General features: G+C 58.3%; 43 protein-coding genes. 16 read left to right on the plus strand and 27 right to left on the minus strand.

Features of this window, described 5'->3' with window-relative positions; genetic code table 11:
* Positions 1-50: 50 nt before the first annotated feature.
* The 8 genes from V3572_RS16160 to V3572_RS16195 all read left to right on the plus strand — a co-directional run bounded on the left by V3572_RS16160 (position 51) and on the right by V3572_RS16195 (position 7,053).
* Entirely contained in the window at positions 51-2,258 is a 2,208-nt protein-coding gene (locus tag V3572_RS16160) for a hypothetical protein (RefSeq protein WP_332112057.1), read from the plus strand.
* Between the two features lie 26 nt (positions 2,259-2,284).
* Positions 2,285-2,569, plus strand: a complete 285-nt coding sequence (gatC, locus tag V3572_RS16165; RefSeq protein WP_332112058.1) for an Asp-tRNA(Asn)/Glu-tRNA(Gln) amidotransferase subunit GatC — start codon at positions 2,285-2,287, stop codon at positions 2,567-2,569.
* A 12-nt stretch (positions 2,570-2,581) separates the two neighbouring features.
* Positions 2,582-4,060 carry an Asp-tRNA(Asn)/Glu-tRNA(Gln) amidotransferase subunit GatA gene (gene gatA / locus V3572_RS16170; protein WP_332112059.1) on the plus strand — a complete coding sequence of 493 codons (1,479 nt, stop codon included), beginning with the start codon at positions 2,582-2,584 and terminating at the stop codon, positions 4,058-4,060.
* 10 nt (positions 4,061-4,070) lie between these two features.
* Complete coding sequence (locus V3572_RS16175; RefSeq protein ID WP_332112060.1) at positions 4,071-5,132, plus strand: tRNA-specific 2-thiouridylase; 1,062 nt, start codon at positions 4,071-4,073, stop codon at positions 5,130-5,132.
* Between the two features lie 158 nt (positions 5,133-5,290).
* Positions 5,291-5,494 carry a hypothetical protein gene (locus tag V3572_RS16180; RefSeq protein ID WP_332112061.1) on the plus strand — a complete coding sequence of 68 codons (204 nt, stop codon included), beginning with the start codon at positions 5,291-5,293 and terminating at the stop codon, positions 5,492-5,494.
* Positions 5,495-5,616: 122 nt separating this feature from the next.
* The gene (locus tag V3572_RS16185; RefSeq protein WP_332112062.1) at positions 5,617-6,054 is read left to right on the plus strand and encodes an RrF2 family transcriptional regulator; all 438 of its coding nucleotides are present in this window, start codon (positions 5,617-5,619) and stop codon (positions 6,052-6,054) included.
* Between the two features lie 167 nt (positions 6,055-6,221).
* The gene (locus tag V3572_RS16190; protein WP_332112063.1) at positions 6,222-6,653 is read left to right on the plus strand and encodes a hypothetical protein; all 432 of its coding nucleotides are present in this window, start codon (positions 6,222-6,224) and stop codon (positions 6,651-6,653) included.
* 226 nt (positions 6,654-6,879) lie between these two features.
* Positions 6,880-7,053 (plus strand): hypothetical protein, encoded by a 174-nt coding sequence (locus tag V3572_RS16195; protein WP_332112064.1) that lies wholly within the window; start codon positions 6,880-6,882, stop codon positions 7,051-7,053.
* Positions 7,054-7,582: 529 nt separating this feature from the next.
* Here the strand turns inward: V3572_RS16195 and V3572_RS16200 are convergent.
* From V3572_RS16200 to V3572_RS16285, 18 genes are all read right to left on the minus strand, one after another.
* A complete protein-coding gene (locus V3572_RS16200; protein WP_332112065.1) occupies positions 7,583-7,948 on the minus strand; it encodes a hypothetical protein in 366 nt (121 codons plus the stop codon).
* 187 nt (positions 7,949-8,135) lie between these two features.
* Entirely contained in the window at positions 8,136-8,936 is an 801-nt protein-coding gene (locus tag V3572_RS16205; RefSeq protein WP_332112066.1) for a sigma-70 region 4 domain-containing protein, read from the minus strand.
* A gap of 5 nt (positions 8,937-8,941) precedes the next feature.
* Positions 8,942-9,331 (minus strand): hypothetical protein, encoded by a 390-nt coding sequence (locus V3572_RS16210; protein ID WP_332112067.1) that lies wholly within the window; start codon positions 9,329-9,331, stop codon positions 8,942-8,944.
* Between the two features lie 18 nt (positions 9,332-9,349).
* Entirely contained in the window at positions 9,350-10,111 is a 762-nt protein-coding gene (locus tag V3572_RS16215) for a minor capsid protein (protein WP_332112068.1), read from the minus strand.
* Complete coding sequence (locus V3572_RS16220) at positions 10,084-10,437, minus strand: hypothetical protein (RefSeq protein WP_332112069.1); 354 nt, start codon at positions 10,435-10,437, stop codon at positions 10,084-10,086. Before V3572_RS16220 ends, V3572_RS16215 begins: the two co-directional genes overlap by 28 nt.
* 6 nt (positions 10,438-10,443) lie before the next feature.
* Positions 10,444-10,848 (minus strand): phage tail terminator-like protein, encoded by a 405-nt coding sequence (locus V3572_RS16225; protein ID WP_332112070.1) that lies wholly within the window; start codon positions 10,846-10,848, stop codon positions 10,444-10,446.
* A 73-nt stretch (positions 10,849-10,921) separates the two neighbouring features.
* Positions 10,922-11,869: a phage tail tube protein gene (locus V3572_RS16230; RefSeq protein ID WP_332112071.1), complete on the minus strand. Its 948-nt coding sequence runs from the start codon at positions 11,867-11,869 to the stop codon at positions 10,922-10,924.
* A gap of 279 nt (positions 11,870-12,148) precedes the next feature.
* Positions 12,149-13,069, minus strand: a complete 921-nt coding sequence (locus V3572_RS16235) for a major capsid protein (RefSeq protein WP_332112072.1) — start codon at positions 13,067-13,069, stop codon at positions 12,149-12,151.
* A 12-nt stretch (positions 13,070-13,081) separates the two neighbouring features.
* Positions 13,082-13,480: a hypothetical protein gene (locus V3572_RS16240; protein WP_332112074.1), complete on the minus strand. Its 399-nt coding sequence runs from the start codon at positions 13,478-13,480 to the stop codon at positions 13,082-13,084.
* Positions 13,481-13,513: 33 nt separating this feature from the next.
* Positions 13,514-13,948, minus strand: coding sequence for a hypothetical protein (locus tag V3572_RS16245; RefSeq protein WP_332112075.1), 435 nt, complete (start codon positions 13,946-13,948; stop codon positions 13,514-13,516).
* On the minus strand, positions 13,948-15,231 hold the full coding sequence (locus V3572_RS16250) for a phage portal protein (protein WP_332112076.1): 1,284 nt from the start codon (positions 15,229-15,231) through the stop codon (positions 13,948-13,950). Before V3572_RS16250 ends, V3572_RS16245 begins: the two co-directional genes overlap by 1 nt.
* A gap of 36 nt (positions 15,232-15,267) precedes the next feature.
* Positions 15,268-16,929, minus strand: a complete 1,662-nt coding sequence (locus tag V3572_RS16255; protein ID WP_332112077.1) for a hypothetical protein — start codon at positions 16,927-16,929, stop codon at positions 15,268-15,270.
* Positions 16,922-17,275 (minus strand): hypothetical protein, encoded by a 354-nt coding sequence (locus V3572_RS16260; RefSeq protein WP_332112078.1) that lies wholly within the window; start codon positions 17,273-17,275, stop codon positions 16,922-16,924. Before V3572_RS16260 ends, V3572_RS16255 begins: the two co-directional genes overlap by 8 nt.
* Before the next feature lie 680 nt (positions 17,276-17,955).
* Positions 17,956-18,195, minus strand: a complete 240-nt coding sequence (locus tag V3572_RS16265) for a hypothetical protein (protein ID WP_332112079.1) — start codon at positions 18,193-18,195, stop codon at positions 17,956-17,958.
* A 138-nt stretch (positions 18,196-18,333) separates the two neighbouring features.
* Positions 18,334-18,720 carry a hypothetical protein gene (locus V3572_RS16270; RefSeq protein WP_332112080.1) on the minus strand — a complete coding sequence of 129 codons (387 nt, stop codon included), beginning with the start codon at positions 18,718-18,720 and terminating at the stop codon, positions 18,334-18,336.
* A gap of 53 nt (positions 18,721-18,773) precedes the next feature.
* Entirely contained in the window at positions 18,774-18,929 is a 156-nt protein-coding gene (locus tag V3572_RS16275; RefSeq protein ID WP_332112081.1) for a hypothetical protein, read from the minus strand.
* Positions 18,926-19,228 carry a hypothetical protein gene (locus tag V3572_RS16280; RefSeq protein WP_332112082.1) on the minus strand — a complete coding sequence of 101 codons (303 nt, stop codon included), beginning with the start codon at positions 19,226-19,228 and terminating at the stop codon, positions 18,926-18,928. Before V3572_RS16280 ends, V3572_RS16275 begins: the two co-directional genes overlap by 4 nt.
* Before the next feature lie 325 nt (positions 19,229-19,553).
* Positions 19,554-21,719, minus strand: coding sequence for an AAA family ATPase (locus tag V3572_RS16285; RefSeq protein ID WP_332112083.1), 2,166 nt, complete (start codon positions 21,717-21,719; stop codon positions 19,554-19,556).
* Between the two features lie 478 nt (positions 21,720-22,197).
* On the opposite strand from V3572_RS16285, the gene V3572_RS16290 reads away from it, so the two are divergent.
* Entirely contained in the window at positions 22,198-23,247 is a 1,050-nt protein-coding gene (locus V3572_RS16290) for a tyrosine-type recombinase/integrase (RefSeq protein ID WP_332112084.1), read from the plus strand.
* A 131-nt stretch (positions 23,248-23,378) separates the two neighbouring features.
* Here V3572_RS16290 and gpmA read toward each other — a convergent pair whose 3' ends face one another.
* Both gpmA and thiC read right to left on the minus strand, forming a co-directional pair.
* Positions 23,379-24,131 (minus strand): 2,3-diphosphoglycerate-dependent phosphoglycerate mutase, encoded by a 753-nt coding sequence (gene gpmA, locus V3572_RS16295; RefSeq protein WP_332112085.1) that lies wholly within the window; start codon positions 24,129-24,131, stop codon positions 23,379-23,381.
* Between the two features lie 57 nt (positions 24,132-24,188).
* Positions 24,189-25,502, minus strand: a complete 1,314-nt coding sequence (thiC, locus tag V3572_RS16300) for a phosphomethylpyrimidine synthase ThiC (protein WP_332112086.1) — start codon at positions 25,500-25,502, stop codon at positions 24,189-24,191.
* A gap of 216 nt (positions 25,503-25,718) precedes the next feature.
* Between thiC and V3572_RS16305 the strand changes: the two genes are divergently transcribed.
* From V3572_RS16305 to V3572_RS16325, 5 genes are all read left to right on the plus strand, one after another.
* Positions 25,719-26,423 (plus strand): CerR family C-terminal domain-containing protein, encoded by a 705-nt coding sequence (locus V3572_RS16305; RefSeq protein WP_332112087.1) that lies wholly within the window; start codon positions 25,719-25,721, stop codon positions 26,421-26,423.
* Between the two features lie 114 nt (positions 26,424-26,537).
* Positions 26,538-27,680 carry an efflux RND transporter periplasmic adaptor subunit gene (locus V3572_RS16310; RefSeq protein ID WP_332112101.1) on the plus strand — a complete coding sequence of 381 codons (1,143 nt, stop codon included), beginning with the start codon at positions 26,538-26,540 and terminating at the stop codon, positions 27,678-27,680.
* Complete coding sequence (locus tag V3572_RS16315; protein ID WP_332112089.1) at positions 27,677-30,799, plus strand: efflux RND transporter permease subunit; 3,123 nt, start codon at positions 27,677-27,679, stop codon at positions 30,797-30,799. The genes V3572_RS16310 and V3572_RS16315 overlap by 4 nt, the downstream gene beginning before the upstream one ends.
* A 152-nt stretch (positions 30,800-30,951) precedes the next feature.
* Positions 30,952-31,470: a helix-turn-helix domain-containing protein gene (locus V3572_RS16320; RefSeq protein ID WP_332112090.1), complete on the plus strand. Its 519-nt coding sequence runs from the start codon at positions 30,952-30,954 to the stop codon at positions 31,468-31,470.
* Positions 31,471-31,516: 46 nt separating this feature from the next.
* Positions 31,517-32,104, plus strand: a complete 588-nt coding sequence (locus V3572_RS16325) for an O-methyltransferase (protein ID WP_332112091.1) — start codon at positions 31,517-31,519, stop codon at positions 32,102-32,104.
* A gap of 196 nt (positions 32,105-32,300) precedes the next feature.
* Here V3572_RS16325 and V3572_RS16330 read toward each other — a convergent pair whose 3' ends face one another.
* The 7 genes from V3572_RS16330 to V3572_RS16360 all read right to left on the minus strand — a co-directional run bounded on the left by V3572_RS16330 (position 32,301) and on the right by V3572_RS16360 (position 39,096).
* Positions 32,301-33,083 carry a bestrophin-like domain gene (locus V3572_RS16330; protein WP_332112092.1) on the minus strand — a complete coding sequence of 261 codons (783 nt, stop codon included), beginning with the start codon at positions 33,081-33,083 and terminating at the stop codon, positions 32,301-32,303.
* A gap of 123 nt (positions 33,084-33,206) precedes the next feature.
* The gene (locus V3572_RS16335) at positions 33,207-34,352 is read right to left on the minus strand and encodes an ABC transporter substrate-binding protein (RefSeq protein WP_332112093.1); all 1,146 of its coding nucleotides are present in this window, start codon (positions 34,350-34,352) and stop codon (positions 33,207-33,209) included.
* Positions 34,353-34,704: 352 nt separating this feature from the next.
* The gene (locus V3572_RS16340) at positions 34,705-35,445 is read right to left on the minus strand and encodes an amino acid ABC transporter ATP-binding protein (protein ID WP_332112094.1); all 741 of its coding nucleotides are present in this window, start codon (positions 35,443-35,445) and stop codon (positions 34,705-34,707) included.
* Positions 35,432-36,241, minus strand: coding sequence for an amino acid ABC transporter permease (locus tag V3572_RS16345; RefSeq protein ID WP_332112095.1), 810 nt, complete (start codon positions 36,239-36,241; stop codon positions 35,432-35,434). The genes V3572_RS16340 and V3572_RS16345 overlap by 14 nt, the downstream gene beginning before the upstream one ends.
* A gap of 112 nt (positions 36,242-36,353) precedes the next feature.
* Positions 36,354-37,088, minus strand: coding sequence for a basic amino acid ABC transporter substrate-binding protein (locus tag V3572_RS16350; protein WP_332112096.1), 735 nt, complete (start codon positions 37,086-37,088; stop codon positions 36,354-36,356).
* Between the two features lie 167 nt (positions 37,089-37,255).
* Positions 37,256-38,383, minus strand: coding sequence for an aminotransferase class I/II-fold pyridoxal phosphate-dependent enzyme (locus V3572_RS16355; protein WP_332112097.1), 1,128 nt, complete (start codon positions 38,381-38,383; stop codon positions 37,256-37,258).
* 89 nt (positions 38,384-38,472) lie between these two features.
* Positions 38,473-39,096, minus strand: coding sequence for a hypothetical protein (locus V3572_RS16360; RefSeq protein WP_332112098.1), 624 nt, complete (start codon positions 39,094-39,096; stop codon positions 38,473-38,475).
* Positions 39,097-39,421: 325 nt separating this feature from the next.
* Here V3572_RS16360 and V3572_RS16365 point away from each other — a divergent pair, with 325 nt between their 5' ends.
* Both V3572_RS16365 and V3572_RS16370 read left to right on the plus strand, forming a co-directional pair.
* Positions 39,422-39,808 (plus strand): flagellar basal body rod C-terminal domain-containing protein, encoded by a 387-nt coding sequence (locus tag V3572_RS16365; RefSeq protein ID WP_332112099.1) that lies wholly within the window; start codon positions 39,422-39,424, stop codon positions 39,806-39,808.
* Between the two features lie 219 nt (positions 39,809-40,027).
* Positions 40,028-41,047, plus strand: coding sequence for a sigma-54 interaction domain-containing protein (locus V3572_RS16370; protein WP_332112100.1), 1,020 nt, complete (start codon positions 40,028-40,030; stop codon positions 41,045-41,047).
* Positions 41,048-41,123: the final 76 nt, after the last annotated feature.

Raw genomic sequence — 41,123 nt, forward strand, 5'->3', positions numbered from 1 at the left:
TTCCGAAAACGGCGGCGCCAGTGCGGCCAGCCGAAACCACCGAAATGGTCATGAAATTTCCCACACATACGTTTTTTCGCGTCATCGCGGTCCTGTCGCTTCTTGTCGCCCTGGCCGGGTGCGCCGGCATGCAGGGTCCGGAAGAACCGGGGAAACCGTCGGCGGCCGCCAGGGATCAGCGCTGGGCCGAGGCTGACGCCGCCTGGCAGGCCGGGCGGCATGAGCAGAGCCGCAATCTCTATTCCCAGCTCATGACCCAGCGGTCCTTGCCCCGGGACTTAAAGCTTCTGGCCATCAAGCGCAGCGCCCTAAGCGCCCTGTTTATGGGCGACAACAAGGCCGCCCTGTCGGGCATCGAGGCCTGGGGCGCGGCCGATCCGGCTGCCGTAAACGGCTGGGAATGGAACTACCGCTACGCCCAGGCGCTCACGGGCCTTGGCCAGGAAGATCGCGCCCGGGAACATCTGTCCCGGCTCATCCAGGAGAACCGGACGCCCTGGCTGGTCCAGGCCGAGGCGGCCATCGACCTGTTTATGCGCTACGCCAAAACCGGCGACGCCGCGCGCGGCGTGCAGGTTTTAAGCGAGGTGCGGCGTCGCGGCACGGACCCCGCCGCCCTGGGCAAGATGGAGGAGTACCTGGCCAAAAACCTGGGCAGCCTCCCCGACCCGGCCCTGAGCAAGTGTGACGCCCTGGTCTCCGAGGCCATCCTCAACACCTTTCCCTACAACCTCATCGCCCTGGAACGCGCCCGGCGCGACGCCCTGACCAAGCCTGACAAGCGGCCCTGGCTGCGGGAACTGGTGGACCGCCTTTCGCGCATGAGCGAACTGGCCGACAAGACCCTGCCCCAGCGGATCATGAACCGGGGGCTGGAGAGCCTGGCTGCCTCGTCCCTGGCCCCGGCCAGCCGGGTCGACGCCCCGGCCCCGACCGGGCAAAGCGTGGCCGTACTTTTGCCGCTTGGCGGGCAGTTCCGGGAATTTGGCGGCAAGGTGGTCAAGGGCATCCACGCCGGGCAGGCGGAACTGACCCAGGCCGGGACGCCCATTGAGGTCACGATCATCGACGTCACCCAGCCCGACTGGCTGACCCGGCTGCAAAACCTGCCGCCGGAGATCACCCTGGTGGGCGGCCCCATGCACCGGATTTCGCTTCAGGAATTGCAGAGCGCCGGCGGCATCCCGGGCGGCCGGATCTTTTTGGTGTTCATGCCCACCCTGGGCGAGAACCTGCACGAGGGGGTGGAGGCCTGGCGCTTTTTCAGCAGCCCAAAAGACGAGATCGACGCCCTGCTCAATCTGTCCCTGGGCTCCTTCGGCATCCGCCATTACGGGCTTCTGCGTCCCGAAGACCGCTACGGCCAGGCCATGGGCGAACTCTTCGCCCTGGAGACGGCCAGGCTTGGCGGACAGGTCACGGCCACGAGCATCTACAATCCCGCCGACGCTACGGGCTGGGACGTGGCCGTGCAGCAGATGTTGCAGCAGGCCGAGGCCGGCGGCGGTTTCGGGGCGGTGTTCATCCCCGACGACTGGAACCGTTCGGACGGCGTCCTGCCGTATTTTTTCCATAACAACGTGCAGGATCTGCTCATCATGGGGCCCCAGTTGTGGACCGAGGCCCTGAGCCGGGCCGCCGCCACCAAAAGCAGCATCAACATTCAAAATTACCGTCTGGCCGTGTGCCCGGGCGCATGGTGGCAGGACAGCGAGGCCCCGGCCACCCGGGAGCTGGTGCGGGTCATGCACGCCGAAGGCCAGCAACCGGCGGATTTCTGGGTGGCCCTGGGCTACGACTTCATCCGCATGGCCGCCCTGGTCGGCCCCTTGTCGCCTGGGACGTCTCCGGGAGACGTGAGCGCCAGATTGGCCCAGTCCGCCGCCTCCATGCAGTGGAGCATGGCCCCCCTAAGCTACGACGCCACCGGGCAGGTGCATCAGTCCATGTTCCTTTTCCGGCCCTCCGTGGCCGGTCCCGTACCCCTGGACCCCGAGGGCTTTCGCGAACGCCTCAACACCATTCGCAGCCGGGGGGCCGCGCCCGGGGCCGCACCCGAATCCGAGAACGCCTATGCCGCGTCCCGCGAGGAACAGATGGGGCTGGCTCCCCTGCCGGACGGCCAGGGTGCGGACGGCGCAGGGGCAGGCGTCCCGGCCCCGGCGACCTCCTCACCCGGCGGCGCGCCGTCTTCCCTCGTCCCCCCGGCCCCGGCCGCTCCCCAGGCGCCCGTCCCGGCCCATCAGCCCGCGATCTAATCAACCGACACGGAGTCACGCCACCCATGGACGTTTCCCCCGAACTTGCGGCGAAAATCGCCACCCTGGCCAGACTGCGCCTGGATGCGGACAAGCTCGAACGCTTTGCCGGACAGATGGGCGACATCCTGAAGTACATGGAGACCCTCGCCGCTGTGGACACCACGGGCGTCGAGCCCCTCTACGGCCCCGTGGCCCACGTCGCGCCCACCCGGCCCGACGAGGCGACGCGCACCTGTTCCCGGGACGAGGTGCTGCACAACGCCCCGGAAACCGACGGCCGTTTTTTCATTGTGCCCAAAATCGTCTAGAGGATGCCGTTCATGAGTCACGATCTGTGTTCCCTGTCTTTGACCGCCGTACGCGACCTGCTGCGCTGCGGCGAGATCACGGCGACGGCGGCCGTCACGGCCTGTCTGGACCGCATCAAGGCCACGGAGCCCACGCTCCATGCCGTGCTGCATCTGGCCGCCGAGGCCGCCCTGGCCGAGGCCGCCTGCCTGGACGCGGCGGGCCCGGACCCGGGCAAGCGTCTGTGGGGCGTTCCGGTTTTGGTCAAGGACGCCATCTGCACCAAGGGCCTGCCCACCACCTGCGGCTCGAAGATCCTGGAAAATTTCGTCCCCTTCTACGACGCCACGGCCGTGACCGGGCTCAAGGCGGCCGGGGCGGTGATCCTTGGCAAGACCAACATGGACGAGTTCGCCATGGGGTCGTCCACGGAGAATTCCGCCTACCAGACCACGGCCAACCCCTGGGACGCCGCCAAGGTTCCCGGCGGCTCCAGCGGCGGCTCGGCCGCCGCCGTCAGTTCCGGCCAGTGTTTCGGGGCGCTGGGCACGGACACGGGCGGCTCCATCCGCCAGCCTGCGTCTTTTTGCGGCATCGTGGGCATAAAGCCCACCTATGGCCGGGTGTCGCGCTACGGGCTGGTGGCCTACGGCTCCAGCCTGGACCAGATCGGCCCCATGACCCGCAGTGTGGAAGACTGCGCGGCCATGCTCACGGCCATCGCCGGGCATGACGCCAAAGACTCCACCAGCGCCCCCCGGTCCGTGCCGGACTATGAGGTGGACCTTGCCGCCTGGGCGGAAAAGGGCGGCCTGGCGGGGGTGCGTCTGGGGCTTCCCGAAGAATATTGGGGGCAGGGCGTGGACGCCGAGGTTCTGGACTGCTGCCGGGCGGCCGTGGATGCGGCCAGGGGGCTTGGGGCCGAGGTGGTGCGGGTGTCGTTGCCGCACACCCCGTACGCCGTGGCCACCTATTATATCGTAGCCATGGCCGAGGCCAGCTCCAACCTGGCCCGGTTCGACGGGGTGCGCTACGGATTGCGCGACGCCACGGCCACGGATCTGGCCGGGCTCTACGAACTGTCCCGGGCCAAGGGGTTTGGGCCCGAGGTGCAGCGGCGCATCGTCATCGGCACGTATGTGCTTTCGGCCGGATATTACGACGCCTATTACCGCAAGGCGGCCCAGGTACGGCGGCTCATCCGTCAGGATTTCCTCGACGCCTTCGCCTCCTGCGACGTGATCGTCGGCCCGACCTCGCCGTTTACGGCCTTTGGTATCGCCGAGAAGACCGAAGACCCCTTGCAGATGTATTTAAGCGACATCTTCACCATCTCGCTCAACCTGGCGGGCCTGCCGGGCATGTCCATCCCTGTGGGGCTTGGGGCCGCAAGCGGGATGCCGGTGGGGCTCCAGTTTTTCGGCCCTGCCTTCGCCGAGACGCGCCTTCTGTGCACGGCCAAGGCCGTGATGGATGCGGTCAGGCCGCCCATGGCCCCGAGGGGGGTGTAAGCAAAGCGCCATGCCCATCGCCGTGGCCGTAAGCGGCGGCACAGACAGCCTCATGGCCCTGGCCCTGCTTCGTGAGGCGGGACATGCGGTCATGGCCGTGCATGCCCGGTTTCTGCCGCGCCGGGACGACGGCCTCCCCGACGATTCGGATCGCGCAGCCCAGGGTCTGGCCGCCCTGTGCGACCGTATGGGCCTGCCCTTTTTCGATCTCGATCTGCGCGCCGCCTTCGAGGCCGCCGTCATCGCCCCCTTTGTGGCGGCGTTCGCCTCGGGCCACACCCCCAATCCGTGCAGCCAGTGCAACCCGCACATGAAATTCGGCGTGTTGGCCGAACATACCCGCAGCCTTGGCGCCACGCGCCTGGCCACGGGCCACTACGCCCGGCTCGAAGTCCTGGCCAAGGGCGGCGTGCAGCTTTTCCCGGCCACGGACCACACCCGCGACCAGAGCTATTTTCTGGCCCTGGTTCCGCCGCATGATCTGGCCCGGACGGTTTTTCCCCTGTCCGGGCGCCTCAAGAGCCACCTGGCCGCCGAACTGGCCGCGCGCGGCCTTGCGCCGCCTCTTCCGCGCGAGAGCCGGGAGGTGTGTTTCATCCCCGGCGATGACTATCGGGCCTTTCTGCTTTCCCGCCAGGTCGCGCTTTCCGGGCCGGGGCCGATCCTTTTGGCCGACGGACGGGAGGTGGGCCGACATGCGGGCCTGTGGCGGCATACCGTGGGGCAGCGGCGGGGGCTTGGCGTGGCCTGGCGGGAACCCCTGTACGTCCTGGCCCGGGATGAGACGAAAAACGCCCTGGTGGTCGGCCCCCGGGGCGAGCTCGACACCACGGGCTGCCAGGCCCGTGGCGTCAATTTTCTGGCTGATCCGGCGGTCTGGCCCGAGCGCCTTTTGGTGCAGACCTGCTACCGGCAGCGGCCTCGCCCGGCCCGGGTCACGGTCACCCAGGGCCCGGACGGGGATGTTTTGGACGTGGCCTTCGCCGCCCCGGTCCCCCGCCCGGCGTCGGGCCAGACCCTGGTGGTGCGCGATTCCTTTGGCATGGTCCTGGCCGGAGCCTCCCTCGCCTGACGCGGCCACGGCCTCTCTCACGGAAGCGGCCACGGCCTTCCTCCTTGATGCGGCCACGGCCGTTTGGCCTCGCGGCGCCACGGCCGCCTGCGTTTCCCGGCACGAATTGTGAAAAGCGCCTGTGCGTTGTGGGGAAGAACAACACAGGGAGGCGTGTCATGAAACGGATGTGCCAGTTGTGCGGGGAAGTCGTTTCGAAGATGGATTTTTATGTCGTGTCGGCCGGAGCGGTGGTGTGCAGCAACTGCATCGTGGTCCGCGGGGTGCAGGTGCGCCGCACCCATCCCGGACAGGAGGCGGCGGAAAATCCGGCCCTGGGGCGGGAAGGATACGGCCGCATGGCGGTGAGTCGGGCGGGCTGACAGACGGGAAGCGCCCGTCTGGGCATTGTTTTTTATTGTGGTCCCTTGCCCTTCGCCGGGATTTTTGGAATTATACTTTTGTCGTCGGAATTGACGACCACCTTTTTCCCGGGGAACCCTCCATGCAACTGACCACACGGAGTCGCTACGGACTGCGCATGCTGCTCGACATTGCCATCAACGGCGGCGGCGGCCCCGTGCGCATCCAGGATATCGCCGAACGACGCAAGATTTCCGTGAAGTATCTGGAACAGCTTATCCGGGAGCTCAAAAAGGGCGGGTTCATCCACAGCAAGCGCGGACCCAAGGGGGGGCATGTCCTGGCGCTGCCGCCCGGAGAGATCAAAATCGGCGATGTGGTGCGCATCCTGGAAGGGCGCCCGGCGCTCACGGAATGCGTCAGCGACGAGACGATCTGTCCCATCTCTTCGGATTGCGTGGCCCGGCGTATCTGGGAGCGGGCCACGCAGTCGGTCTTTCGCGAACTCGACTCCATCACCCTGGCCGACATGCTGGACCTGGCCAGACAGTCAGCGGTGACGGGATTTCCCTGTTGTTGAGACGAAACGTCCGCACGCCCGGCCAGGCTTTCGATCAGCCCGGCCTTCCCCCCGGCCGCCAGCCGGATCTTACCGCACCTCTGTCCCGTCAAAGGGCCTGTGATTGCCCCGTGACCTGCCGCCTTGCAGCCGGATCGGACGGCTTCGCCGCCAGGAAGCCGCGCGCCGTGACCATGCCGCTGTCCCGCCGTTTCCCGCGCCCCCGACGCGCCGTGCATTCCGCCCCCTTCGCGGGGTGTTCGTTTCCGGCGCAATGGCGGCCCATCGTTTTCCTCCTGGTGCTGGCGACCCTCCTTTTGGGGCAGACGCCGCTTTCGGGGCGCACGGATGGCTCCCTGGATTCCCTCCAGGTCGAAGGCGCGGCGGCAACCGGGTTCGCCGTCCATGGGGCCGTTGCAGAGCCCGGCTCGCGACTGCCCCAGGGCGTCCCTGAGACGCCGATTTTTCCTGTCGGCCAGTTGTCCGCTACGCCCCTGCCGACCCCGGTGCTTCCAATCTCGCTCTCCGGGAAGCGCAATCTTCCCACGGATGGCGAATACGCCTTCCTCCGGACGCGTATCCGGACGCTGTCCCCCCTGTGCCGCATCGCCTGCGGATAGTTTCCTTTTTCGCTCCCCCTGTTTTTTGCGACGCGTTGTAAGTGTTTCCCTTCAGGCCTGGGAATTTCCCGGGATGTTCTGAAGGGACGTCGGCGCGAATCCGTGAAACCCGGACCAAACGCTCACGGCCCTTTTGCCGCATATGCGGCGCAGGGTCGCTGGTCTCGTCGGGATTCCAGACTGTACAGCGCAAAACGGTCATGCTGGATGCAAAAGGATAAAGCTCATGAAAACCGTCGTGTTGTCGGCAATAGCCTTTGCCGCCTTTCTCGTCTTGTACGAAAAGGATGTCTTTTCCGCGGCCTATGGCATGTTTGGGGCAAGTCTGCTCCTGGCCGGGTGGGCGGTCTACCGTGGCTACAGAAATGCAGGGTCGCACGATGACCAGAAGAAGGAATAACCAAGCGCATATGGCGCCAGACGCGAGGCATAGCGGGCGCTGGCGTCCGTGGGTCAGGGAATGCGCACGGCGCAATCCCTGACGAGACAGGGCCGGGGCAAGCCCGTTTCGTGCCCCGGACTGCCTCGCGCGCAACGCGCTGGCCGCGTGCCACGCACAGTTCCTGCGGCCGGATCGGGTTGTCTTGCGCCGGAAACAAAGGATGGGGGAGCCATGCTCCCCTGTCCTATTTTTTCGCCTTGGCTTGATCCACTAAAGAGAATAAGCAATTTTACTTTTGATTGGTAGGTGTTTAGCTCGAAGTTATGGGGCTTAAGGGGTGGCCTTGTGGGGTGGTTTTGTTTTCGGTAGCCTTCCCCCGATGCAGGGTCACCCCTTTTTGGTTTCCTTCCCGCCATGACCGCTACAGCCCTCCTGGGTGGGATGGCCTACATTCCAAAACCTTCTGCACACACCCCTGATCTCTGTATCAATCAAAGGCTCTGCCTGCTCCCATGTCTTACGCATCCCACCCACCTCATTTGTTTTTTTAAGGCATGAGTACCGGAGTAACGAGAACCTTCCCACCGTAATCACGAATACGATAGACATGCGCCATGCCATCACACCAAACCTGGAGTCCACCGTTCTGCGGCCTAATCAGGGTGTTGATGGAGTTGCAAGTGAACCCGTAGAAGCGAATAATAGCCCCGGTAGTTACTGCGATCTCTCGCAAGTCTGGTGGCTGGAACTTCGCCCCATCCTCGATCACGGTGGGGTTTGCTTTGATCTTGTCCGCTGCGGACATTTCTTCCGTCGGCTGCGGGGGCTTCTTCCTCCCCGCATAACTGTCCGTCACAGACGCCAACCCCAAAAGACCCACCAGACAACCCAAAATCAACCAATGCTTTCTCATGCCTTCCCTCCAGTATTATCGATAAATTACTACCAAAATGTTAGAAAATTGAGGGCCACTAAAAGAATATTATAAAATATAATAATAAAATATAGTTACTTTGCAGTCAACTGCGAAAAAAAAAGGAAGCCCTCTAAACCGTGGGGAAGGCACAGTGAGGGCTTCAGGGGGAGGGAGGGTTGTTTAGTTAAGCGGCTACGCCTTCCCGCAAGCGGAGACGACAACGCCGCGCTGATTCCGTGTTAAGGTTACGCTCGTTCTCGATCTGTGCGGCTACTTGGTCCCTCTGTTCCTGCGTGATGCCTTCAAAGAGGGTTCCGCCTTGAACGATCTTACGCCGGGCGGCTTGAAGGACGTTCTCTACGCGGGTGGGGGATATGCCTAGAATGTCCGCAACCTCTCTGCTTTTGTATCGGAACATGTCGCTTAGGACGAAGACCTTATCACTCTCGGATGCTAGCTCGTTTTTTAAGACCTTCTCAAGGTGTTCCTGCCTGCAAGCGGTCTGGAAAGCCTTCCGCAACCTTTCTTGCATGTACATGATGTCGGTGGCTATTTCGGTGGCAGTGACCTTCCCGCCTAAAGACGTGGAAACGGCAGAAGTGTCGTAGTCATGACGAACCCATAAGAGGAAGTGTTTCGCCATGCGGGAGATGCCTTCCAGGTCTTCCCTGTCTGCGTCAAAGAGGTCTTTGAAGTAACTTGAAGCGTAACCGCTTTCGTCTGGTTCCTCCCCCGCATTTCCTACAGGGTCGTATCTGTCGCGCTCTGTGTCTCCCACGCCATTAATAAAACACTCGGAAAGGACTTTAGGGTGTGCTGCCCACCTATCGGGTGAAACCTCTTGAAAGTTCACTTGGTCACCATGCGAAACAAAGCATTTCACGGGATAACACATATCAACGCATGTTGATCTTTTAAGGCATTTCTTGCAGACGTTATTCATATCTATTCTAAAGTCAGTATCCTTATCGACCAGCTTTCCCATTGTACTTACCTCCGAACTTCAAGTGTGTTTAACCTCCGATATGGCTTGAGCAGCAACACAGCCTCGGGGGCCAACCGCGCTACTGTGTTCTTCGCAAAGTCTGCCTTGAGTCCATCCACGGTTACGGAGGAAACAGGATCAATGTAAGTGTCGGGGCTAAACCTATACTCATACAAGGCTTGTTCCATCTGTGCAAACTGCAAGTCCACAAGAGCCACGTCGTCCTCGTTGACGTAGCTGGTGATGACCCGGAAGCCCCGGATAAGCAGTTTTTCTTTTCTTGACTCTTCAAAAGCGTCCCACGCTTCCGCGTTCAGTCTGTCCGCAAAGAAATCGTCTGCATCTTCTACGTTAACGAAACTGTTATAGGCTTCAGTCGGATAATTGACTAACATATATAATAACCATTTCCCTTACTTTGTCAAATTGTTGAAAGGCACAAGTCTGCTACGGCATCGTGGGTGAAGGGGTGGTATGGGAATACTTGGGTTGTTGATGTCGTATATCTTCCCGTTTAACCCGCGACATATCTTGCTTGTACGGCCATCCATGATAGCGGAGAATATTACATACTTGAATATGGCTGGGTTGGCATTGTAGAAAAGAACCTCGGCAATCCTCTGGCGGTAAAGAAAGTGTGTGCTGATAAGACGGTGCTGGTAGTCCAACCCAGAATCCCAAGCCTTCATCACGGCATCATAGACGTTCTCACCGTTCTGATAGTGCTTTATGATCCTTTGAGCGAAGCCCTCCCCCGCCTTTGTCAAGCACTCCTTGACGGTCTTGCCGTCCAACAGGAGAAGCGGGAACTTTGGGTCAGTTGGAACCTTGAAGGCCACCCCAGGAAAACGCAGCGCGTAGAACCGTTGAAGTTCTTCCATATGGGGAGTAAGGTTGTTTGCTTCGGTCAGCTTTTCTTCAAGATATGTTGAACCGTGGAGAATCCACTTTTGGAGGTCACCTCGAAGCGTCAAGAGCTTCTTTGTTCTCGCATAAAGCGGGGTGGCTTTGTGATCCACTTCCCACTGGTGAAGCAAAGCCAGCAGCACAGGTAGCAATTCCCCTTCGAAAGTCGATCTGTTCTCATTGTAAGCCTCTTCGATCTCCCTAGTGGGATCATAGTAAATAGGCGCATCCTCTTCGTGCATCAAATCCGAATCTGCAAGCAGTAACATAACCCGGCAACCTCCCGAATGTTTACAATATTATACGTCTTTCCATCAATCGTGATCTTCCCATTCGTCACAATTGCAACTGTACAGTCGTCTTTGTCCATCAAAAGTCTGCGGTCAGTGGTCTTTATAAGAGTGCCGTCAATGTCTTTCTGCTTGTAACCTTGAAGGAAAGCGGGGATGGTTACGGTAGTCGTTGTCCCACCCGTCATTTTACCAGTGGAGGGATTCACCGTCCCACCCGCTTTTGCAGTAATGGTCACCTGCTTTTGTACAGACCCACCCGCTTGAAATAGCCGTTTTACGGCTTGTTTGAGTTGTGTTTGCATTTTAGTCTATCTGTAAGTGTAAAATTGTACTTGAATCTGAGTGAAGAGGCACGTTTCCTCTTCACGCTGAATCGCCATATGGCTTTGAACTACTCTTAGAGGAAGCAAGCCATCCCCGAGAGACAATTCAAGGCCTCGTGGAAAGTGTTGACAAATCGCGTCAGCAAGTTCTTGAGCATCCCCAACCCCCATATTCAATGGTGAAATGATGTTTACATAGTAGATTCCCCGCTGTTCCGACAACCCACCCGCTCCTAGATGCTTTGCAAATAGACTTCCAGGGATCATGTACGGCTTAAGGTAGGTTCCTTCGGGGGGTGTAAAGTCTGCATTTTGCCAAGCAACAAGCAGACCTTGTGCTGTAGCAAACGTGTTAAGTCTTGTATTGAGGGCATCCGATACTTGTTTCATAGTAATTTTGCAGTCGATTGCGAAATGTTGTGGGGGTGGCCCATCCCACCCCCATTTAGATGTAGCGTTGGATTTACGTATTCGTCCTACTGATTTTGAGGTTGGTCTGTTCGGTGGGGTCCAAAAGGGCCTGAAAGGGCATCGCCAAAGTGATAGGGCCTTCACCAGAAACGGCAGTGTCAGAACCAGAATACACCAAACGGGGAATCAGAATGGTGTAAGACTTGGTGGTTCCATTGCCCAACACGATTTCAACGCTGGAAACAGTTTCGTTCACGAACTTGTTGAACATGGTGGTGTCCTGAAAGAAGGCGGACACAGTACCCGTCAAGTTGGAACGGCCAGCCGTAATACCAGCAGCGTTGCGGTTGCCTAGAACGAACAGAGGCTCAAGGGCGTTCTGCAACTGAATGTCAAGACCCGTCACCAGACCGATGGTAGTACCACCTTCCTTGATGGTTCCAGAGAAACCGTCATAGGGAAGTTCGGCCTGCGAAGCGGTAGGCTCGGAGTCAAGGGGAGTACCAGACATAGCCATAACGTCTTTGGCAAGCATGTTGAAAGAGCCAGTGACCATAGCGTTGGGCTTGATGGACAGCGAAAAGCTGTTGACCATAACGCCCTTATAGACCTGATACTGCCCAATATCCGAGAACGAACGCTCAATGGAGAACGAAGAAACCGGGTTGGACTTGGCGGGGGTGGTTTCAGCATCCCAAGAAGCCTTGAGGACGTTGCTATTCCACTTACCAAAGCAAGCAGCTTCGAGGAAAGGATCAAACTCTTTCCACGAGAACTCAAAAGCCACGTCACCACCGCCACGCTGGTTGCCCTGTTTGAACCCGTAAATCTGACGGTCAGAACGCAGTTCAGCGGACTGGAAAGCGTCTTTGGTCAACTGCATGGAACAACTGGTGTAACGCAGTTCAACCATGCTCGGGGTTGCGGGGGTGGTCCCGTAAGTCACCTCTGGAACGTATCGAAAGCCAGCCGAACTACCGGCGGCAAACTGTCCTGCCATTATGTATTACTCCTTTCAATGTTTTTTTGAAATAAAAAAAGGCCAGAGTCGGGATGTTCCGACTTCTGGCCCACATGGGACACTCTAAATAGACGACTTATGCCATCTTGTTATTTCTGCTTTAGATAATCCTCTTCAAGCATAGATTTTGTTGATGTTACCACAAGCCAGTTTTTACAGTCACGGCAACGGGTCTTAACCAACACCACATACCCGTTGAAAGGCAAACGCTTGCCGCAATGTGGGCAGTGGTGGGCAACATCAAAAGCACCCATTCGGTTAGGCGTTCTTAATCGCCTTCAGGCGGGCAACAGCGCGAGGGTGGGCAATCTTGAGGCCCATGTCCCAGTCCACAACGATGTGGCGGAAGGTAGACCGGCGTCCCTGGTCATCAACGTCCATAGGACCGGACTGCAAGCCAGTGATACCTTCCCCGCCAAATGACACGGCGTAAACGGAAGTACAGGAAGCAGCGGCGGGGGTGGACTGTCCGTCAGCTTCGGTGAAGCCCAGGATTTCCGCGCCCGTGTTGTTCTTGCCCACTACGACAATCGGCACACCAGCATACGCGGGAATCTGTTGCCCGAAGACGCCGGTCACGGTTTCCGCGGCCTGTCCAGCCGCACGCATGAGGGCGTTCACCTTGCGGCGGAGCGTCTTGTTCATAAACAGGACGGAGGGGGGGAGGTCGCAAGCGTCGATCAATTCATCGAGCATTGCCAGGGTCAGGGCAGCACCACCCGCAGTGGTCCCGGTCTTCAAAAGCTGGTCGCCAGTCACGCGGACTTCGAGACCGTCAAACTTCTCGGGATCGGCGGTAGTGTCACCGTGAAAAAAAGCATCTTCAATCGCCAGGGCGAGGGCCTTGGTCTTCATGCTGATCTGTTCGGCGAGGATGTCCGCGCCTTCCCCCTGTTGTCGGATAAGCGCGTTATCGATCTTGATTTCACCACCAGCAATGAACAGGGACTCTACAACAGGGTTGATAACGCCGATGTCGGGGGTGTATTCCTCGTTAATCGAACGGAAACCAACACCGGGAAGGGTTTCTTCAACGTTGTACTTAAAAGCGTTGCCTTTGATACTCATGAAAGGAAGATACTGCAACACGCCACTAGAACGGACAAAGGTTTCCACGATGCCACGCTGCAAGGGGTTGTTGTAGTATTTGGCGGATTCCGCCAGTGTCAGAAGTGCCATGTTTCGTTTCTCCTATCGCTGTTGCAGACCCATAGAGATAAGTTCTCCGGGGGTCATGGTGTCGAAATCGGGGGTGGACTTTCCACCCGGCCTTTTTGCATCGGGACCGCTTTGAGGTGTTTCCTTCCCGCCAAAGACTCCCTTTTTTTGGGCGAGTCTGAGCCACTTGATGGTTTCGGCGGGGGGGAGGTCGGGAACCAGGTCTTGCATTTCTTCGGGAAGGTCGGCCTTCAACTCGTCCACGACAGCTTGAAGGGTTTCCTTCGCTTCCTTGAACTTCTGGTTCACTTCGTCAAAACGGCTCTTCGGGATGAACTTCCCCCCACTATCGCCGGGGTTGGCGTGTTCGTTCGATCCCTGGTTCTGTCCTTCCCCTGTGTCGTCAGAGGTCACGTTCTGTTCATCTGCCATGTTGTTGCTCCTTTTAACGCCTGGGTGGGCGAGTTATGCCTTATGTTTTGCGACGATTGCATCGAGGATGGATTCAGCATCCCCAATGTTCACGCCGTAAAAACCATTTGGTGCCTGTTTCGATGTGCCGTGTTCAAGGCCATCAACGTAGGTTACTTGGTTGTAAAGATGCACAGTGTCTTCCATCCCCGATTTTTCGATTTCTGCCTTGTTCCTCTGCTTGGTTTCTGTGCCGTCTTTGTCAGTTCCAAACAGTGCCGACTGTGGGATGGTGTTCACGGCAATCTGATTGTTGAACTTGGCACGGCCTGTATCAACAGGTGTGGAGTCCACGATACGGTCTGACATTTCCGTGATGAACTCTTTTCGAACGGTGTTCATCTTGCCTAAAGCCTCATTCGTGGCCTTCGCAAAAGCAGCAGCGAATGGCCCAAGGCCAGCAATATCAACTTTGTATTCAATGCCCACTACAGAACCCCATCCACTAGTTTGTCGTTTTCTATTTTCACTTGCATGAGGTACTCAAGGGCTTCCTCCCGCGTCGTGATGTCGGGATTTCTCTCCATTACAATATCAACGGGGCCGATTACGCCTAGTTCCATCAAAGATTTCCAGGCGTTGGCCTTGTCGGTATCGCTTGTGTCTGGCTTGGGATCAGCAAAATCAACGGAGATGGTAGCAGAGTCGGACAGCCTCTTAGAGTTGTGAGCATTCCAAACAATGCGGATAAGGTGGAAAAGCTGTTTTTCGTACTGCCTGAAAAGGGCGATATCATCCCGCCGCATTTCTGATAGCTCGGAATTAGAGACTAGTTTCGAAATACCAGATTCGTCAGTCGGTTCCGTAGAGAGACTAGAGGCGGGAAGGCCGTTTGACACTGCGGCCCACTTGAGAAGCATGTCGATGGCTTCAATGGCCTCTGAAATCGCAGCTTGGGGGTGGGCGAAGCCAAGTTCTCCGCCTTCCGGCAGTTCAACAAAACTACCCGGATCGGCTTGAATGGACCCGCCGCCTTCCCCGCCCTTGATCCACCCCACGGCAAACGCCTGGAAGCGCAGAGTGTGGAGTAAATCGACTAGCTTGCTGTTGATTGCTTCCTGCAACGCCACGAGGTCATCCCCACCCGGAAGCCAAAAGTCATTGAGCGGGGTGGAGTCCCACAAGGAAACAAAAGGAAGGCACTTGTAAGGGTTTGGACCGCTTTCGATGACGCGGCCTCTGTAATCAAGCCTCTGCCATTCTGTAGCAGTCCAGTGGGAATAAGTGGTGTTTTCCTCCCGCCCATCGAGCGGGGGGTGGGTCACCAAAACGCTTTCAATGTCACGCGGGGAATCCCCAACCCAAACATCCACGAGGTGGGAGGGCAGCAAGTCTAAGTCTAATCTACCATTGCGATAGACCACCCTAATCAAGCAGGTTTTGAGCAACTTGGTCAGCTTGGAAGCAGTCTTGAGTGTGTTATCAAGTTGCGCCTGTTCCGCAATGATTGCGAAAAGCTCTTTATCTTGTTCACTGCCTTCAACACTGCGGGTGGCTTCTTCAACGTAGACGCAAGCCCGAAGGTTGGTGATCTTCTTGACGATGTTGACAAAGCAGGGCTGTAGCTTCTCGGGATTGCTGAAGTCTTGGGACAGGATAGCCCACAAGTTCTCAAGCTGATTGTCTTGAAAATAGTCTAGTCTCAATTCCTGGTCCGCCTTGCGTTGGCGGGTGGACTGACTGTTGCGGATATCGTCGATCAAACTATTCATAGATACTGTTCACTTTTTTGCAGTTGATTGCGAAGATTAAGCGGCTTGGTACACTCTAGCACCAGTGTGCTTGACATATTGGGAAAAGAAAGTTGAAAGACTGATGTCTTCCATGTAGACCTTGGAGAAGTGCTTATGCTGTTCTTTCAGCAAGTGGAAGGCTTGACATTCTGTGTTGCATGGAAGGATAGCCTCCCCACCAAACAGGATGCACATGGAGCGGGTTGGCCGCTTGTTAGTGCAGACAATGTTACCTAGCTTGTAGAGAGAGAGGACAGCTTTACGAGAAGCGAACAACGCCCAAGCCAAGGAATAGATTCTATCATCCTTGAATTTGCGTTTGTTGATCGAACCAAAACTATACTTACCGGCAGTTCCTTCTGCATAAGCGAAGGTTGTAAGCTCTTTTACCAGTTCATCGGAAAGCGGGAGGGCCACCCGCTCTTCTTTGAAGTGCCTGTGGAGGTCTAGGAAAGCCGTATTTTGATTCTTATTGTGAGCAGCGACGTATTCAGAAGGAATCTTCTGGTGATCTAGGAAAGCCCTCAAGTCCTGCGTTTCGTAATCTTCAAGCACAATGTTCTTCGGCTTGTAGCGTTCAACGTCGTTCAGGATGGCTTTCTTGACGTAGCTAAGTTCGTTGGGGATGACTTCAGTTTGATTGCAAATGTAGAGGACCGACTCGCCATCGGGTCGGGCGGTCTTGAGGATCGTTGTAACAATGGTTCCATCCCCACCAAAAAGACGTTTAGCCCTATCAATTCCAGAAGTAACAATAAACTCCCGGCCTTTTGTAAGGTCTTCGAACATCTCTTTCGACATGGGAAGAGAGTAATCCGATTGGCATTTATCGATATACTCTTTGGGAAAGAGACTGTACTTCCCCGAACCACGCTTACCAAGGATGTCCCGAAGGAACTCGTGTTCCAGGGTGGTAGCCTGTAAACGTCTAACCTTCTCCCTATCAATCCACTCGGGAGCGTTGGCGTTGAAGTCCGAAAGGTCGTTGTATTCCTTCTTATAGACGAAGATACGGGGGTTGGACTGTGCTTCAACCTCAAGGGCGTGTACTGGTCCGCCGTCCTGGTCCGGGTTGGAATCCACCAGGATCAAGGAATCCTCGGTGTCCAGTAAAGAGGCTTGAAACGCATTGAAACCGGCAAGGTCTTCGTGACTGTGAAGGTCACTGACCCACAAGAGGGAACACTTGTCACCAAACGCAGAGTTAAAGCTTGGGGTGACCAGCATGATACTAGAACCATTGTCAGCGAAGGACATACCAGCAGCAAGCAAGGAATCCCCAAGCAATGCGTTCAGCTTGGGGGTGTTGTTAATAACGTTGTGGAGGGGCTTCAACTGCGTTCTACGGCCATGTTCAAGAGTGCTTGGATACATGAACACATTGCTATTCGGCTTAGAGCAGACAACCCAGAGGCAGATCATCAACCAGAGGGTGGACTTGCTATGCCGTCTAGGGGCGGTCAAAAGGGACAGGGAATGTGTGAAATGCCCTTCGCAATCAACGGCAAGGGCTTCTTTGAGGATATCCACCTGCCAAGGGAGAAGGACCAGGGGGCGGTACTTCCTGTCAGAATGGAGGGTGTGGGGTTGGATGTCCTGAAACCACGCTTGGAACCCCTCAAACCCAGGCTTTCCCCACCTAGCCAGAGCCTTGTCCTTTGGGGATTGCTTAGCCATTGGCTACAGCCTCCCAAGGATCGATGCCGCTAGAGGCGGGGGTGGTCTTCGTGCTGGCCTTGGTGGTGGTCTGGGGAGGAAACAACCTTTTCATGAGGCGTTGAAACTCACGGATAAAGCGGAAGTAAGACGTATCGTCAACAGGGTGACCAGCAAGACGTTTCTCATCCAAGCTTTCTAGAAGTAGCTGTAATGCAACAAGACGCCCCAAGGAAGCCTTATCGGCTTCACATAGCGTTCTTCCCGCCATCTTGAGGTCATGACGGTACTTCGCCAGCAGAATCTTCTGCTTTGCTTCTAGTGTTTCGGCGTTCCGAAGGGATTTCTGGTGCAGTCCGCGTGGCATTTGTGTGTTGTCCTATACATACGGAGAAGTGTATGTCCTTCATGGTAGTACCTTATATGTACCTTCTCGGTTCCCACGGACAGTGTGTTGACTTGAAAATATAATTATGGAAGAATCAGGCCAGACAAAAAAAGTGAAAAAAAGAGATAGAAAAGTGCTGTCCCATAATGCTTTGATAAAAATAACAGCCAAAAAGCCGCTTGAAGTAAGGCTTTTGAATGACTCGTAATAACCATTATGACAACTTTGAAATAAGCAACAGGAATACAACTAGATAGGATGGCATGGCTTGTGCATAAACAAGAGCAATGGCATAGGGTGTTACTTTCGAGTTATATCGTAGCAACATTGCTTATGCAGGGATCATGCCAAGGTGATACAAGGGATCGATGGGGATGGTATGGTCAGGTGGTGGAGATGATGCAATGAGGGAAGAGTGGCACGGTGTTTGTTGAGAAGCTTTATCAACTAGAGAGGGTGAGGTGGGTAGTTGTTGAGAATGATTATTAGTTGATAATAACTATCAATTAGAATGGAAGGGCTACATAAGGACACAACGACGCTATTTCCAAGTTTTATGGTGTGGTTTTGGGGTATGGTTTTGGGACATGAAAAAGGGCGGGGTTGGTCCCCGCCCTCGTGTGCGCCCTTCTGTTCGGCGTCATGTTCAGCTACCTATTTTAAGATGGTGCGCGTAGGTTTCTACTAAAACCTACAGTGTGCTTCAAAAGACCGTACGAGCTATGCCATTCTTCAACTGAAAAATCATATTCATCAAACAAAGAGCGATTTTTGATTTCTCTTTGAATATAATCATATAAAGCATCACAAGCCTGACGCTTATCTGCAATTGATTGCAGGTCAAAGCCAACAGAAACAGCAACATCAATGGCCTCGTGAAACTTCTCATCTATCCACATATAAACAAGCTCCTTTTTTTGTAGCAGGGTGGCTTTGGTTAAATGTTACTGGTGCGTACTTCCCGCCTAAGTTTGTTTGGAGGCTGTTTAGGTTTCATGGTGTCGCCTCCCCGGATTATACCCAGTTATTGGTAGGGGTTATGCCGTTGCGAATAGCTTTTTGAAGGGCAGGACCACCCCGCAAAGGCCCGCCTTCCGCTTCCTGGCGCGCCTCTCTAATTGTATTTGAAGTTTCACGCGAGCATCCGACTTCAAGGAATGATACAGATGCTTTTTGATGTACTCGGTCTTTTCCGGTGTAAGCCCATACTCCGACTCGAAAACCTCGAAGCCGAAAAAGCTGTCCCGCTCCTTCCACCACTCATCAAAAGTCAAGTTGAAGGACACTTCCCACGTTTTCTTGTTAAACGTTGCAACCAATTCATCAATAATGTCTGAATGAATCTCGATGAAAGATGTTTGGTCCAAAATCAGCTTGTCACAATCGCCGTAAGACGCTTCTTGAATTTCTTCCCTAAAGTCCATGAACGCTCCTCCTTTGAGGTGTTATAGGTTTTACATCAAATCCACTGCCATTTTCACTGCTTCATGGGCTTCCCTCCCGCCATAAGTTCCTGTGGGGTGGTGGTGGGCAGGGGTCTGTAGTCGTCCAAGTCCACACCCAACTCCTGGAAAAAACGTCTTACTTCCGGGTTGGCGATTTCTTCCCCCACCACCTGAAACGTCATGGTCACGATTCTAAGGGCATTGTCATGGCCGGTGACGTGCGTAACCAACGGTCTTTCCACGGTGCATCCTCCCCCATTATTGCGTGATAGGTTTCTTTAATAAGCTCTCTTTCCTTTCTTGGGTCTAGAAAAAGCTCAATGTGATAGGTAACCTCCCCACCAGTACGCTTTAGCGCGTCTTGAAAGTGTTTTGTGCGGTCTTTTTCGTAGTCAGGTTCGATCAACTGCATGGTCATAATGATACTCCTTTTTGAATTTTTGTCAAGTTGTTTTTGTTGTTTTGCGTTACTGTTGCGTTTTTCCATGTTTTCCATCCCGATTTTTCTAGGTTTTTGCAGTCAATTGCAAAAGTGGGTTGGCCTTTTTGCAGTTACAGATTGATCGGGGGAAACACCTTCAACAATCAAAAACCTCAAGCCTCTCCCCTGCAAGAAATACCTCCACCCCAAAGAGGTATTATATAGGGGTGTGGAGGTATTGACTTCTCCTTTGTTTTCAATGGTTTAGATACCTCCACCCCCTCTAGGTGGGGGTGTTCCTGTGTCGCTATTATTTCGGCCATTGGTGCGGGTTTTAATAGCTCCACCCCCTGATAGGTCCACGTGGAGGTATGGAGGTATGGGGGTGTTTTCATTGCAGTAGGGGGGATTGGGGTGTCCCGCCCGCTGTTTCCATGCCACCCGGCCTCTGTTGGTCTTCCGGTAGCCTGTAGAGTTTCTCACGTCCCACCGTTTCGACGATGATAAGTCCGTCTTCGAGTGCCCTTTTAATAGCCTTTTCCGCTGTTTGCTCTGGCACAACCCCATTCTCGAATCGGGCCTTTAAATCTTCTCGTTCCCGTATCATGGCGACAAAGCATCCTTTCCCTTGTATCTGTCCAACAGTGTCGCAGACATGCCGAACGTCCGTGGAGCTTATGGCGTGACGCTGACAGGTCCGCCAAACACAACCATCCCGCTTTTCACAATAGATAATGCGCTCTAGCTCTGATATTGGCCCACCGCGTTTTTTTACAGTCTCCACCTCATCTTGCGTCTTTGTTTGCTTCACGGTCATGATGACTGCCGCCTTCGCTGCGATGCCAGACGATCCGCGCATGGCATGCTTTCCCGTGTGTCCTTCCCCCGGCTTCCCCGGCTTCCCGTGGTGGTGGATGATGACGAGTCCCGCACCACCCACCGCACGGGCCACGCTTTGTATTTCTTTGATGACAACGCCCATGATGGCGTCATTCTCCTTTGCCGTATGGAAGTCTGAAAGGGGGTCAACGATTATCACGTCCGGTGAGGTTTCTTTCAGCGTTTCGGCAAGTTTGCTTGTGTTGTTGGTTGGCTTCCCGTTGTGATCCACAAGCGTGCCGCTGTAGCTGGCGTACTGTCCCTCTTCGACCAGCCACAGATTGTCTTCGTTTCCACCCTTTGCCGCAATGCGGGATTCCATGCGCTCCCGCATGGTTTCCGCGTCGTTTTCAGATTGTATGATGACGACTTTTTGTGGCCCGCTGACTGGTAACCCCAGGAAGTCTGTTCCGGAGGCCAACGCATAGGCCAGTTCCAAAGCATAGAAAGACTTGCCAACGCCCGTTTCGCCTGAAATCATCAGTGTCGCGCCCTTGTTCCACTTCAAGGCTGGTATGAGTGGTGGGGGCCGCATCTCTAGTGGCCTTGTGCGGACAGTCCTCGCGCTCACAAGTCTTGGGCGACTGCCTTCGGTCTGTTTCTGTTCTTCTCTTTCGTAAACTTTACGGATCGCCAAAGTGATAGGACTGTTTAGCCGGAAGTTGATCTCCGATTGCCCCGTCATCAACGTGATCCGCTCGAAGTGCGGGCAGTCCTCGCAGAACTCCCCGCGAAATTCTCGATAAATCGACGAACAGAGGGGGGGCCTCATGTTCTCCCGAATGTCCCGAATCTGGGCGTTCACGACTTCTGCGTTGTAATCACTGTAGTCGCGGGATATGTCGCGGAAGACCTCCGGGCCATTGTCGCAATGGCACAACGCCCGTCCGGCGATTAGCCATTCGTCGCGGGGAAGATGCCAAGAATTGTCAACGGCGTTCTTGATACAAGGCAGTTCCAGCAAATCTCTAGCGTCCGTCCCCTGTGGGATGTTCCCCGTGAACGCTTCGCGGGGGGTGGCTTCCACCACGGCCTCGGCGGGAAGCAGGGCTTCCAATTCCTCTAACGTATACCGCCGTCCAGAATTTGAGTGGATCGAGACGGGCCTTTCCTGCCCCGGAACCTTCAGATTCACTGTGCCAGGAACCCGGATCAACTGTGCGATGGACTTCGATCCGTCCACCCGCCAACCCTGATCTTTGCCCTTGTCCCTGTAGGCGTTAGCAAAGCGGCGGCACAGGTTGTTCAAGCGGTCACGATCCCCTTCGCAATTAATTGCATAAGGACTCTCAAGCAGCACCAGTGGCATGAACCCGCCCCCGGTATGGACGATCATCGTGGGTTCGATCCCCACGGCGTTGATGACCGCTAGGGCGTCTTCTGCGGTGGGGGGGTGGTCTTCGGCTTTGTGCCCATCCCGCCCGAAATCCACGTCACCCGCGAAGCCATTGACCAGGGCGACTTGATCCACCTTGCCTACATGCTTGCTATCAACAGCACCCGCCACCCGTGGATTGAGTGAAAGCCACACGTCTTGCCCCAAGTTAAGCGTCCCAAGGGCTTCCACCGCCTCATTCACGGTTGTGGCGGGAAGGATGCGACCATCCTTCCCCCTGGCGGCGTACTGCGTTTCTGGCCCTGGTTGGGCTAGTAACTCTAAAAAGTCTCTCTTTGTCACTTTGTTTCACCTCTTTAGCAGTTATTGTAGACAACACTATAGTAAAAATTGCGCCCAGACTGTCAAATTTAGGGCAAAACTCTCCCGTCTGCGTTTTTGCAATCAATTGCAAAACCCGCTCGACTTTAAATTGCAGTTGATTTTGAGGAAAGAATAGTGCCACAACTTCCTAGAAATGTCAAGAAAAAAGTGTTGACTTCAGGCTTGTTTTGTGAATCCATCACCGACTTTGGCCCGTAAAACCTGGGAGAGTGCTTTACAAACAATATCTTTTTTGTTGAAATCTCTAGCGGGAGGGAACGCCAGTGTACGAGAAAGCACCTTCGAAAATGTTCAACGTTCGCTTGCGGGAAGTTACCATTGAGAAAATCCGCCGGTTGGCAAGGGCGGATCGCCGTAGCATGTCTAATTGGCTAGATGTCTGGGTGACCCGACTACCAGAACCCGAACCCGAGCAAAGCGGGGGGGAGGGCAAGCCATGAGTGTTGAACGGTATGAAACGAAAGAGGGCCGGAAGTATCGGGCGGTTTTTGAGTTCTTAGGGCAACGCTACAAGCGGAGAGGCTTCCGAACCCAGAAGGACGCCAACTCTTGGATTGCAGAAGAGCGTAAGTCACTGGAAGCCGAAGAGAAACGGGCGAAGGTTCTCCACCTGTCCACGTTCGTGAAGCAATACCTCGAAGCGGAAGCGGAGAGGTTGGATCAGAGGACGATTCATTACAAGTCAGCACACATCCAGGCTCTCTATGATTTTTTGGGGGTGGATCGACCTGTGGAGGGCATCACAAGGGAAACAGCGTTGGCGTTCCAGAAGCACTTTTTGAAGACCCACCCGCCGGTCACGTTGAATCGGTACGTCCGTGACCTCAAAACACTGTGGAACTGGCACACGACGAACACGGGGTTAGTGTCGTCCAACCCGTTCAAGATTCCCAGATTGCCTGAAGCACAATACATTCCGTACATCCCGCCGAAGGAAGATATCGACAAGGTTCTGTCCGTAGCTACGGGGTGGGGGAAGGACTTTCTTCTGTTGATGCTGGCGACAGCCGCCAGACGGAACGAAATACGCAAGTTGACTTGGGCGGATGTGGACTTCGAGCAGAAGCTAATCCGACTCAAGACCAAAAAAAGACAAGGCGGGGGGGAGGAATGGGACAACCTTCCGATGAACGCAACAGCCGAAAGCGTTCTCAAAAGACGCTACGCCGAACGGAAACACCCTGAAGCGGTGTTCCCTGCAAAGATTAAGTTAAGGTCGAAGTCAATCTTCGTGGGGGAACAGAGTACCCGCTCCATGCTGGTTCACTTCTGCCAAGAAGCGGGGGTGAAACCCTTCAGCTTCCACCCCTTGAGACATTATGTGGCGTCGATCCTTCGGGACAAGCATAATGCCAGCTTGTTTGAGATTCAACACGTCCTTCGTCACAAGAAGCCTGGAACCACGGCCCTCTACTTGGACACTCTGAAAAGTCCCGTTGAAAAGCCACTAAACTCCCTGGCGGACGAGTTCGCCGCTTTCGTCTAGCTCGTGGGGTGGTTTGTGGGGTGGTTGTTCTGGAAACTTGTGTCATTTTGTGTCGTCTTCTGGCAATTTAGGCTTTTTGTGGGAAGCTGAAATCCTGGTAATTCAAGGCCTTACCCATAGGGGTGGGGTGGCTACTTGCCCTTAACCTTGGCTTGATCCGCCACGGCCTGGATGCTTCTGGCGATGGCCTCGGCGTCGCCCAGGTAGAAGTGGCGCACCGGCCGAAGTTCCGTGTCCAACTCGTAGACCAGGGGTACGCCTGTGGGGATGTTCAGGCCCGCGATGTCCGCGTCGCTTATGCCGTCCAAGTATTTCACCACGGCCCGCAGCGAATTCCCATGGGCCGCGATGAGCAGCCGCTGTCCGGCCCGGATGCGCGGGGCCACCTCGCCCTCCCAGTAGGGCATGACCCGGGCCACCGTATCCTTCAGGCATTCCGTCAGGGGCAGTTCCGCCTCGGTCAGGCCCGCATACCGCCGGTCTTTTCCCGGGTGGCGCGGATCGTCCGGGGTCAGCGCCGGCGGCGGCACGTCATAGCTGCGCCGCCAGGAAAAGACCTGGGCCTCGCCGAATTTCTCGGTCATCTCGGCCTTGTCGAGTCCCTGCAGCGCCCCGTAATGCCGCTCGTTCAAGCGCCAGGACTTCGCCACCGGCAGCCACATGCGGTCCATGCCCTCCAGCACGATGTCCAGCGTCTTTATCGCCCGCTTCAACACCGACGTCAGACAGGCGTCGAAATCATAGCCCCCGTCGGCAAGCAGCCTCGCCGCGCTTGCCGCCTCGGCCTCGCCCTGAGGCGTCAACCCCACGTCCGTCCAGCCCGTGAACCGGTTCTCCAGATTCCACTGGCTCTGTCCATGCCGCAAGAGCACCAGCGTATGCATACCGCCTCCTTCCGGGGCTGCCGCCCCGCACCCCCCCCTGGCCGCCGGAGGCCGCCTCTAGCCTTTCTTACCGCCCCGTGCGGGCACGGGCGCGTCGTCGATGCCGGTGACCATGCGGATGGCGCAGAACGTGCCGCACATGGCGCATTCGCGTTCGTCGCGGTGGTGTTCCCGGCGTTTGCGCAGCAAATCGGGATCGATGGCCACCTGGGCCATGGCGTCCCAGTCGAGTTTGGCCCGGGCCTCGGAAATGGCCCGGTCGCGGGCCACGGCGTGGGGTCGGCCCAGGGCCGTTTCGGCGCTTTGGGCGGCCACCAGGCTGGCCTTGACCCCGGCCCACACGTCTTCGGGGCCGGGCAGGGTCAGGTGTTCGGCCGGGGTCAGGTAGCACAGGAAATCCGCGCCGTAGGTGGCGGCCAAGGCCCCGCCGATGGCCCCGGCGATATGGTCGTAGCCCGGGGCGCAGTCCGTGGTCAGAGGCCCCAGGACGTAGAGCGGGGCATAGTGGGTCAGGCGCTTGATGCCCTCGATCTGGGACTGGACAAGGTGCAACGGCACATGTCCCGGGCCTTCGATCATGATCTGCACCCCGCGTTCCCAGGCCCGAAGCGTCAGTTCGCCCAGGGTGACCACCTCTTCCCACTGGGCTCCGTCCCCGGCGTCGGCCCCGGCCCCGGGCCGCAGCCCGTCACCCAGGCTTATGGTCACGTTGTGCCGCAGGCAGATGTCGAGCACGTCATCAAAGCGTTCCAAAAGCGGATTTTCGGCGTTGCGGCGTTTCATCCACCGGGCCAGGATGGAGCCGCCCCGGGACACGATCCCCAGCACCCGGCGGCCTCCCTGGGCCATGGCCGCGCCCCGGGCAGTGACCCCGCAGTGCAGGGTCATGAAATCCACGCCTTCTTCGGCCTGGCGGGCGATTTCCTCCAGGAATTCCTCCACGGAAAAGTCGCTGGGGTCTTGGCCCCGGGCCACGTATTTTTGGGCCAGCCCATACAGCGGCACCGTGCCTACGGGCAGTTCCGAGGCGGCGATGATCTCCTTGCGGATGGCGTGCAGGTCGCCGGCCGTGGACAGGTCCATGACCGTATGCGCCCCGGCCTTTTGGGCCAGCCGGAGTTTTTGCATCTCCATCTTGACGTCGTTGATCAAAACCGAGGTGCCGATATTGGCGTTGACTTTGATCGTGGCGGGCTGTCCTACCACGGTGGGGATGACGCTTAAATGGGCCGGGTTGGCCAGAAGCGCCATGCGCCCGGCGTCGATGCCGCCGGTCAGGGCGGCGACGTCGAGGCGTTCCGCTGTGGCCAGTGCGGCGGCATGGGTTGCAAGGAGTTGGGAAAGCGTCGTGTTTTTGCCGAGAATGCCCATGGGTGTATGTTCCTTTTGGCTGAGGTGTTCCTTGCTCGGTTCCTAGCACGTCCGGAAATGAAGCTCAAAGGGGTTGCGTGCGCTTGGAGCCGGTTGGAGCCAAAAAGGCGCGGCTGCGGCGGTTTTCGTGCCTCCCGGCCGGAAGGGATGTGTTGACAGCACGGGCGCCAGTCTCTAAACATACGTTTCAAACATTTGTTTGACGGAGGTGGCGGCATGAGCGACAGCGGCAACGGCGAAGAAACGCGGATTCGGCTCCTGCACGCGGCAGGGGACATTTTTTCGAAGAAGGGCTACCAAGCCGCCACCATCCGGGATATCTGCCGCAAGGCCAAAGCCAACGTGGCCGCCGTGCATTACCATTTCGGCAGCAAGGAGCGGCTCTACGACGCCGTGTTGCGCCATGCCCACGAAGAGGCCCTGCGCCGCTATCCCATCGATACGGGCCTGTCGGAGGCAAGCCATCCCCGGGAGCGCCTTTTGGCCTATGTCCGGGCTTTGCTTTTGCGCATGCTCTGCAAGGGGGAGAATTCCTGGCACAGCGCGCTCATGGCCAGGGAGCTGTCCGAGCCCACGCCCATGCTGGGACGATTCGTGGACCGCTCCATCATGCCCCGGGTGGAAAAACTGCGCGAGATCGTCTGCGACATCCTCGGTCCCGGGGCCGATCCGGCCTTGGCCGCCCTGTGCGTGCAGAGCATTGTGGGCCAGTGCCGCAACTATGCCGTTGCGCGTCCCATCCTGACCCGGATTTTTCCCGACCTGACCTACGACGAACCCGGCATTTCCCGTCTGGCGGAGCATATCGTCCGTTTCTCCCTGGCGGGCATGGCCCATTACCATGACCGGCAGGACGGAGGATTCGAGGCCGATGCGGGGCATGCCGTCCCGTCCCATTCCGAAAACCACGTGCGGCAGTAACAACCAAAACCACCCCGGAGAAGCCTCTTGTCGACACGCGCCAAAAATTCGCGCGCCCGGATACGCGGCGCTTTGTTGTTTCGGTCCCCCGTCCTGCGGGGCATGTTCGTGGCGATGCTTGCCCTTGCCGCGTGGTCCTGTAACGGCGGGGACAAGGCCGCCGGGCCGAAGGCCGCCCGGGCCGTCCCGGTGGCCGTGGCCACGGCCGTGAAAAAAACCGTCCCCGTGAACATCCAGGCCGTGGGCAATGTGGAGTCCATGGCCTCGGTGGCGGTCAAGACCCAGGTGGGCGGACTGATCATGGAGCAATACGTTGTCGACGGCCAGGACGTGGCCGAGGGCGACAAGCTGTTTCTCATCGATCCGCGCCCCTTCGAACTGTCCCTGGCCGAGGCCGAGGCCAAGATCGAGCGGGATCGCGCCCTGTTGCAGAATGCCGAGGAGGATCTCGAGCGCTACGCCCGGCTCAAGGAAAAAGACGTCATTTCCAAGGAGTCCTACGACCACACCCTGGCCCAGGCCCGGACCCTGCGCGGCACCATCAAGGTCAGCGAGGCCGAGCGCGACCGGGCCAAGCTCGACCTGGAATACGCCCATGTACGCTCCCCCATCACCGGCCGGGTGGGGGCGATTTTATTGCACAAAGGCAACGTCATCAAGGCCAACGATGACCGCGTGTTGGTGGTCATCAACCGCATCCGGCCCATCTACGTCTCGTTTTCCGTTCCCGAACGCTATCTGCCCGGGATCATGGCCCGCATGAAGACCGGGCCGGTCACGGTCACGGCCCAGGTGGACGGGGAGCTGGCGGCGGAGACCGGGGTGCTTTCGGCTTTAAACAACACCGTGGACACCACCACCGGGTCCATCCGGCTCAAGGCCAGCTTCACCAACGCCGACGCCGCCCTGTGGCCCGGGCAGTTCGTGCGGGTGACGATCGCCCTTGACCAGCGCCAGGGGGTGGTGGTGCCGACGCCCGCCGTGCAGGAGGGGCTGCGCGGCCCGTACCTGTATGTGGTCAAACCCGACAATACCGTGGAACCGCGCGATCTGAAGATTTACGGCATTGTGGGCGGAGAGACCGTGCTGAACGAGGGCGTGGCCGACGGCGAGGTCGTGGTCACGGACGGGCAGTTGCGGTTGACCCCGGGGGCTGCGGTGGAGGCCAAGGGCGGCGCCGGGGCGGCCAAGGAGGCAGGGGCCGGGCCGGGCGTCGCCAAGGTCGCCGAGACGCCCGGCAAGGAAGGCTCCAAATGAATCCTTCGGCCCTTTTCATCAACCGCCCGGTGACCACCACCCTGATCATGCTGGGGCTTTTGCTGTTCGGGATCATGGCCTACAACCGGCTGCCCGTCAGCGATCTGCCCAACGTGGACTTCCCCACCATCCAGGTCTCGGCCAACCTGGCCGGGGCCAACCCCGAGACCATGGCCTCGGCCGTGGCCACGCCCCTGGAGAAGGAATTTTCCACCATCGCGGGCATCGACTCCATGACCTCGGCCAACAGCCTGGGGGCCACCCGCATCACCCTGCAGTTCTCTCTCGAGCGGGATATCGACGCGGCGGCCCAGGACGTGCAGGCGGCCATCACCGCCGCCACGCGCCAACTGCCGTCGGACATGACCACGCCGCCCACCTACCGCAAGGTCAACCCGGCCGATCAGCCCATCCTGTACCTGGCCATCTCCTCGCCCACGCTGAGGCTGTCCGACGTCAACGAATACGCCGAGACGCTGATGGCCCAGCGCATCTCCATGGTCAACGGCGTGGCCCAGGTCATGGTCTACGGGTCGCGAAAGTACGCCGTGCGCATCCAGCTTGATCCCGAGGCCCTGGCCTCGCGGCAGATCGGGGTGGACGAGGTGAATTCGGCCATCAAAAGCGGCAACGTGAACCTGCCCGTGGGCACCGTGGCCGGTCCCCAACGCGAATACACCGTGCATTCCAGCGGCAAGCTCATGAACGCCGAGGCCTATGGCCCCTTGGTGGTGGCCTGGAGAAACGGGGCGCCCGTGCGCTTAAACGAGGTGGCCAAGGTCTTCGACAGCGTGGAGCAGCCGCGCCGGGCCAACTGGTACAATTTCACCCCGGCCATGGTCCTGGCCATCCAGCGCCAGCCCGGCACCAACACCGTGGGCGTGGCCCAGGCCGTCAAGGATCTGTTGCCCGAGTTTCGCTCCCAGCTCCCGGCGGCGGTCAACCTGGACATCCTTTTCGACCGCTCGGACTCCATCAAGGATTCCGTGGGCGAGGTGAAGTTCACCCTGATGCTCACCGTGGCCCTGGTCATCATGGTCATCTTCCTGTTTCTGCGAAACCTTACGGCCACGATCATCCCCAGTCTGGCCCTGCCCATGTCCGTGGTGGGCGCCTTTGCGGTCATGTACCAGATGGGGTTCAGCTTAAATAACATCTCGCTCATGGCCCTGACCCTGGCCGTGGGGTTCGTGGTGGACGACGCCATCGTCATGCTGGAAAACATCGTGCGCCACATGGAGCAGGGCAAGACCCCGCTTGCTGCGGCCATGGACGGGTCCAAGGAAATCTTTTTCACCATCGTGTCCATGACCATTTCGCTTGCGGCGGTGTTTCTGCCGGTGTTGTTCATGGGCGGCGTGGTGGGGCGGCTGTTCCACGAATTCGCGGTGACCATCTCCGCCGCCATCCTGATCTCGGGATTCGTGTCCCTGACGCTGACCCCCATGCTGTGCAAGCTCATGCTCAAGCCCCATGCCCATGGACAAAGGCACGGCCGATTCTACCAGTTCATGGAGAATTTCTTCGAAGGCATGCGACGTGTCTATGAAAAAACCTTGCGGGCCACCATCAACCACAAGCTGCCGGTGCTGCTCTTTTCTTTTCTGCTGGTGGGGGCCTCGGTCTATTTGTTTCGCATCGTCCCCAAGGGCTTCGTGCCCAGCGAAGACAACGGCGGCATCCAGGCCGTGGTGGAAGGGGAGCAGGGCATCGCCATTGAGGCCATGGTCGGACACCAGAAAAAGCTCATGGACGTGATCTCGAAGGATCCGTCCGTGCAGGCCTTCATGTCCGTGGTGGGGGCCGGCGGTCCCAACTCCGCAGGCAACACCGGACGGCTGATGATCCGCCTCAAGCCCCGGGACGAGCGCCCGGATCACGCCAACGAGGTCATGCAGCGCCTGCGCGGCAAGCTGTCCCAGGTGCCGGGGGTGCGGGTTTTTCTGCAGAACCCGCCGCCCATCCGGGTGGGCGGCATGGCCACCAAGGGCCAATACCAGCTCACCCTGCAAAGCCCCAACATCGAAGAGTTGTACCGCGAGGGCTCGGTTCTGGAGGAGCGGTTGCGCGGGCTTCCCATGCTCCAGGACGTCAACAGCGACCTGGAGATCAAAAACCCCCAGCTCAATGTGACCATCGACCGGGACAAGGCTTCGTCGCTTGGCATTTCCGCCTACCAGATCGAGGACGCCCTGGCCACGGCCTACGGCAACCGTGAGGTGTCCACCATCTACGCCTCCAACAGCACCTACAAGGTCATGGTGGAGCTTGATCCGAAATATCAGGCCAATCCCGACGCCTTGGCGCTTCTTTACGTGCGCTCCAAGGACGGGAAGCTGGTGACCATGGACACCCTGGCCAGTTGGGCGGTTGCGGCCGGGCCGCTTTCCGTCAACCATTCCGGACAGTTGCCGTCCGTGACCCTGTCGTTTAACCTGCGCCCCGGGGTGTCGTTGGGCGACGCGGTTTCGGCGGTGGAGGATCTGGCCCGGGAGACGTTGCCCGACGGCATCAGCACTGCGTTTCAGGGCGAGGCCCAGGCCTTCCAGAGTTCGTTTTCGGGGTTGTGGCTGCTTTTGGCCATGGCCATCGTGGTCATCTACATCGTGTTGGGCATCCTGTACGAGAGCTTCATCCATCCCTTCACCATCCTGTCGGGGCTGCCGTCGGCGGGGGTGGGGGCGCTTTTGACGCTCTACGTGTTCGGGCAGGACTTAAATATCTACGGGTTCGTGGGCATCATCATGCTGATTGGCATCGTCAAGAAAAACGCCATCATGATGATCGACTTCGCCCTTGAGGCCCAGCGGGCCGGAAAGCTCGATCCGGCCCAGGCCATTTTCGAGGGCGCGCTGGTGCGGTTTCGGCCGATCATGATGACCACCATGGCGGCGCTGATGGGCACGTTGCCCATTGCCCTGGGCATGGGGGCCGGGGCCGAGGCCAGGCGGCCCCTGGGCCTGGCGGTGGTGGGCGGGCTTGTGGTGTCGCAGCTTTTGACGCTCTATTTCACGCCGGTCTATTACATCTACCTGGATAGGTTCCAGTCGTGGCTGGGGCGGCTTTTCGGCCGCAAGGCCCGGGTGAGGGCGAAGGACGCGCCGGTGACGGCGGGATAAGCTTCCAAGCGGTCTGACGAAAAATCAAGCCCCCCGGACGTGGTCGCGTCCGGGGGGCTTGATTTTTCAGGAGGGAGTCATAATGTATTTTTTATTTGACATAATGATTATTATAAAATACATCAGGGTCAAATTGGAAAGGAGGCGTGGTGATGGGGAAGTTTGATTTTTCGGTGATTCGAAATCTTCGTAAAAAGAAAGGGATCACTTCCGACGAACTGGCCAGGCAGGCTGGGCTGACACGAGGGACGATCGCAAAGATCGAAAGTCGAAACAGCAACCCGACGATAGATACAATTGAAGCGCTCAGTACCGTGTTTCAACTCACCTCGAGCGAGTTGATCCGGATTGCCGAGACTGCACAATGCGATGAAGCTGCTGCCAGGCCGTTTCATGAAGACCGGTTTGAGGGAATTCATCTCGTGTTTCCAAATTTCGAAATCTATCATTTGCGAGCCGAGGCTGGCGCCAGAAAACAATCCGACCCGAAAAAACATGAAAATACATCCGAGGTGTGCTTGGTCCTTTCAGGGAGAGTCAAGGTGACCGTTGCGGGACAATCACACGAACTGGGACCGGGTGCAGCTCTGAGATTTAAGGCAATCCATGAACACGAATATGCTGTTGTCGAAGAGGCAGATATCTTGTTAATTCATCATGCAATTGTCTAGTGTGAATATTTTGAAGACATGAATACGTTAAAAGGATGTCTATACCATGTTGAATAAATTGTATATTGAGGAAGATTTGCTCCCGTCGATAGGGCGTTCAAGAAAGAAGTACGACAATATACCCCGTGCTGATGGGATGTTTCTTGCGTGGCTTGTTGAAACGACATGCCGTCATAGGGCATTGGAAATAGGATCAGCAAATGGTTACTCGGCGATATGCATCGGCCTTGGTTTGGAAAAACAAGGGGGCCGCTTGATAACCATAGAAAAAAGTTCCGCCAAATCTGCCCTATGTCGTCTTAATCTACAGAAATCTGGTTTGGAGAAAACAGCAGAATGCATTACAGGGAATGCCTTGAAGGTAACGAGTGATCTTTCCGGTGGGTTCGATTTTTTATTTCCTGATCTTCCCGTAAATGTTCTTCCCTTCGTTCAAGCTGCTTTGCAAAAGATGTCTCCTGGATACGTCATTGTGCTTCATAATTTATGTTTCATGCGGAGATATAAAAAAGTACTTGATTTTGTGTGTGAAAACAGACTGCGTGTTGAAAATATATCAATTGTAGATGGGTATGGTTTTTTTGTTATTTCGCATGGAGATATTGGTGTAGATTTTTCTTGTTATAATAGGTGAATGCGCACAAGTACATAATAAGCAAAAACAGAAAAAAGCTCGAATGTGCAGAGTCAACATGTACGGTGACGGTTATCACCCGACGCCTTTGCCTTTCAGACCGCATCCAGCCGCGGCATGCTACTTCCCAGGCACTCCCCCCAGTGTGTCAGTGACGGTCTCCATGATTGCCGTACCTGCCAGGAACAAGGGCAAGTTACTTCGCCCCAGCCAACGGCGCCGATTCCTCGATACGCTCCAGGGCCGAAACGAACGCCTGGGGTGAAATGTTGACCGATCCGGAAAAGGGGGTGTTGATGTCAAAAATAAAATACATGCATGAGAGAATTGTAAAGACGACAATGGATTCCACAAAAAATTTCTTCATGTTCCTTTTCGCGCCATTGGCATGCAGCTCCACGCAGATCCCGAGAAATCCGATGAGCATGATGATCCATACCGGCGGATAGAGATTCCCGGACAAGGACAATGCCCGCGCCGCGCGCAACTTTGACGAAAGCATGAGTGTCGTGCCGAGTTCGGCATATATCGAATTGTCTTCCTTATCTCCAGGTTTTAAGGCTCGAAACGCATCCCATATCCGGTCAAAACATTGCTTCGTTTTGTCGGACATGGCTTTGTCTTTATCCATGGACAGCCACTCGTCATGGGTGACGCTTTCCATGTAGGCGGCTATGGCGCTTCTAAATCCGCTCGAATCGTTGAAATTGCGGGAAATATAGTTGGCGACGAGCAAGGAATTGGCTTCCTCGGCGACATTTTCTTTGGAGGTGTTAAACGTGCTCCAAAGCGTAACGATACAAAATCCGATGAAAAAAGCATAAATGGAGCCAAATAAGGAGAATATGGTTCCACTTACGGTTCCTGCCACTTTTTCGTCAGCAACTTTTGCGGAACGATGCTTTAAGGCGATAAGGATTGTGGGCACCGCAATGCTTATGCATGCAATGAAGCTGAATACAATAAGGTAATCGATCATGGCGTGTCATCCTTCCCGCAATACACGTCTTTCCCCGGCGCCGGTCTCCATGCACAAAAGGACGGCATGGCCACGTTTTTTTGGCCTACCTGTCAGGTGACGCCCATCCCGGCCACACAATCGTTATTTCCCCGGCCACCACACCTCTTTGACCGTATACGCCCCGCCCGTAACCCCGATGATCGACACGGCCTTTTTGGGCACGCCGCTTTTGCGGCTGTAATCGATTTTGCCGGTCACGCCCTCGAAATGCCGCGTGCCGCGAAGGGCCTGACGCAAGGTCTGCGTGTCGCCTTTTCCAGCCCGGCGGGAGGCGTCGGCCACAAGCATCACCGCGTCGTAGCCCAGGGCCGCAAAGGCGCTCTCCGGCGCCACGCCGTATTCGGCCCGGTAGTCGGCGATGAACCGTTGCACCTTGGGACGGGCGTCGCCGCGAAAGGTGTGGGTGGAGAAATACACGCCGTTGGCCAATTCCGGCCCTGGCACGGAGGCCACAAGCTCGGTGTCGAAGCCGTCGCCGGACAGGATGGGCAGCGTCAGACCGGCTTGGCGAATCTGCTTCACGATCACCCCGGCCTCGTCCGGTACGGCGGCCACGAACACCGCGTCGGGTTTTGGTTCGGCCTTTTGCAGGCACCCCACCAGGGCCGAGAAGTCCCGATCCCCGGCTTTGAATTCGTCCGCCAGGACCACCTCGCCGCCCTTGGCCCGGAAGCGTTCCTGAAAATAGCGGGAAAGCGCCGTGGTGAAATCCATGGAGGCGTCGGTCCACACGGCGACCCGCTTCACCTGCAAATCCTGCCGGGCATAGTCGGCGATGGCGTGGGCCTGGTCGTCGTCGCCGAAGGGGACCATGAAGAAATTCGCGCCCAGCCGTTGGGGCAGGTCCGGGTGCGTTGCCCCGGAGGTGATGAAGGGCACGCCTTTTTCCATAAACGGCGGCGCAGCGGCCAGGACGTAATTCGTGTCGCCGTAGCCGATGCCCACGGCCACGCCCTCGGCCAGGGCCTTATGGGCCGCTTGGGCCGCCGCCTGCGGGTCGGTGGCGGTGTCGAAGGCCATAAGCTCAATGGGCCTGCCGCCGACGCCGCCCTGGGCGTTTAGATGCTTGGCGGCCAGCTTCGCGCCGCGCAGGCCCGGGGTGTCGATGGAGCTCATGCCGCCGGTCGTGTTGTACAGGGCGGCGATCTTAAGCGGCGCGGCCGCCACGGTACAGTTGGCGATGAGACAGAAGGCGCAGGCCAGAAGCGGGATACGCGCGATGTGCATGAGGCTCTCCTTGAAGCGGCATTGCGGGGACATGTTCTCCGCCGCCCTTTAACATACGGCCCGGGGATCGGAAATATCCTTGTGGCGCCTGCGGTGCAGCGGTTCGGAAATATCCGTATGTCGATTGCAGCGTCATCCTGCCTGGGATTTCAGATGGATGTTCCGCGCGGAACTGCCTTGGCGCCTGACTGCGACCGGCTTGGCCTGCGCCGCGAATGTCGTACGGGAAGGCCCCGGGGGCACGGCCATGATGTCGTCGCACCTCGGATCTTCGAAAACAAAACCCCCTCCCGGCGAACCGGAAGGGGGGATGCGTGCGGTGCAGACGGGACGTTGAAGCGTCCCGGGCCGATCAGAGAATCTGCTCCAGGAATTTTTGCGTGCGCGGATGCTCGGGCGCCGTGAAGAACTTGGCGGGCGGGGCCTCCTCCACGATGCGGCCGCCGTCCATGAAGATGATCCGGTCGGCCACCTCCCGGGCGAACCCCATTTCGTGGGTCACCACCACCATGGTCATGCCCTCCCGGGCCAGGGCGGCCATGACGTCCAAGACCTCGCCGATCATCTCCGGATCGAGCGCCGAGGTGGGTTCGTCGAAAAGCATGATCTTGGGGCTCATGGCCAGGGCCCGGGCGATGGCCACCCGCTGCTGCTGGCCGCCCGAGAGCTTCACCGGGAACACGTCGGCCTTGTCCGGGATGCCCACCTTCTCAAGCAGCCTTCGGGCCATGGCCTCGGCCTCGGGCATGGACATTTTTTTGAGCTTTTGGGGCGCGATGGTCAGATTGCGCAGCACGGTCATGTGCGGGAAGAGGTTGAAGCTCTGGAAGACCATGCCCACTTCCATGCGCACCTTGTTGATGTCCACGCTTGGCGAATACAGGTCGAACCCGTCCACCACGATGGAACCGGCGGTGATGCTTTCCAGGCGGTTGATGGTCCGAAGCAGGGTGGACTTGCCCGAGCCGCTGGGGCCGATGATGACCACCTTTTCTCCGGGTTCGATGAAAAGGTCCACCTCGGACAGGGCCGCCACCGTGTCGAAATGCTTGCTGACGTTTTCGACGCGGATGATGGGGTTAGCGGGTGACATGGCGTGAAAGCCTCTCTTCCATGATGCTCACCAGTTTGGAGAGGATCAGGGTGATGATGAGATAGATGAGGGCCACCAGGGTGTAGGTCTCAAAGTACAAAAAGCTCTCCGAGGCGAATTCCCGTCCCCGGCGCAGAAGGTCGGAGACGGCCAGGATGGAGACCAGGGAGGTGTCCTTTAAAAGCGCGATGAATTCGTTGCCCACCGGCGGCAGAATGGTCCGCCAGGCCTGGGGCAGGATCACGTAATACATGGTCTGCCAGCGGTTGAAGCCCAGGGAGCGGGCGGCCTCGGTCTGGCCGTGGGAGATGGACAGGATGCCCGCCCGGAACACCTCGCCCATGTAGGCCCCGTAGCAGAAGCTCATGGCCACCACGGCGGCCACCATGTCCGGCACCTTCACGAACTGGCCCAGGGCGTAATAGATGTAAAAGAGTTGGACCAGAAGCGGTACGCCGCGCACGATCTCCACATAGGTGGAGGCCACGAGGTTGATGGCCTTGTTTCGCGAGATGCGCCCAAGCCCCGTCAGAAGCCCGATGACGATGGCCAAAAGGATGGAGAAGATGGTGACCTGGAAGGTGACCAGGATGCCGTCGGGCAGAAATTTGATGAGCCGTATATAGGGGGTGGGCTGGAAGATGAGCAGATAGGCCAGGGTGGCCACGGCGAAGAAAAAGGACAGCTTCCAGGCCGACACCAGCCCCCGGTCGCCCCGGGAGGGGATGGCCGCGCCGTCGCCGACTTCGATGACGACGGGTTTTATGTCTTGCGATCGTTTCTTGTCTTCGTTCATGTCGCACGTCTTTTTTGGTCGCGCGGCGAGGGAGGCGCGGCGCGTCTGGCGAATCACATGAGAAGGCGCGCCGCTCCCCATGGAAGGCGGCGCGCCCATGCGGCCGGTATGTTTACTGGCCGATCCACTTCTTCTGGAGTTCCTTGTCGATGCCCTTGTCCTGGACGGCCTTGATGCCCGTGTTCACCAGGTCGAGCACTTCCTTGTTCCCCTTTTTCATGGCGATGCCGTAGAACTCGTCGCCGGCCTCGATGATCGTGGCGATCTTCAGGGCGTTTTTGTACTTGTCGTTTTGCAGGGCGTACTGGGCGGCGACGGGATCGTCACACACCACGCCGTCGATGCGGCCGTTGAACAGATCCTCGAAGGCCAGGCCGACTTCGTCATAGGACTTGTCCTTGATGCCCTCAACCTTCTTGATGGCGAAATGGCCGGTGGTGCTGATCTGGGCGCCCAGGGTCTTGCCCTTCATCTCCTCGATGTTCTTGACCTTGCTGTCCTTGGGGACCACCAGGGCCTGGCGGACCTTGAAATACGGGATGGAGAAGTCCATGGCGTTTTTGCGCTCGTCGGTGATGGACACGGAGGAGCAGATGGCGTCGTAGTTCCCGGCGTCGAGACCGGCGAAAATGCCGTCCCAGGCCACGGCCTTGAACACCGGGGTGAATCCGGCTTCCTTGCCGGCGGCCTTCATATAGTCGACGGCGAAGCCGGTGATGGCCTTGTCGGGACCGACGAATTCCATGGGCGGCCAGGTGGCGTCCGTGGCGAACACGATATCTTTGGCCAGGGCCGTGCCGGTCAGCAGCACGAGGGCCATCACGGTGAGCAGGGTCCGTTTGAACATGCGACTTTCTCCTTGCGGTTGGGGGGTTGCGGGATCGGTACGGCCTGCCGGGCTATGCCGGAAAAATCCGTTTCTTTACGAAATCAGAAATATTTGTCCGAATCGTGGCAAAAAAACAAGTAAAAAAATCAATACAATCCGTAGGTCCTCCAAGATGTGTGGCTTTTTCACGAACCGGGCGACGCGGTGTCGTCAAGGAAGGCGTCCAAGACCGCCAACCCCTCGATGAATCCCGCCCGGCCAAAGCCCAGGCGGAAATGGGAGGCGTACGGGCCGTAGACCCGGCCGGGCAGAAGCAGGGCCCCGGTGGCGTCGAGCAGACGCTTGGCGAATGCCGCCGCATCGCCGCCGTCCGCCAGACGCGGGAAGGCGATGGGGCCGGCCTTGGGTGCGGACCAGACGAAACGATCCTCCCGGCGGGCCATGAACTCCCTGGCTGCCGCCAGGTTGTCCAGGGTGATGGCGCGGGTTCGGGACAGCACGTCCTCCCGATGGGACAGGGCCAGGGCGGCCAAAAATTCCGTGGCCGGAGAGCCGCAGATGCTGGTGTAGTCCTTGATCCGGGCCATGCCCGAAAGCACCTGGGCGTTTTTGCTGGCCACCCAGCCCACCCGAAGTCCGGCCAACCCGAAGGACTTGGACATGACCCCAAGCGACACGGCGGATTCCGAGAGGTCGCAGGCGGCGGGCAGGCGGTCGGCCGGGTCGTATTCCAGGAAGCGGTACACCTCGTCGGAAAAAAGCAGGGCCCCGGCGGCGTCGCACAGCCGCACGATCTCCCGGAAGGCGTCCTGGTCGGGTAGGGCCCCGGTGGGGTTGTGGGGAAAGTTGACGACCACAGCCCGGGTTTTTTCCATAAGGGCCGTTTTCAGGAAATCCAGGTCCGGTATCCAGCCGTTTTCCTGATGTCCCGGCCACTCCAGCACACAGGCCCCCAGGGCGGCGGGCACGTCGCGCAGGGAACGGTAGCAGGGGGTCTGGACGATCACCCTGTCGCCGGGGGAGATGATGGCGCTGAAAAAGGTGAAAATGGCCTCTTCGGCCCCCACATGCACCAACAGATCGTCCGGGGTCACGGAGGCGTAGAGCGGGCATATGGCCCGACGCAGGGTGGGGCCGCCCCGGGAGTCGGCATAGCCCATGGGCAGGGCGGCGAAGGCCTCGGCCGCGCCGTCGGAGAGCGACAGCAGTTCGGCCACGGTCAGGGGCTGGCAGTCCGAAACGCACATGAGGCGCTTGGCCGTGAATTCATGGACGGAAAAGTAGCGTTCCAGTTCGAAGGGCGGCAGATTCATGGCAGACTCCCAGGCAGGGGATGGCTTCGCTGCAACACGGGGGCAACCCCCGCAGCGACAGAGGCCGATACCCGGCTTTGCCCCCGGGATCAAGGGCTTTTTGCCCGTTCGCGATCACTTTGCGGCGGCGGGCCGTTGCTCTGGCCGTTGCCCTGGCCGTTGTGCAGGAAAAAAGTCAGGACCGAACGCAGGACCACCTCGGAATGGGCGTTGAATGCGGCATGGGCCTTGGCCTCCGTGGTTCCCATGGCGTAGGAGGTCACGGCGTAGAGGAGGTCGCCCCGGAGAAGAAAGGTCTGGTTGACGAATTGCTTGCGCACGGCCCCTTTGGCGTCGGCTACATCCCGCAGATACAGGGCCTCGTAGGCCTGGCGGCCCTGGACCGTGGTGGTGCGGCACTCCACGCGGCGTCCCAGGAGCGTCTCCTCCACATAGGTCTTGATCTGTGCGCAGTTGACGAACTCGCTCTGGCTGGTGGCGAAGTCCGGGGGGCGCCGCCGCACGCAGACGTAGACCAGGCCGTCGTCCGGGCCGGTGGCCCCAAGGGAGGCCAGGCAGTCGCGGGTTTTTTCCTCGAAGGTCTTCCAGCCCTGGGGCAGGACGATGCTGAAGCCGTAGTCCATGTTGGCGCTGCGCACGGGCGGGGGCAGCTCCTGTTCGCGGCAGGCGGCCAGGGCGGCCAGGACGACCACTGCGGCCAGGACTGCGGCCATGCCAGGGGCTTTTGGCCAAAAACGCGGCGGCTGCCCGGCCGACCGGGACGGATGACGGGATGCGGACATGCTCCATGTCTAACCCAACCTCGGCGAAAAGCAAAACCCGCACGGCCCGTGCATTCGGAAGCTGCCGTTTTGGGGCGCGCTTCCCGCTTCGCACCGCAGGAACTCCCGCCATGGGGGGAGCATGCGCCGCCCAGACGTTCCTGTGACCACAGACGATGCGCGGCTTGCACGATGAGGCAAAAGGTCTTATTCTCTGTCAAGAGCTTTTCTTTCGTAGTCCCACGGCGCACAGCCCCTCCACAAGGAGGCCCGGCCCATGATCAACGGCATTTCCTCCAATCTGCAGGCCCTTTCGGCCTTCGCCACGTCCCAGGCGGCCACGGCCAACAACTTGGCCAACGTCAATACCGACGGGTATCAGTCCGCCCGGGTGACCCTGGAGACCGGCCAGGGCGGAACCGGCGTGGCCGTGCAGGAGATCAGCCGGGACCAGACCCCCGGTCCCGTGCGCTATGAAGAACTTCCCGTGGAGACCGCCGATGGCCGAACCGAAGGGGAGTGGACGGCCGTCGAGGGCAGCAATGTGGACCTCTCCACCCAGATGGTGCACATGATCAACGACGAAAACGCCTATTCCGCCAACCTGGCCTCCATCCGCACCCAGGACGAACTGGTCGGCTCCATCCTGAACATGATCGCGTAATCCGCCTCCCGGATTCTGTCTGCCCCCGGCGCATTGGCCCCATGCGGCTGGGCGGGGTTGTGGCTGGCGTAAATTGTCCGTGTGCCGCAGAAATTGCGTCAGGAAATTGACATGGGGGCGACGGCCGCTTACAGTCGCGTATGACCGTGTGCGTCCCGTGGCGGCAAGGGATGGGACGGGCCTCACGGGACAGTGGGGCACGACGATCCAGGAGGGCGGATGGAACTGAATCTGGGCGGCATCGTGGGAAAAAGCCCGGTGTTGGATGAGGTCTACCGAATTCTGGGCAAGGTGGCCCCCACGGACAGCACGGTTTTGGTCACCGGAGAGTCCGGCACGGGCAAGGAACTGTTGGTGCGGGCCCTGCACATAAACAGCCGCCGCCAGGGCAAGCCCTTCGTCCCGGTCAACTGTGGGGCCATCCCCCGCGAACTTCTGGAGTCCGAGCTTTTCGGCCACGAGAAGGGGGCCTTCACCTCGGCCATCCGCAGCCGTCCCGGCCGCTTCGAGCTGGCTGACGGCGGCACCATCTTTCTCGACGAGATCGGGGAAATGGACTTAAGCCTTCAGGTGAAGATCCTGCGTGTGCTCCAGGAAAAAGAATTTGAGCGGGTGGGCGGCGCCAAGACCATGAAGGCCGATGTGCGCATCGTGGCCGCCACCAACCGCAACCTGGAAGAGGAGGTCCGGACGGGACGCTTCCGGGAAGACCTGTTTTATCGCTTAAACGTCATCCCCATGCATCTGCCGCCGCTTCGGGAACGCGGCGACGACATCCTGCTTCTGGCCGACCATTTTTTGAACCGGTTCTGCAAGCAGAAGCAGCGCAAGAAAATGGGCCTTCCATCCCGTTCCCGTGAGCTTTTCCTCAGATATCCCTGGCCGGGCAACGTCCGTGAGCTGGAAAACTTCATGGAGCGCCTGTCCATTCTCTGCGAACATGACGAGATCCTCCCCGAGGATCTGCCGCAAAAGATACTCGACGCCGCCGGCATCGCCGTGCCTGAAGCCCAGGCGGCGGCCTGTGCGCCTGCAAACGGCTTCGTGTGGCCCAACATCGGACATTTGCGGGAAAAGGCGTTGGGGCTGAAGGATTTCCTGGATCAGGTGGAGGAGCGCCTTTTGCTTGAGGCCCTGGAAGAGGCCGGGGGAGTCAAGAACCAGGCCGCCGAGATTCTGGGCATCAAGCGGACCACGCTCATCGAAAAGCTCAAAAAACGGAACCTGGCGGCCGACTGACGACAGGGCGGTTCTCCCGGCCTGCCGTGCAGGCGGCGCAGGCGCATGGCCCCAGGCGGCGTGGCGGTCGGCGCGG

The organism is Desulfolutivibrio sp., from assembly GCF_036584575.1.
Taxonomy (GTDB): Bacteria; Desulfobacterota; Desulfovibrionia; order Desulfovibrionales; family Desulfovibrionaceae; genus Desulfolutivibrio.

Bases quoted from the DNA above. Each gene is read 5' to 3' on its own strand.
- V3572_RS16160 (WP_332112057.1), top strand. From the start codon at position 51: ATGAAATTTCCCACACATACGTTTTTTCGCGTCATCGCGGTCCTGTCG.
- gatC (WP_332112058.1), top strand. From the start codon at position 2,285: ATGGACGTTTCCCCCGAACTTGCGGCGAAAATCGCCACCCTGGCCAGA.
- gatA (WP_332112059.1), top strand. From the start codon at position 2,582: ATGAGTCACGATCTGTGTTCCCTGTCTTTGACCGCCGTACGCGACCTG.
- V3572_RS16175 (WP_332112060.1), top strand. From the start codon at position 4,071: ATGCCCATCGCCGTGGCCGTAAGCGGCGGCACAGACAGCCTCATGGCC.
- V3572_RS16180 (WP_332112061.1), top strand. From the start codon at position 5,291: ATGAAACGGATGTGCCAGTTGTGCGGGGAAGTCGTTTCGAAGATGGAT.
- V3572_RS16185 (WP_332112062.1), top strand. From the start codon at position 5,617: ATGCAACTGACCACACGGAGTCGCTACGGACTGCGCATGCTGCTCGAC.
- V3572_RS16195 (WP_332112064.1), top strand. From the start codon at position 6,880: ATGAAAACCGTCGTGTTGTCGGCAATAGCCTTTGCCGCCTTTCTCGTC.
- V3572_RS16200 (WP_332112065.1), bottom strand. From the start codon at position 7,948: ATGAGAAAGCATTGGTTGATTTTGGGTTGTCTGGTGGGTCTTTTGGGG.
- V3572_RS16205 (WP_332112066.1), bottom strand. From the start codon at position 8,936: ATGGGAAAGCTGGTCGATAAGGATACTGACTTTAGAATAGATATGAAT.
- V3572_RS16210 (WP_332112067.1), bottom strand. From the start codon at position 9,331: ATGTTAGTCAATTATCCGACTGAAGCCTATAACAGTTTCGTTAACGTA.
- V3572_RS16215 (WP_332112068.1), bottom strand. From the start codon at position 10,111: ATGTTACTGCTTGCAGATTCGGATTTGATGCACGAAGAGGATGCGCCT.
- V3572_RS16220 (WP_332112069.1), bottom strand. From the start codon at position 10,437: ATGCAAACACAACTCAAACAAGCCGTAAAACGGCTATTTCAAGCGGGT.
- V3572_RS16225 (WP_332112070.1), bottom strand. From the start codon at position 10,848: ATGAAACAAGTATCGGATGCCCTCAATACAAGACTTAACACGTTTGCT.
- V3572_RS16230 (WP_332112071.1), bottom strand. From the start codon at position 11,869: ATGGCAGGACAGTTTGCCGCCGGTAGTTCGGCTGGCTTTCGATACGTT.
- V3572_RS16235 (WP_332112072.1), bottom strand. From the start codon at position 13,069: ATGGCACTTCTGACACTGGCGGAATCCGCCAAATACTACAACAACCCC.
- V3572_RS16240 (WP_332112074.1), bottom strand. From the start codon at position 13,480: ATGGCAGATGAACAGAACGTGACCTCTGACGACACAGGGGAAGGACAG.
- V3572_RS16250 (WP_332112076.1), bottom strand. From the start codon at position 15,231: ATGAATAGTTTGATCGACGATATCCGCAACAGTCAGTCCACCCGCCAA.
- V3572_RS16255 (WP_332112077.1), bottom strand. From the start codon at position 16,929: ATGGCTAAGCAATCCCCAAAGGACAAGGCTCTGGCTAGGTGGGGAAAG.
- V3572_RS16260 (WP_332112078.1), bottom strand. From the start codon at position 17,275: ATGCCACGCGGACTGCACCAGAAATCCCTTCGGAACGCCGAAACACTA.
- V3572_RS16265 (WP_332112079.1), bottom strand. From the start codon at position 18,195: ATGTGGATAGATGAGAAGTTTCACGAGGCCATTGATGTTGCTGTTTCT.
- V3572_RS16270 (WP_332112080.1), bottom strand. From the start codon at position 18,720: ATGGACTTTAGGGAAGAAATTCAAGAAGCGTCTTACGGCGATTGTGAC.
- V3572_RS16280 (WP_332112082.1), bottom strand. From the start codon at position 19,228: ATGGAAAAACGCAACAGTAACGCAAAACAACAAAAACAACTTGACAAA.
- V3572_RS16290 (WP_332112084.1), top strand. From the start codon at position 22,198: ATGAGTGTTGAACGGTATGAAACGAAAGAGGGCCGGAAGTATCGGGCG.
- gpmA (WP_332112085.1), bottom strand. From the start codon at position 24,131: ATGCATACGCTGGTGCTCTTGCGGCATGGACAGAGCCAGTGGAATCTG.
- thiC (WP_332112086.1), bottom strand. From the start codon at position 25,502: ATGGGCATTCTCGGCAAAAACACGACGCTTTCCCAACTCCTTGCAACC.
- V3572_RS16305 (WP_332112087.1), top strand. From the start codon at position 25,719: ATGAGCGACAGCGGCAACGGCGAAGAAACGCGGATTCGGCTCCTGCAC.
- V3572_RS16310 (WP_332112101.1), top strand. From the start codon at position 26,538: ATGCTTGCCCTTGCCGCGTGGTCCTGTAACGGCGGGGACAAGGCCGCC.
- V3572_RS16315 (WP_332112089.1), top strand. From the start codon at position 27,677: ATGAATCCTTCGGCCCTTTTCATCAACCGCCCGGTGACCACCACCCTG.
- V3572_RS16320 (WP_332112090.1), top strand. From the start codon at position 30,952: ATGGGGAAGTTTGATTTTTCGGTGATTCGAAATCTTCGTAAAAAGAAA.
- V3572_RS16325 (WP_332112091.1), top strand. From the start codon at position 31,517: ATGTTGAATAAATTGTATATTGAGGAAGATTTGCTCCCGTCGATAGGG.
- V3572_RS16330 (WP_332112092.1), bottom strand. From the start codon at position 33,083: ATGATCGATTACCTTATTGTATTCAGCTTCATTGCATGCATAAGCATT.
- V3572_RS16335 (WP_332112093.1), bottom strand. From the start codon at position 34,352: ATGCACATCGCGCGTATCCCGCTTCTGGCCTGCGCCTTCTGTCTCATC.
- V3572_RS16340 (WP_332112094.1), bottom strand. From the start codon at position 35,445: ATGTCACCCGCTAACCCCATCATCCGCGTCGAAAACGTCAGCAAGCAT.
- V3572_RS16345 (WP_332112095.1), bottom strand. From the start codon at position 36,241: ATGAACGAAGACAAGAAACGATCGCAAGACATAAAACCCGTCGTCATC.
- V3572_RS16350 (WP_332112096.1), bottom strand. From the start codon at position 37,088: ATGTTCAAACGGACCCTGCTCACCGTGATGGCCCTCGTGCTGCTGACC.
- V3572_RS16355 (WP_332112097.1), bottom strand. From the start codon at position 38,383: ATGAATCTGCCGCCCTTCGAACTGGAACGCTACTTTTCCGTCCATGAA.
- V3572_RS16360 (WP_332112098.1), bottom strand. From the start codon at position 39,096: ATGGCCGCAGTCCTGGCCGCAGTGGTCGTCCTGGCCGCCCTGGCCGCC.
- V3572_RS16365 (WP_332112099.1), top strand. From the start codon at position 39,422: ATGATCAACGGCATTTCCTCCAATCTGCAGGCCCTTTCGGCCTTCGCC.
- V3572_RS16370 (WP_332112100.1), top strand. From the start codon at position 40,028: ATGGAACTGAATCTGGGCGGCATCGTGGGAAAAAGCCCGGTGTTGGAT.